The sequence below is a fragment of the Streptomyces antioxidans genome (genome assembly GCF_000968685.2).
Lineage (GTDB): Bacteria > Actinomycetota > Actinomycetes > Streptomycetales > Streptomycetaceae > Streptomyces > Streptomyces antioxidans.
The window spans coordinates 1-57049 of the sequence record NZ_LAKD02000001.1 but is presented as its reverse complement, the minus strand read 5'-3'; the positions used below and the strand labels follow the sequence as shown (position 1 = coordinate 57049).

Sequence of the window (57049 nt, the reverse complement as noted above, 5' to 3'; positions counted from 1 at the left end):
CTGGCCGTGCGTCCCCAGCGGGCTGAGCAGCAACAGCACCAGGACGGCGAAGGTGGGCACGGCGCGCCCCGCGTTGGAGATGTTCACCGCGAGCGCGCCGCCCCTGCCGATGTGGCCGAGGGCCACGGCGATCGGCAGCGCCACCGCGCAGGAGATCGCCAGGCAGACGAAGGTCAGGAACAGATGCTGGCCCAGCCGGTGCCACACCCCGTCGGGGCCGGCCCAGTGCGACCCGGTGGCCAGCCAGGTCCACGCCTTGGCGACGACGTCCATCAGGTGGTGCCCTTCCGACTCTTGCGTGCCCACGGCGTCAGCAGCCGCTGGAGGCCGAGCAGCAGCAGATCCGCCACCACCGCCAGCGCCACGCACAGCACCGAGGCGGTGAGCACCTCGGCCTTGAAGAAGCTGCGCATGCCCTCGTAGATGAGGTTGCCGAGGCCGCCGTACCCGATGATCGCGCCTACCGTGGTGAGCGAGACCGTGGAGACGGTGGTGATCCGCAGCCCGGCCATCAGCGCGGGCAGCGCGAGCGGCAGCTCCACGCCGAACAGCAGCCGCAGCGGGCCGTACCCCATCCCCCGGGCCGCCTCCCGCGCCTCCTCGGGCACCGAGGCGAGACCGGCCATGATGTTGCGCACCAGGATCGTGAGCGAATAGAGCACCAGACCGGTGATCACCACCGCCGCCGATACCCCGAACACGGGCAGCAGCAGCGAGAACATCGCCAGCGACGGCACCGTGTAGAGGATCGTGGTCAGCCCCAGCACCGGCCCCGCCACCGGCCGCCAGCGGCGGGCCAGCAGCGCCAGCGGAAAGGCGACCAGAAGGCCGATCGCCACCGAGGCGAGCGTGATCCCCACGTGCTCGAGCGTCGCGTCCGTCAGCTCTTGACCGCGTGTGCGTACATACTCACCGCATATCCACTCGTTACTGATCAGACAGTTTCCGTCGGCCATACGCTCACCTCCCCCATCAGGTCGCGGGCCGGTTGCTCATCACCAATTCCAGGTGACCCTAACCCCGGGAGATGACAATCTCGTCCGATCGCCACACAACAGCAACAATGTCTGCCACGAATGCGGCAACAATGGGGAGCCATGATCCGTTTCGAACATGTCACCAAGCGCTACGCCGATGGCACGACGGCCGTGGACGACCTCTCCTTCGAGGTGTCGGAGGGCGAGCTGGTCACCCTCGTCGGCCCCTCGGGCTGCGGCAAGACGACGACGATGAAGATGGTGAACCGGCTCATCGAGCCGACATCGGGCCGGATCCTGGTGGACGGCGAGGACATCGCCGCGGCGGATCCGGTCGCCCTGCGCCGCCGCATCGGCTACGTCATCCAGCAGGTCGGGCTGTTCCCGCACAAGACCGTGCTGGAGAACACCTCGACCGTGCCGCATCTGCTGGGCTGGCAGCGGAAGAAGGGGCGGGAGCGCGCCGCCGAGCTGCTTGACCTGGTCGGCCTCGACCCGTCCGTCTACGGCGACCGCTACCCCGACCAGCTCTCCGGCGGTCAGCGGCAGCGCGTCGGGGTGGCCCGGGCGCTGGCCGCGGATCCGCCGGTGCTGCTGATGGACGAGCCGTTCGGCGCGGTCGACCCGGTCGTCCGCGAACACCTCCAGACCGAATTCCTGCGGCTTCAGTCACAGGTGCGGAAGACCGTGCTCTTCGTCACCCATGACATCGAGGAGGCGGTCCGGCTGGGGGACCGCATCGCGGTCTACGGCTCGGGGCGGATCGAGCAGTTCGACACCCCGGCCACGGTGCTGGGCGCACCCGCCACCCCGTATGTGGCCGACTTCGTCGGCGCGGACCGGGGGCTGAAGCGGCTGTCGGTCACCCCCATCGAGCCCGGCGACCTGACCCAGCCGCCCGTGGTCCACCTGGACGACCCGCTCTCCAAGGCGGCCGCCCGGCTGGCCTCCGACGGGGCGCGCTGGGCGGTCGTCCTGGACGACGCGGAGCGGCTGCACGGCTGGATCCCGGCGGAGGCGGCCGACGGCGCGCAGGGGACCGTACGGGACCACGCGCGCCGGATGGAGGCGTGGCTGCCGGTGGGGGCGCCGCTCAAGCAGGCGTTCAGCACGATGCTCCAGCACGACGCGGGCTGGATCGCGGTGCTGGACGACGACCGCTTCCTCGGCGTCCTCACCCCGGCCCGGCTCCATGAGGCCCTTCGCCGCTCGATCGACGCCGACGCGGGCGGCATCGCCCGCGGCGACGTCGAGCTCCAGACCGTCGCCGACGCGTAGGCCCGTCCCGGGCCGCGGACGATCGACGGCTGCTCAGGGCACCTTCCAGCGGAGCGCTCAGCGGTCGGCGAGGCGGCCGCCGAGCCACTCCAGCGCGGCGGGCACCTCGCGCTTCCAGGTGTTGAAGTTGTGGCCGCCGGTGCCCAGGATGATCGACGAGATCCGGGTCGGCCCGCCGCGCCGGTTGAGCCGCTGCACCTTGTTCACGAAGCGCACGGTGTCCCGGTAGTTCTGCTCACCGTGCTCACTGCTGGACACCAGCAGCGAGACCGGCGGCGCCGGCTTGTGGTCCAGCCGCCACATCAGGTCGTTCTCCCGCTCCAGCCGCGCGCTGCCGCCGAAGAGATCGCCCGTGGTCGCGTCGATCGGGGCCTTGTACGAGGGGGAGAGCCCGGCCGCCGCCGAGAACGCGTCGGGGTGGCGCATCGCCATCTTCAGCGCGCAGTAGCCGCCGGTGGAATTTCCGATGACGCCCCAGTTACGGGCCCGCTCGCCCACGCGGTAGTGGTCGGCCACCGCCTTCGGCAGGTCCTTGGTGAAGAACGTCTCGGTCCGCGGCCCGCCGGGCACGTCCACGCACTCGGTGTCGCGCGGCGGCGCGACCGTCGGCCGCATCATCACCAGGACGAGGGGCTGCATCCGTCCCCTTGTGACCAGCCGGTGCGAGTGCTGCGGATACTTCAGGCCATTGATAAGGGCCTCGGTAGTGCCCGGATACCCGGTCAGCACCAGCGCGGCGGGGAAGGTACGCCTGGCGTACTCGGGCCGGAAGTACTCCGGCGGCAGATAGATGTACGCGGGGCTGGCGATCCCGGAGACCGGACCCTGGATGTTCACCTTCTCGATGCGCCCGGCGACCTTGGGCGGGGAGCCGCCGTCCTCGGGCAGGCGGCGGGTCTCGGTGACCCGCACCCGGGTGCCCGGGGTGTCATGGTCCACCACGACACCCGGCTCGTCCTGCGTGCCGAGGAGGTCGGACCATGATCCGTAGAATCCGAACGACTGATTGGCGAACAATCCGAACGCCATGAACACGCTCAGCTGCGTGACCAGTAGCATGCCGAACCGGCCGAGCACGGGAGCCACACCGCGCCCGGCCAGCCGCGGCCACAGCCATATCGTGGCCGCGAACAGCAGCAATGCCGCGATGGCTGCCGCGATCACGATGTTGTTGCTCGTGAGACCCATCACTATCTTTCTGCCGGGCGGCCGGCCCCCCGTGCCGCCGGGGAGCCTCCCCAACCGTGGCGGGGGAGTGAACCCCTTTCCTTCAAACGCCGTCTTACTGGGCGCAAATCGTGCGGATACCGCGCAACAGAACTGAAGATCCTCTTGACCGAAGCGACGGGAATACAGATGCCTGACAGTCAAGATGCCGAAACATCCGGGAAGGTTCCCGCCCGGATACGGCGCCTGACGCGCGGCCCCAGGCCAGAGGCGGTACCCAGCGCCGTCGGCACCGCGTGCACGCTGATCGGGCTGATGGACATCGTCTTCCCGCGGCTGCGGCACAGCCGGGTGCACGCGCTGGCCGAGCTGCTGCCGGGCGCCGTGAGCTCCCTGGCGGCCGCCGCCTCGATCGTGGTCGGTCTGCTGCTGCTGATGCTGGCCCACGGCCTCAAACGGCGTAAGCGGCGGGCCTGGGTGGCCGCCGTGGGGCTGCTGCCGGTCGGCGCCGCCGCACAGCTGCTCTACCGGCACTCGGTCATCGGCATGGTCCTCTCCCTCGTGCTGATGGGGGTGCTGCTCCGCTACCGCGCCGAGTTCGCGGCGCTGCCCGACCCCCGCAGCCGCTGGATGGCGCTGGCCAACTTCGTGGGTCTCGGCGCGGTCAGCGTCACCGTGGGACTGCTCATCGTCCGGTCCCATCCGGACACCATCGAAGGCCGGCCGTCGCTCCGCCAGCAGCTGGAGCACGTCCTGTGGGGCCTGTTCGGCTTCGAGGGGCCCGTCGACTACCGCCACGGCGCGGACTACACCGTCGGCTACTCCCTCGGCGCGCTGGGCCTGCTGACCGTGGCCACCACCGCCTATCTCGCCTTCCGCCCCGAGCACCCCGCCGCCCGCCTCACCGCCGAGGACGAGGAGCGGCTGCGGGGCCTGCTCGCCGCCCACGGGCGCCGCGACTCGCTCGGCCACTTCGCGCTCCGCCGCGACAAGGCCGTGGTCTTCTCCCCCACCGGCAAGGCCGCGGTCTGCTACCGCGTGGTCTCCGGGGTGATGCTCGCCAGCGGCGACCCGGTCGGCGACGTGGAGGCCTGGCCCGGGGCGATCGCCCGCTTCATGGAGGAGGCCCGGGCCCACTCCTGGACCCCGGCGGTGATGGGGTGCAGCGAGACCGGCGGCGAGGTGTGGACCCGCGAGACCGGCCTGGACGCGCTGGAGCTCGGCGACGAGGCCATCGTCGATGTGGCGGACTTCACCCTCTCCGGGCGCGCCATGCGCAATGTGCGCCAGATGGTCAAGCGGATCGAGCGGGCCGGGTACCACACCCGGGTGCGGCGCGCCTCCGAGCTGAGCCCCGAGGAGCTGGCCACCATCCGGCGCGCCGCCGCCGACTGGCGGGGCACCGACACCGAGCGCGGCTTCTCGATGGCGCTGGGCCGGATCGGTGACCCGGCGGACGGGGACGCGGTCATCGCCACCGCCCACAAGGCCGCGGACGAGGGCGCGGAGGACGGCCCGTACGGGGACCTCAAGGCCGTGCTGCACTTCGTGCCGTGGGGCCGGGACGGGATGTCGCTCGAGCTGATGCGGCGCGACCGGAGCGCCGACCCGGGCATGAACGAGCTGCTGATCGTGGCCGCCCTGCGGGCCGCCCCCGAGCTGGGCGTGGAGCGGGTGTCGCTGAACTTCGCGATGTTCCGCTCGGCGCTGGCGCGCGGCGAGAAGCTGGGCGCTGGCCCGGTGCTGCGCGGCTGGCGGGCGCTGCTGGTGTTCCTCTCCCGCTGGTTCCAGATCGAGTCGCTGTACAAGTTCAACGCGAAGTTCCAGCCGCGCTGGGAGCCGCGCTTCGTGGTCTTCCGCAACACCCGCGACCTGCCGCGGATCGGGCTGGCCGCGATGCAGGCCGAGGGGTTCGTCTCGTTCGCCCTGCCCCGGCTGCTGCGCCGCGGGCGCCGCCCCGAGCCCCGGCCCTGCGCCCACCGGCACCTGACCGAGGGCCGGGAGCTCCAGCAGGCGGCCTGATCCAGGAGTCAGCCCCGGGCCCCGTCCGGTGGATCTACGCGGGCCCGCGTAGATCCACCGGACGGGGCGTACCGCCTAGGCTGGGCACATGAGCACGTTGCATGGGCGGGGACGGGTGGCCGGACTGCCGGAGTGGGACCGGTGCGCGGTGATGGGCGTGGTGAACGTCACACCCGACTCCTTCTCCGACGGCGGGAAGTGGTTCGACACCGATCTGGCCGTGAAGCACGGTCTCGCCCTGGTCGCCGCCGGGGCCGACCTGGTGGACGTCGGCGGCGAGTCGACCAGGCCCGGCGCGGCGCGCGTCGACGAGGCCGAGGAGCTGCGCCGGGTGATCCCGGTGGTCCGGGAGCTGGCCGCGGCCGGGGCCGTGATCAGCGTGGACACCATGCGGGCCGCGGTGGCCGAGCGGGCCGTGGCGGCCGGGGCCCGGCTGGTCAACGACGTCAGCGGCGGCGGCTCCGACCCCGCGATGGTGCCCGTGGTGGCCGCGGCGGGGGTGCCGTTCGTGGTGATGCACTGGCGCGGCCAGTCGATCGACATGAACAACCGGGCGGTGTACGCGGACGTGGTCGGCGAGGTCGTGGCCGAGCTGCGCACCGGCCTGGAGCGGGCGGTCGCGGGCGGCATCGACCCGGAGCGGATCGTGGTCGACCCGGGCCTGGGCTTCGCCAAGGACGCCGGCCACGACCTGGCGCTGGTGGCCCGTCTGTCCGCGCTGCGGGAGCTGGGCCGGCCGCTGCTGGTGGCCGCCTCCCGCAAGCGGTTCCTGGGGCACGTCCTGGCCGGTGACGGGGGCAGCCCGCCGCCCGCCCGGGAGCGGGACGCCGCCACGGCGGCGGTCTCCGCGCTCGCGGCGCGCGAGGGCGCCTGGGCCGTCCGGGTGCACGAGGTACGGGCCAGCGCGGACGCGGTGCGCGTGGCGCGGGCCGTCGAAGCGGCCGAGACCACGGCGGGAGCGCTGTGACTTCCCTTACGGACAACGAGCGGGTGGCGCTGGTGAACACCGCGCTGTACGACGCCATGGAACAGGGTGACCACGCCACGCTGCAGCGGCTCTGGCTGGACTCCCCCGACACCGAGGTGTCCTGTGTCCACCCGGGCTGGCCGGTGCTGCGCGGCCGGGGCGAGGTGCTTCGCTCCTACGCGCTGATCATGGCCAACACGGACTACATCCAGTTCTTCCTGACCGATGTCGAGGTGTCGGTGATGGCCGACACCGCCCTGGTGACCTGCACCGAGAACATCCTCAGCGGCGCGCCGGCGGAGGAGGAGGGCCAGCTCGGCCCGCTGGTGGGCCAGCTGGTCGTGGCCACGAACGTGTTCCGCCGGACGGAGGACGGCTGGAAGGTCTGGGCGCACCACGGCTCCCCGGTGCTCGCGGAGAGCGACGACGAGGAGCCGGGCGGCCCCGAAGGCCCCGCCGACGACGGGCTGCTGCCGGGCTGATCCCACCGGAGTTCGCGCCCCGTGCGGTGGGGGTAGGAGGCTGTGGCGCGGAGCGTCGGCAGCGGGCGCCGCCCACCCCATGGGCGGGTGCCGCCGGAGCCCGCAGGTAGATTCGAGGCAGGTACCCCCGCGGACGGCGGGGGACGGGTGGTGCGTTCCGGCCGGGACGTGCCCGCGTACCGACGACCAGCAGGAGTGGTTCAGGTGGATCGTGTCGCGCTGCGCGGCCTGAGGGCGCGCGGGCACCACGGTGTGCTGCCCCATGAGCGGGAGGAGGGCCAGGACTTCGTCGTGGACCTCGTGCTCGGCCTGGACACTCGGCCCGCCGCGGCCGCCGACGACCTCGGAAAGACCGTCCACTACGGCGTGGTGGCGGAGGAGGTCGTGGACGTGGTACGGGGTGAGCCGGTCGACCTGATCGAGACGCTGGCCGAACGGATCGCGGACCGGTGCCTCGAGCACGACGTGGTACGGGAGGTCGAGGTCGTGGTGCACAAGCCGCGGGCCCCGATCACCGTGCCCTTTGACGACGTGACCATCACCATCACCCGGAGCCGAGTATGAGCAGCAGCGACCCGACCGTGCAGCCCGTTCCCACCTCCGTGGTGGAGCAGGTGGACGCCGCCGATGTGACGTTGAGCAACCCCAAACGGGCGGTGATCTCGCTCGGCAGCAACCTGGGCAACCGCCTGGAAACCCTGCAGGGCGCGATCGACGCGCTGGAGGACACCCCGGGCCTGCGGGTCAAGGCCGTGTCGCCGGTGTACGAGACGGATCCGTGGGGCGTGGAGCCCGGCTCCCAGGCCACGTACTTCAACGCGGTGGTGCTGATCAAGACGACGCTGCCGCCGTCCTCGCTGCTGGAGCGCGGCCATGCGATCGAGGAGGCGTTCGAGCGGGTGCGGGACGAGCGCTGGGGCCCGCGCACCATCGACGTGGACATCGTGGCGTACCAGGACGTGGTCTCCGACGACCCGCGGCTGACCCTGCCGCATCCGCGCGCCCATGAGCGCGCCTTCGTCCTGGTGCCGTGGAACGACGTGGATCCGCGGGCCGAGGTGCCCGGGCGGGGCACGGTCGCGGGGCTGCTGGCGGCGGTGGGCAAGGACGGCGTCCGGGTCCGCGTCGACCTGGAACTGCGACTGCCCGAGTAGACGTTGATCCGGATAGGTTCCGGGAGACGCTGGCACGTACTGGATTGAGGGGCGACCGCTCGGTGAAGCAACTTCGGATCGGGGTGCTGGTCGGGCTGTTCGCCGTGGCCGGTGTGGTGTCGTGGGCGGGAGCCCGGCTGTGGGACACCTTCGGGTCGCTGCCGAGCGTCCCGGTGGCCGCGCCGATCGTGCTGGCCCTGATCGCGGTGGTGCTCGTCGCCACCGCGCTGTCGCTGCGGTCCCGGCTGCGCGCCCAGCGGGAGCGGCAGCCCGACGCCAAGGGCGTCGACCCGATGGTGGCCGCCCGGGCGGTGGTCTTCGGGCAGGCCAGCGCGCTGGTGGCGGCGCTGGTGGCGGGGATGTACGGCGGGGTGGGCGTCTTTCTGGCCATGGAACAGCTCGATGTGCCCGCCCGTCGCGATCAGGCGTTCTACGCCGGGGGCTCGGTCCTGGCGGGCGCGGGGGTGGTGGCGGCCGCGTTCTTCCTGGAGCGGGTGCTCAAGCTCCCCGAGGACGACGACAACGACGGCAACGGCCCGAGCGCGTCGGCCCGCGCCTGAGGCCGCCAGAGGCCGTCGGCTGTGTGGTGTACGGGGCTGCGGAAGCCGCTCAGCGGGCCATGATGAGGCTCATCGCCTCCGCCCGGGTGGCCGGGGCGCGCAGCTGGCCGCGGACGGCCGAGGTGAGGGTCTTGGCGCCGGGCTTGCGCACCCCGCGCATGGTCATGCACATGTGCTCGCACTCGACCACCACGATCACCCCGCGCGGCTCCAGTATCCGCATCAGGGAGTCGGCGATCTGGGTGGTCAGCCGCTCCTGGACCTGGGGGCGGCGGGCGAAGACGTCGACCAGCCGGGCGAGCTTGGACAGCCCGGTGATCTTGCCGTCGTGGGACGGGATGTAGCCCACGTGGGCCACGCCCACGAAGGGCACCAGGTGGTGCTCGCAGGAGGACATCACCTCGATGTCCTTGACCAGCACCATCTCATCGTGGCCCAGGTCGAAGGTGGTGGTCAGGACGTCCTCGGGCTCCTGGCGCAGCCCCGCGAAGATCTCCTTGTACGCACGCGCCACCCGGCCCGGTGTCTCGCGCAGCCCCTCCCGGTCGGGATCCTCGCCGACGGCGATCAGCAGCTCGCGGATCGCGTTCTCGGCGCGCTTCTCGTCGAACACGCCGATGGGGCTCTCGCCGTCCAGCGTCACCGGGTCGGTCATGGACTGCCTCGTTCCTCACATACACCCACACGAACGCGAAAATGCCGCGTCCACCAGGCTAGAACCTGGTGGACGCGGCATTCATTCCGGGGCCGCCGGGAGCGGAAGGCCGCCCCCGGTGGCGGGGGTCAGCTCTCCGAGCCGGAGCCCGAGCCCTCGGGACGCTCGACGCCGTCCTCCGGGGCCGTGCTCTTGGTCAGCGAGGCCGCCGAGGTGGGCTGGGCGCCGTTGGCCGGGGCCAGCTCCTTGGGGGAGAGCACCGGCGGACGGGTGGAGGGCGTACGCCGCGAGGAGCCGGTCCACGCCGGGCGGGCCGGGCGCTTGACGACCGGGGCGAAGATCTCGGCGATCTCCTCCTTGTTCAGCGTCTCCTTCTCCAGCAGCGCCAGCACCAGGTTGTCCAGGACGTCCCGGTTCTCGACCAGGATCTCCCACGCCTCGTTGTGCGCGGCCTCGATGAGCTTCTTGACCTCCTCGTCCACCAGCGCGGCGACCTCTTCCGAGTAGTCGCGCTGGTGAGCCATCTCACGGCCGAGGAACGGCTCGGAGTTGTCGGAGCCGAACTTGATCGCGCCAAGCCGCTCGGTCATGCCGTACTGCGTGACCATCGCGCGGGCCGTGGTGGTGGCCTTCTCGATGTCGTTGGACGCGCCCGTGGTCGGGTCGTGGAAGACGAGCTCCTCCGCGGCCCGGCCGCCCATCATGTAGGCGAGCTGGTCCAGCATCTCGTTGCGCGTGGTCGAGTACTTGTCCTCGTCGGGCAGGACCATGGTGTAGCCCAGGGCCCGGCCTCTGGAGAGGATCGTGACCTTGTGCACCGGATCGCTGTTCGGAGACGCCGCCGCGACCAGGGCGTGACCGCCCTCGTGATACGCGGTGATCTTCTTCTCCTTGTCGCTCATGATCCGGGTCCGCTTCTGCGGTCCGGCCACGACCCGGTCGATCGCCTCGTCCAGGAAGTGGTTGTCGATCAGCTTCCGGTCGCTGCGGGCCGTCAGCAGGGCGGCCTCGTTCAGCACGTTCGACAGATCGGCGCCGGTGAAGCCGGGGGTGCGGCGGGCGACGGCCGACAGGTCGACGTCCGGGGCGACCGGCTTGCCCTTCTGGTGGACCTTGAGGATCTCCAGCCGGCCCTGCATGTCCGGGCGGTCGACGGCGATCTGCCGGTCGAAGCGGCCCGGGCGCAGCAGCGCCGGGTCGAGGATGTCGGGCCGGTTGGTGGCGGCGATCAGGATGACCCCGCCCTTCACGTCGAAGCCGTCCATCTCGACGAGCAGCTGGTTCAGCGTCTGCTCGCGCTCGTCGTGGCCGCCGCCCATGCCCGCGCCGCGGTGCCGGCCGACGGCGTCGATCTCGTCGACGAAGACGATGGCCGGGGCGTTGGCCTTGGCCTGCTCGAACAGGTCGCGGACCCGGGAGGCACCCACACCCACGAACATCTCGACGAAGTCGGAGCCGGAGATCGAGTAGAAGGGGACACCCGCCTCGCCCGCGACGGCGCGCGCGAGCAGCGTCTTACCCGTACCGGGCGGCCCGTAGAGCAGCACACCCTTGGGGATCTTGGCGCCCACGGCCTGGAACTTCGCCGGCTCCTGCAGGAACTCCTTGATCTCCTGGAGCTCCTCGACCGCCTCGTCGGCCCCCGCCACATCGGTGAAGGTCGTCTTCGGCGTGTCCTTGGTGATGAGCTTGGCCTTCGACTTGCCGAAGTTCATCACCCGGGAGCCGCCACCCTGCATCTGATTCATCAGGAACAGGAAGACCACGACGATCAGCACGAACGGGAGCAGCGAGAGGAGGATCCCGACGAAGGGGTTCTGCTTCGACGTCGAGACGTTGTACCCATCGGGGATCCCGCCCTGCTTCTGGGCGTTGGCCTGCAAGGTCTTGGCGAGATCGACGCCCTGGTCACCGATGTAGGTGGCCTGGAGCTTGTCGCTGCCCTCGATCTTGGCGACGTTGTCCTTGAGGTTGATCTTTACCTTGTGCTCGTCGCCGGTCGTCAGCTCGGCGGACTGGACCTGGTTCTGGTTGATCGCCTTGACGACCTGACTGGTGTCCACCGACTTGTAGCCGCCGGACGAGCCGACGACCTGCATCAACACGACCACGGCGAGGACGGCCAGCACGATCCACATGACCGGCCCACGGAAGTAGCGCTTCACGTCCATCCATACGGGGCGAAGCCGCCCCGTCCCTCCTGCCACAGTGAGGCACGGCAGCCCTGGAGGGGCGCCTGTGCGTGCGGTGTATTGCGGTGTATTTGCGGTGTATGAGCTGTGTAATCCTCAGTCTCGAAAAAGACTGACCTTCGGACGGTACCCCAGCATTGTCACCCGACGCCGCCGTGGACTGCTAACAAAACCGCCTTCCCCAGCTCCAACGGCGGAAAACCCCGCCAGGTTCCCAGGGGGCGGCGGCGCCCGTCAGCCGCCGTAGACGTGCGGGGCCAGGGTGCCGACGAACCGAAGGTTCCGGTACTTCTCGGCGTAGTCCAGCCCGTAGCCGACGACGAACTCATTGGGGATGTCGAAGCCGACCCACTTCACCTCGATGGCGACCTTGGCCGCCTCCGGCTTGCGCAGCAGGGTGCAGACGTTCAGCGAGGCAGGCTCGCGCGAGCCCAGGTTCGACAGCAGCCACGACAGCGTCAGTCCGGAGTCGATGATGTCCTCGACGATCAGGACGTGTTTGCCCTTGATGTCGGTGTCCAAGTCCTTCAGGATACGCACCACGCCGGAGGACTGGGTGCCCGCGCCGTACGACGACACGGCCATCCAGTCCATGGTGACGGGCGTGGAGAGGGCACGCGCCAGGTCCGCCATCACCATGACCGCACCCTTGAGCACGCCGACGATCAGCAGATCCCTGCCCGCGTACTCCTCGTCGACGGCGGCGGCCAGCTCGGCCAGCTTCGCGTTGATCTCTTCCTCGGTGATGAGGACCGACTTCAGGTCGGTGCCCATGTCCTTGTCGTCCACCCGCGCCACTCTCGTTCGACTAACCGGCTCAACTGGCTCGGGCGGATCAGCCCTGCCGGATGACCAGTCTGCCACCCTCCCGCTGGACCTCGACGCGGCCGGGCAGGTTGATGGCCCGCTGCCCCCGCCAGCCGGTGATCAGCCGGTCCACCTCTTCGATGTGGCGGGCGAAGAGCGAACCGGCGGGCGCGCCCGCGGCGATGGCGGCCCGGCGCAGCACCCGGCGGCGGACGGCGGTGGGCAGTCCGTGCAGGCCGACGGTGTCGAGGTGCACGGACTGCGCGCCACCGGCCGCCGCCGGTGCGGTGGTCATCACATCGGCCTCGGCGCGGGCGGCCCAGGCGTCGAGGGCGTCGGCGTCGTCACGGGAGAGCTGGGCGGTGCGGGCGAGCGCCTCGACGACGCCCTTGCCCAGCGCCTTCTCCAGGATGGGCAGCGCCTCGTGGCGGACCCGGGAGCGGGTGTAGGAGGGGTCCACGTTGTGCGGGTCGTCCCAGACGGGCAGCGACTGGGCCAGGCACGCCTCGCGGACGGTGTGCCGGTCCAGCTGGAGGAAGGGGCGGCGGTAGCGGCCGCCGGTGCCGGAGACCCAGGCCATGCCGGACAGCGAGCGGGTGCCGGAGCCGCGGGCGAGGCCGAGCAGAACGGTCTCGGCCTGGTCGTCACGGGTGTGGCCGAGCAGGACGGCGGCGGCGCCGTGGCGCTCGGCGGCGGCGTCCAGCGCGGTGTAGCGGGCGTCCCGGGCGGCGGCCTCGGGGCCGCCGCTCCGGCCGACGGCCACGGCGATCGCCTCGACCGGCGCCAGGCCCAGGGCCCGCATCCGGTCGGTAACCTCGGCGGCGCGGGCGTCCGACCCCTGCTGGAGGCCGTGGTCGACGGTGACCCCACCGGCGCGCAGCCCGACCCGCGGGGCCTCGAAGGCGAGGGCGGAGGCGAGCGCCATGGAGTCGGCGCCGCCCGAGCAGGCGGCGAGCACGAGCGGTGCGTCATCCCGCGGGCCGGAGCCGCGGGGGGCGGGGGCCGAAGCCGCCGGGGAGAGGGAGGGGCGCGCGGAGGGCGATGAGGCGGCCGAGTGCGCGGCCGAGTGGGCGACGAGAATCTCCTGGAGGACGCGGCGGACCGCGAGGCGTATCGCGGCGACCGCTGGATGGGGACCCATGTCCGTTTCCCATCTGTCATTCGAGGGGGTGCCTCGGGGGGTACGAGGAGTACGAGCGGTACGGGCGTTTCGTCACGCTGCGTATGTCGATGGTGACAGAAGCGAGCTGTTCCCCGAGCATCGCACGCCTACCCGTCGCCAACGGTCCCTCGGACGAGTGATTAAAGGGGGCGTTCGTCCGTTTCCGCGGGTGCCGGGGGTGTGCCGGTTCTAGGAGTCCGCCTTGCGGTGCACCCGCGCGACCCACTCGGCGGGTTTGCTGATCTCCGCCTTGGTCGGGAGGGTGTTGGGCGAGGTCCAGACCCGGTTGAAGCCGTCCATCCCGACCTGGTTCACCACGGCCCGTACGAACCGCTCCCCGTCACGGTACTGCCGCAGCTTGGCGTCGAGCCCCAGCAGCTTGCGCAGCGCCTGGTCCAGCCGGCCCGCGCCGCTCGCCCGGCGCTTCTGGAACTTCTCCCGGATCTCCGCCACGGACGGCACGACCTCCGGCCCCACCCCGTCCATGACGTAGTCGGCGTGGCCCTCCAGCAGCGACATCGCCGCGGTCAGCCGGGCCAGGATCTCCCGCTGGGCCGGGGTCTGGACCAGCTCGATGATGCTGGGGGCGCCGCGCCCGTCCGCCTCGTCCCGCTCCTCGGCGGGGCGGCCGCCGCTCAGCGACTGGACGGCCTCGCGGACCCGCTCCAGCAGGGTGGCCGGATCCACGTCGGTCTCGCCGAGGAACGCCTGGATCTCGGACTCGATGTGGTCGCGCAGCCAGGGCACGGCGGTGAACTGGGTGCGGTGGGTCTCCTCGTGCAGCGCCACCCACAGCCGGAAGTCGTGCGGGGCCACGTCGAGTTCGCGCTCGACGTGGACGATGTTGGGCGCCACCAGCAGCAGCCGGCCGCCGCCCGGGGAGCCCGGCAGCTCACGGGTCGAGGGCGCGAAGGTCTCGTACTGGCCGAGCACCCGGGAGGCCAGGAAGGACAGCAGCATCCCCAGCTCGACCCCGGTCACCTTGCCGCCGACCGCGCCCAGCACCGCCCCGCCGGACAGTCCGCCGCGCCGGTCCTGCACCTTGCCGAGCAGCGGCTTGAGGATCTGCCGGAAGCCCGCCACGTTCGCCCTGATCCAGCCCGCCCGGTCCACGACGAGGACGGGGGTGTCGGAGGCCGGGCCGCCGGAGACGGCCATCCGGGTGAAGGCGCGGACGTGCTCCTCCGAGGACTTGGCGTGCCGCCGCAGCTCCGCGACGACCGCGCGCGCCTGGTCGCGGCTCACCTCGGGACCCGGGCGCACCAGCCGGGTCGCGGTCGCGACCGCGAGATTCCAGTCGACCATCTCCACACCACCGATGCTCGTCATGGCTTCACGGTACGTGGCCCGCGCCCCATCCGGGAGGACACCGGGGTCCGCACTGGCGGCCGCCCCGCGTCCGGGTGGCCCCTCCGCTCAGCGGCAGCCGCAGTTGGCGAGGGCCGAGGCCATCCGGTCCAGGGCGCGCTGGGCGCCGGTGGCGTCGGTGGTGCCGTTGGTCAGATACGCGAAGACCAGCAGCCGCCCGTCCGCGTCCACGACCGAGCCCGCGAGGCTGTTCACCCCGGTGAGGGTGCCGGTCTTGGCGCGGACCACGCCCCGGCCGACCCCGTCCTGGGCGTAACGGGTGCGCAGGGTTCCGGTGAAACCGGCCACCGGCAGCCCGGTGAGCAGCGACCGCAGTTCGGGGTGGCCGTGGTCGGCGGCGCGCACCAGCACCTGGGCGAGCAGCCCGGCGGAGACGTGGTCGGCGCGGTCGAGCCCGCTGCCGTCCGCGATCCGGGCACCGCCCAGCGGCAGCTCGAGCTTGCGCAGCCGCTGGGTCACGGCCTTCGCCCCGCCCTCGAAGCTGGCGGGCTCGCCCGCGGCCAGGGCGGTCTGCCGGGCCAGGGCCTCGGCGATGTCGTTGTCGCTGGTGGTCAGCATCCGCTCGACGAGCGAGGACAGCGGCTGGGAGCGTACGGAGGCCACCGTACGGGCGCCCTTGGCGGCCTCGCGCGCCCCGGGGTCGCCCTTCACCTCGACGCCGCGGTCGCGCAGCATCCCGGCGAAGGCTCCGGCCGCGTCGGCGGCCGGGTCCTCGGCGCGCGGGGCGGGACCGTGGTCGCTGTCGTCCGTACGGCCCTCATCGGCCATCAGGGGGACGACGGGCGAGAGGTTCTCGTTGGGGCCGATGGTGTGGAGCTTCGGCCCGGAGTAGAGCGAGGTGTCATAGCCGAGCCGGTAGGGGCCCGCGCCGCGCTTCTTCAGGGCGCGGGCGGTGTCATCGGCCAACTGGCGGAGTGCGGCGGGGTGGTCGTCCCCCTTGACGGCCCGTGCGGTGAGCGTCGGGTCGCCGCCGCCGACCAGCACGATGTCATGACTGCCCGCGCCCGCCACGACGCTGGTCCTGATGCGGTGGTCCGGGCCGAGGGCGGAGAGGGCCGCGGCCCCGGTCGCGAGCTTGATCGTCGAGGCGGGGACGGCGGCCGTGCCCGCCTTGGCGCCGAACACCTGCTGACCGCTGGTCACGTCCATCACCGCCACCGAGCGCTCATCGCCCAACGCGGGGTCCTTCAGCAGCGGTTCGAGGGTGTCGGCGAGCCCCGCCCCGGTGGGCGGCGGCACGGCGTCGTCGCCGCTGTCCGGCGACCGGGGCGCGGGCCGCGTGCCGAGCGCCGCCAGGACGGGCGCCGCGCTGGGCGCGGGGCGCTCCGGGCCGCCGTGGCGCCCGCCCGGGGCACCGTCCTCGGCGGCCCGGGCGCGTTCGGCCGTCCGCTGACCGCCGTCCCAGGGCCCGGCCACCAGCACCGACCCCACGGCCACCACCAGGCCGGTCGCCGCGGAGACCGCCACCAGTTGCCAGGTCCGCTGCTGCTCCCGGGGCGTACTCCGCCATGCGCGCCGGACGCGGGCGCGCACGCGGTCCCATTGGCGCAGCCCGCGCCCGCGCATTCGGTCCCATTGGCGCAGCCCACGCCCGCGCATTCGGTCCCATTCGCGCAGCCCACGCCCGCGCATCCGGCCCAACTCGCGTCGCCCACGGCTCAGCCGGTGCCCCAGCCACTCCCTGACCTGCCTCGATCGGGCTTCAGGCACGACCGACCAGCCCCTTTCGCCACCACACACCTGCGTGGGGGACACTTAATCACCAGACGTATGTGTTGATCATGGAGGAGCCACCCGTGGAGTTCGACGTCACCATCGAGATCCCGAAGGGTTCGCGGAACAAGTACGAGGTGGACCACGAGACGGGTCGCATCCGCCTTGACCGGCGACTCTTCACGTCGACCAGCTACCCCGCGGACTACGGCTTCGTCGAGAACACCCTCGGCGAGGACGGTGATCCGCTGGACGCACTGGTCATTCTCGACGAGCCGACGTTCCCCGGCTGCCTGATCAAGTGCCGTGCCATCGGCATGTTCAGGATGACCGACGAGGCGGGCGGCGATGACAAGCTGCTTTGCGTACCGGCCTCCGACCCCCGGGTGGAGCACCTGCGTGATATTCACCACGTTTCAGAGTTCGACCGCCTGGAAATCCAGCACTTCTTCGAGGTCTACAAGGACCTGGAGCCGGGGAAGTCGGTCGAGGGGGCCAACTGGGTGGGCCGCGCCGAGGCCGAGGCCGAGGTGGAGGCGTCCATCAAGCGTCTCGAGGCCGCCGGCGGCCACTGAGTCCCCGAGTCCTGAGTCCTGATCCGCGCCGGGAGGGCGGGGCACCGTACGGGTGCCCCGCCCTCCCGCGTTTCCGGACCGGGGGCCGCCCGGGGACCGTCTCGTCCCGGGCCCGGTCAGAAGCCCCGTGTGCGCTTGGCGGCGCGGCGGCCGGAGGGGTCGGCGTCCGCGCCGGGCATCTTCAGGAAGAGGCGCGCGGCCTCGCTTCCCAGGTTCACCCCTATGGCGATCGCCAGGGCCAGTGCCGCCGCCTGGGTGAGGTGCGGAATCCCGCGGTCCAGGTTGCCCTGGGCCAGTGCGAGCAGCCCGAAGTAGGTCGCGCTACCGGGCAGCAGGGGCCCTATCGCCGCCGTGACGTACGGCAGCGCCGAGGCGTATCGATACCGCGAGAGCAGCTGGCCGAAGAGGCCGACCAGCCCGGCGGCCACGGTCGTGGCGGCCACCGGCGGGACGTTGGCCGTGTCGGCCAGCGCACCGTAGACCACCCAGGCGACCCCGCCGTTGAGCGTGGCGAACAGCACGGTGTGACGTTCCTGCTGGAGCAGGATGCAGAAGGTCAGCGCGAGCAGCATCGCCGCCAGTATCTGGATGTACGGCCGCTCCACATGGCGCAGCGCCGCGTCCGGGTTGAGCTTGGCGTCGAGCTGGAGCCCCCCGTAGAGCACCGTGAGCACCCCGCAGACGATGCCGACGATCAGATAGATGACCTCCAGCAGCCGCGCAGCCGCGGTGATGTAGTAGCCGGTCAGCCCGTCCTGGACGCCCGCGACCAGGGCCCGCCCCGGGATCAGCGCGAACAGCCCACCGGTGATCACGGCGGACGCCTGGAGCCCGGAGTTGGCGAGGCTGAGCGCCACCCCGATCGCGGCGGGCGGCATCGCCGCGGCCACGAACTGGTAGAACTCCGGAAGCCCGCGCCCGGAGGCCAGCCACGCCAGCCGGTCGCCGAGCATCGCGCCGAGGGCCGCCGCGAAGAAGACCGGCCACTCACCGCCGACCAGCATGCTCGCCGCGCCCGCCAGCCCGCCGCCGGCCAAGGTGAGCGCCCAGCCGGGGTAGGGGTGGCGGTTACGGCGTATCTCGGCGAGCCGCCGGTACGCCTCCTCCAGCGTGAAGTCGTCCCGCGAGGTGATGTCGTCCACGAGCCGGAAGACCGCGGACAGCCGGGTGTAGTCGGTGCCCCGGCGCCGTACGGTACGGCTGGCCGTGACCGGGTCGTCGACCAGCGAGGGCTGGTAGCTGACCGACAGCAGGGTGAAGGTGACGGTCGGCTCGCAGCGGTCGAGCCCGTACGCGTGCGCCACGCCGAGCATCGCCGCCTCGACGTCCTCGGCCCCCTCGCCGCCCGCGAGCAGCAGTTCGGCGATGCGGAGCGTGAGGTCGAGCACACGCGGTACGGCCGGGCCCGTCTCGTCCTGCCGCTCGACGTTCTCGGGCGTCGGGCGCTCGCTGATCGGCATGCGCAGCATCGTGCGCATCCGGTCCTGCCAGGGGGCTTCCTTGGTCAGCCGGACGACGGGGATGCCGTTCGGCGGGGTGATGATGGGGAAGCCGCCGGTGGTCTGGTTGTTGGAGGCGGTCTTCACCCCGGCGGGCGGCACGAACGCCGAGCCCCCGGGCTCGGCGGGGGTCTCCGCCGTCAGCCCGTCCGGAACGGCGAACTCCGACGTCGGGTGCTCGTCCTCGGGCGGCGGCGGCAGGGGTATGCCCAGGGGCGGGGTGAAGGCGCTGTGCGCCTCGTCGGACAGCGGCTTCTGCTGCTCCCCCGTGTCCGTCTCCGCCGCGCTCACGGCACGCGGCACCTGCTGACGGTCCGACCTCACGTCTGCTCGCTCCTCACCAGCCCTCCCCGTACGGTTTCCAGCAGCCAAGGATGCAGCATCGGCGGCCACCGGAGCCCATTGTGCGGTGCGGTGACCGCCGACCGGGAGGTGGGGGCGGTGTGTGACAGATGTGAAGCCTGGTGAAAGGGGGGAAGGAACGACGTGGGAGACGGGGGATCACCGAGGGCGGGCTGACGTCCGCCCCCGCGGCCCGCGGCTCAGCGCTTGGCGTGGCGCCCGCGCGGCCCCTGGGAGGCGGAGCCCGCGGCCGGCCCCTCCGGCTCCGGCTGCGCCGCGGCCTCCTTCTTCGCCTTGCCACGGGCCCGGAGGTACTCGATCACGATCGGGATGACCGACAGCAGCACGATCGCGATCAGCATCAGCTCGATGTGCTGATGTACGAAGTCGACCTTCCCGAGCGCCGAGCCGAGCAGCGTGACGCCGGTGCCCCACAGCACACCGCCGATCACGTTGAAGATGATGAACGAGCGGTAGTTCATCCGGCTCACGCCCGCGATGATCGGCGTGAACGTCCGCACGATGGGCACGAAGCGGGCGAGGATCAGCGACTTCGGCCCGTGCTTCTCGAAGAACTCATGCGCCTTCTCCACGTTCTCCTGTTTGAAGAGCCTGGAGTCGGGACGCCGGAACAGCGACGGCCCCACCTTCCGGCCGAAGAGATATCCGGCCTGGTCACCGAGGACCGCGGCGACCGCCACGGCCACGCACACCAGCCACAGATCCTGCTTGATCACATCGGTGGTCACCAGCAGGCCGGTGGTGAACAGCAGCGAGTCGCCGGGCAGGAAGAAGCCGATGAGCAGGCCGGACTCCGCGAAAACGATGGCCAGGACGCCGAGCAGACCGAAGGTATCGATCAGATAGTCCGGGTCCAGCCACTGAGGGCCGAGCGCGAGGGTGGTCACGGGTGAGGCTCCTGGGTCGAGGAATGCAGGCTCGTGCGAGGCCCGGCCGCAGGGTTCGGGCGGACTGAGTGTTCTTCGCAGTGTGCCGCCCAAAGCTATCAACGCCGTGTGGGTGCCCTCGGTTCCCTATGCGTCGGACACCTCATGGCCGTGCCGCTCCGCGTTGGCGAGGATCGCGTCCCTGAGGTACACGGCCAGCCCCGGCCCGGCCTTGTCGAAGTTCTCCGTGAAGCGGTGGTCCGAGACGTACATCCGGCCCAGGCAGGTGTGCATCTCATGGCCGCACTCGTAGTGGTTGCGGCTGATCCACTGCCGGTGCTCCTCGGCGAGGTCCATCGCCGCCTCGGACTCCGCCGGGGTGCCCGCGCCCATCAGCGCGACGAAGCGGTTGTTGATGTCCTCTCCCTCCGCCAGGATCCGCTTCCAGTCCTCCTTGGTGTACGAGGCCGCCCTGCGCTGGGACTCCCGGTACGCCTCGGTGTTCCCCCAGCGCTGCTCGACCTCCTCCTGGTACTGGTCCGGGTCAGCGTCCCCGAAGACCTCGAACTTCTCCTCGGGGGTCAGGTTGACGCCCATCTTCCGTGCCTCCATGGCTCGTTCGACGGCGGCGGCCATCTTCTGCAGCCGCTCGATCCGGTCGGCCAGCAACTGGTGCTGACGCCGCAGGTGGGCCTGCGGATCGATGTCCGGGTCGTCGAGCAGCACCGCCACCTCGTCGAGCGGAAAGCCGAGCTCCCGGTAGAAGAGGATCCGCTGCAGCCGGTCGAGGTCGGCGTCGTCGTAACGCCGGTGCCCGGCCGCGCTGCGGGCGCCGGGGCGCAGCAGCCCGATCTCGTCGTAGTGGTGCAGCGTGCGCACCGTGACGCCGGCGAAGCTCGCCACCTCTCCTACGGAATAGCTCATGGCCGAATCCGCTCTCTTTCTGTTCGGTACGGGTTCCACGGTGCTCCCTCACGTGGCGTGAGGTGCAAGTCCGGATGGCGAAACCGACTGGGCGGCGCGGCGCTCCGCTGTCATTCTGCCGATCGTGCTGGGAATAACCGATCTTTCGACGTATCTGGCCGGTCTGGCGCTGATCATCCTGCTGCCGGGCCCCAATTCGCTGTATGTGGTCTCGGTCGCGGCCCGCCGCGGCCCCCGTACCGGCTATCGGGCGGCGGCCGGGGTGCTGTGCGGCGACGCCGTGCTGATGGCGCTGTCGGCGGGCGGGGTGGCCTCGCTGCTGCACACCAGCCCGGTGCTGTTCGCGGTGGTCAAGTTCGCGGGCGCGGGCTATCTGACCTGGCTGGCGGTGGGCATGCTCCGCGGGGCGCGGGCGCCGTGGCGCCGCCGCCCGGGAACCGCGGAGGCGCGGGACACGGCGGAGGCGGCCCGGAGCGCGGCGGAGGCGCGGGGCGCGGCGGAGGCGCGGGGCGCGGACGGGCCCGTGGACGCGGCCATGGGGTCCACGGAGGGCGAGCGCCCGTACCGCCGGGCGCTGGTCATCAGCCTGCTGAACCCGAAGGCGATCCTCTTCTTCATCTCCTTCTTCGTCCAGTTCGTGGATCCGGACTATGCCCATCCGGCGCTGTCCTTCGTGGCGCTGGGCGCCTGGGCGCAGCTGTTCAGCATCACCTATCTGACGGTGCTGATCTTCACCGGTACCTATCTGGCGGCCACGTTCCGGCGGCGCCGGCGGCTGCGCGCGGGGCTCTCGGCTGCCGCGGGCACGGCGTTCCTCGGCTTCGCGGCGAAGCTGTCGCTCAGCAGCGCGGGGTAGCCGGGACGCGGTGGCGCGGGACGGGCGGACCGCGGAGGAACGGCGCGGGATCGGGGTTTATCTCCGTTATGCCCCTAATTTAACGAAGATGGCACTTCATAAAGGCACTCCCGGCCACCGCGACCTCGACGAAAGCCCCGACTTCTCCGTCAATCCGGTCTACGGCGAGGCCAATCCGGTCAGCGGCATGACCGCGAGCCCTCCGCGCCACTGCCTGCCGGATGAGCCGATGGCGCCCACGACGGCGTATCAGTTCGTCCATGACGAGCTGATGCTGGACGGCAACGCCCGCCAGAATCTCGCCACGTTCGTCACCACGTGGATGGAGCCGCAGGCGGGCAGGCTGATGTCCGACTGCCTCGCCAAGAACATGATCGACAAGGATGAGTATCCGCGCACCGCCGAACTGGAGCGGCGGTGCGTGACGATGCTCGCCCATCTGTGGCACGCCCCCGACCCGAACGCGGTCGTGGGCTGCTCCACCACGGGCTCGAGCGAGGCGTGCATGCTGGCCGGAATGGCCTTCAAGCGGCGCTGGGCCAAACGGAACCCGGTGCGCTATCCGGCCACCGCCCGCCCCAATCTGATCATGGGCACCAACGTCCAGGTGTGCTGGGAGAAGTTCTGCGACTTCTGGGAGGTCGAGGCGCGGCAGGTGCCCATGGAGGGCGACCGGTTCCACCTCGATCCCCAGGCCGCCGCCGAGCTGTGCGACGAGAACACCATCGGGGTCGTCGCGGTCCTCGGCTCCACCTTCGACGGCTCCTACGAACCCGTCGCCGAGGTGTGCCGGGCGCTGGACGACCTCCAGGAACGCACGGGCCTGGACGTCCCGGTCCATGTGGACGGCGCCTCGGGCGCGATGATCGCGCCGTTCCTCGACCCGGACCTGGTGTGGGACTTCCGGCTGCCGCGGGTCGCCTCCATCAACACCTCGGGCCATAAGTACGGCCTGGTCTACCCCGGGGTGGGGTGGGCGCTGTGGCGTACGACGGACGTGCTGCCCGAGGAGCTGGTCTTCCGCGTCGACTACCTCGGCGGCAACATGCCCACGTTCTCGCTCAACTTCTCCCGCCCCGGCTCCCAGGTGGCCGCCCAGTACTACACCTTCGTACGGCTGGGCCGGGAAGGCTACCGCGCCGTCCAGCAGCAGACCCGCGACGTGGCGCGCTCGCTCGCCGAGCGGATCGAGGCGTTCGGGGACTTCACCATGCTCAGCCGCGGCGATCAGCTCCCGGTGTTCGCGTTCACCACGGCGGAGGGGGTCCGCAACTTCGACGTCTACGACGTCTCCCGGCGGCTGCGCGAACGCGGCTGGCTGGTGCCCGCGTACACCTTCCCGCCCAACCGGGAGGACCTTGCCGTACTGCGGGTGGTGTGCCGCAACGGCTTCTCGCAAGACCTCGCCGGCCTCTTCCTGGCCGATCTGGGGTCGCTGCTGCCGGAACTGCGGTCACAGTCCGCGCCCATGGGGAAGGTCGTCACGTCGTTCCACCACTGAGCCCAGTGTCTCCGGCCGGGGGCGACGGCGGTCAGGGCGTGCGGGCCGGGGTGCGGAGCAGTTCGGCCCGGCGGCGTACCGCCTCCAGCGCACCGGGTCGGCGGCCGGGCACCCGGCCCCGCAGCTCGATCAGCAGCGGGGCGAGGGCACCGGCCCTGCCCCGGTCCGCCACGAACTGCCACTGGTGGTGCGCCCGGTCCACGGCCCCCTCGACCTCGGGGTGCCCGACCGGCTCCCCGTTGCCCAGCCGTGCGCCGGCCACCGCGAGCCACAGCTCGCAGGCGCGGGCCGGGTCCCCGGCGATACGGCAGAGGTCGGCGCGGACCTCCAGCCAGTGGATCGCCTCGTCGGACCGGGGCCCGGCCGTCCGCAGCGCCTCCTGCTCCCAGGCGGCCGCCATCGAGGCCGCCTCGCTGTGCCGCCCCGCGTTGGCCGCCTCGAATATCGCCGCGTGCGTCGAGGCCAGCGGATCGGCCTCGGGCGCCCACCCGGGCGGCGGGGGCGCGGGGGCGTCCGCCGGTCCAGCGGCCCCGGTCGGCCCAGCCTGCTCAGCCGGTACGGCCCGCTCCGCCGCCTCGGCCCCTCCAGTCGCCCCGAGCGGCGCGCTCTGCCCGGCCTGCGCCGCCCGCGGGGCGACGGCCGGGGGCGCGTAGGCATCGGCCGGCTCGGCACCGTTCAGGAGGAGTTCAGGGCCCGGGCCCAGACCGGCGTCCTGGGCGGCGCGCTGGTGGAGCAGAGCGAGGGGCGGGCGTTCGGGGGCGGCCCGCAGCAGGGCGGCGAGCGCCCGGCTGTAGTCCGGCGTGGCCAGCCGCCGCTTGGGCGGGGCGGGTGTCACCGTGCCGTAGAGGGTGAGTCCGGCCGAGAGGGCGGACGGGCCCGCGGTGCTCAGCGGGGGCCAGGCCGTCTCGTCGGCCACCAGGTCGGCGACCACGACGGTGCTGCCCGGCGGCCTCCGGCCGAGCTCGGCGGCCAGCCAGTGCCAGGGCAGCGCCGTATAGCGGGCGGTCCTCGGGGTGGTACGGGCCAACGCCAGGTGCGGCAGCCGCTGTTTGGCGTCGAGGGTCAGCTGGCCCGCGAGATGGACCAGCACCGGGCCCGGGTGCGCGGCGGCGGTCCGCAGATGCGTCAGCACGGTCTGCGGATCGGCCGGGTCGACGAGTTGGACGACGCTGGCGCCGCCGGGCGTGCCCAGCAGCGCCGCCGGTGGCACGGCGGCGAGCTGGGGCAGCGCGGCGGCCGCGTCCATCAGCCGCTGCTTCCCGGCCGGACCGGCGGCGAGCAGCAGGGCGTATCCGGGCCCGCTCACCGTCTCCGCCCCCGTGCCCGACCTGTCGTTCCCCATACCTGCACCGTATCCGCAACCGGCGACGACCGGTGGAGGTGTGACCCGCGCGGCTCGCGGGGCCGGGGGCGCCGTCAGCGGCTGAGCCGCCCGTAACGCCCCACCGCGACCGGGAGGAAGACCGCGGTCAGCGCCAGCGGCCAGCAGACGGCGAGGAGTTGGGCGTGGTCCGCCGCCCAGGAGCCGCCACCACCGCCGGGGCTGCCGAACAGCTCGCGGATCGCGGTGGCCGTCGCCGACATCGGGTTCCAGACCGCGATGGCGCCGAGCCAGTCGGGCATGGTCCCGGGCGAGGCGAAGACGTTGGAGAGGAAGCCCACCGGCCAGACCAGGATCTGGACGGCCTGCACCATCTCCGGGCGCCCGGCGGCCATGCCCAGGAAGATGCCGAGCCACAGCATCGCGAACCGCAGCCACAGCAGCAGCCCGACGGCGAGCAGCACGTCGCCGGGCCCGCCGTGCCAGCGCCAGCCCATCGCGAGCCCGACCCCGAGCAGGACCAGCAGGCCGAGCGCCGACTGGAGCATGTCCAGCACACTGCGCCCGACCAGGACCGCCGAGCGGGCCATCGGCATCGAGCGGAAGCGGTCGATGACGCCCCTGTTGAGGTCCTGGGTGATGGCGAGCATCGTCCCTTCGAGGCCGAACACCATGGTGAGCGCGAGCGTGCCCGGCACCAGGTAGTCCTTGTAGTCGCCGCCGCCCGGGACGGTCATCCCGCCGCCCAGGAAGTAGGCGAACATCAGCAGCATCATGACCGGGAAGACCAGCTGGACGGCCACCTGGACGGGCTGCCGGGCCCAGTGGGCGAGTCCGCGGCGGGTCATGGTCCAGGAGTCGATGAAGGTCGCGGTCGTCATACGGAGATCTCCTCCTGTGCGGTTTCCGCCGTGGTGGTGTCCGCCGTGCTCGGCTCCCCGGTGAGGTGCAGGAAGACCTCGTCGAGGGTGGGGCGGCGCAGCACGATGTCCTCCGCCTCGATCCCGGCCGCCGCCAGCGCCCTTACGGTCTCCGTCAGCGCGGCCACCCGGTCGGTGACCCGCGCGCCGAGCCGCCGCCGGTCGGGGTCGGTCTCGACCCCGGCGGCGCCGGTCGCCCTGGACACGACCGAGGCGGCGGCGGGCAGCTGGGCCGCGTCGTGCAGCACCACCTCGATCCGGTCGCCGCCGAGCCGGGCCTTGAGCTCTTCGGCGGTCCCGTCGGCGATGGCCCGTCCGCCGTCGATCACGCAGACCCGGTCGGCGAGCTGGTCCGCCTCCTCCAGGTACTGCGTGGTGAGCAGCACGGTCGTACCGCCGTCCACCAGCGAGCGGACCGCGTTCCACACCTCCGTACGGCCCCGGGGGTCGAGCCCGGTGGTCGGCTCGTCCAGGAAGAGGATCCGCGGCTGCATGATGAGGCTGGCCGCGAGGTCCAGCCTGCGGCGCATCCCGCCGCTGTACTGGCTGACGGCCCTGGTGCCGGTTCCGGCGAGGCCGAACCGCTCAAGCAGCTCGTCCGCGCGGGCGGCCGCCCGGCGGCCGCCCAGGTGGTAGAGGCGGCCGAACATCTCCAGGTTCTGCCGTCCGCTCAACTCCTCGTCCACCGCGGCGTGCTGGCCGACGAGGCCGATGCGGTAGCGGACCTCGTCGGGGTCGCGCAGCACGTCGTACCCGGCGACCTCGGCCCGGCCGCCGTCGTGCCGCAGCAGGGTGGCCAGGATCCGTACGCAGGTGGTCTTGCCCGCGCCATTGGGGCCGAGCACGGCGTGCACGGTGCCCTGCGCGACGGTCAGGTCGAGTCCGGCGAGGGCCTGTTTGTCCCGGTAGGTCTTCCGCAGCCCCTCGACGACGATCGCGGGATCGCTGTCGGCCAAGGTCTTCCCCTCTCCCTTACGCGTTTCTCCGCGCGACGCGGCCACGCTCCACAGCCTCGTAGTCAAGTTTGACTACGAATACCGGAAGATACCGCTCGCGGCACCGCTAGTCAAATTTGATTAACCGAGGGCGGCTGTCGGCCGCTCCCGATCCGCCTAGTGGTGCCTCAGTCGGCGCCGGGCGTGGCGTACGGGTTGATGACGCCCTCCGGCAGCACCTCCACCGAGCGCTCCCCCTCGCCCGCCATCACATACGCCCCGCCCTCGAGCCGGTCGATCAGCCCACGGGTCCACTCCGCACCACTGTTCGCCGAGTGCACCCAGAACTTCATGATCTCGCCGATATGGCCCCAGTCCTCGGGGGTGCCGTCCGCCGGCGTCCAGTGCCGGGTCACCTCGGCCCGCCACTCCTCCAGCGCCGCCACCCGCCGCTTCAGCAAGGTGATCGCCTCGTCCCTGGGCAGGTCCACGATGAAGCCCACCCCGGCCGTCAGCTCGTCGATCTTCTGGTCATGGCGCAGCAGCGCCTCCCGCAGGAGCCGGAAGTACTCCTCCTCGCCCGCCCCGGTCAGCTCGTACTCGGTCCGCGGCGGCCCGCCGACCGCGCTCGGCGCGACGTCGTGCGCGCGCATCAGCCCTTGCTTCGCCATCTGTTTGAGCGCGTGGTAGATGGACCCGGGTTTGGCGCTGGACCACTCGTGCGCGCCCCAGAACTCCAGGTCGTTACGGACCTGGTAGCCGTGCGCCCGCCCGTGCTGCCGCACGGCCCCCAACACCAGCAGCCGGATCGCTGACATCGCCCGCTCGTCTCCATCCTGGTCCCGACCCCCGAGGTGACCAAGGCTAGGGGACCGGCGGGCCGGGCGGATCACCGCTCCAGGACCGACCAGTCGGGCTCCGGCATCGCCCCCGTCTCGAAGACGAGGTCGAAGGCGCCCTTGCCGTCGATCGTCTCGCGGATGACGTCGGCGTGACCGGCGTGCCGGGCCACCTCCTCGATCAGGTGGAGTACCGCCCAGCGCCAGGTGCGGGTGCCGCCCTCGTCCCAGGGGAGCCGGAGCGCTTCGAACGTCTCGTCCAGCGACGGCAGGGCCCGTACGGCCTCCTCGGTCTCGCGCGCCACCTCGTCGTACAGGGCGAGCAGCGCCTCCACCGTCTCGTCCTCGGTGGGCTCGAAGGTGTGCTCCCACTCGGACATCTGGTCCCTGGGGTCGCCCGCCTCGCCCCGGAGGACGCGCAGCCAGCCGCGCTCGCCCGTGGCCACGTGCTTGAGCACCCCGGCCAGTGAGAGCGCGCTCGCGCTGGGGACGCTGCGGGCCTGCTCCTCGGTCAGGCCGTGCACCGAGCGGCGGATGCCGCCGCGCTGTGCGTCCAGGTACGCCAGCAGCGCGCCGCACTCGCTCTGACAGGCCTCGGGGTTCACGATCACGGGCATGGCCGCCGCCTCTCATCTGGAGGGCGCCCGGGTGCGGCGCCCTTCGATGAACCCCACATTAGGAAGGCTTGCGGTCAGCTTCCGTCCGCGAGCCGCGTCCCCTCTCCCCCGGCCTCAGCGGCCGCCTCAGAACGGGAACTGGCTCCGGCCGTGCTGGATGGAGATCCACTTGGTGGTGGTGAACTCCTCGATCATCGACTCCCCGTTGAGCCGCCCGAGACCGGAGTGCTTCTCCCCGCCGAACGGCACGATCGGCTCGTCGTGGACCGTGCTGTCATTCACATGGATCATGCCGGAGTGGATCCGCTGGGCGAACCGCACCCCGCGCTCGATATCGGCGGTGTGCACGGCCCCGCTGAGCCCGTAGTCGGTGTCATTGGCGATCCGCACGGCCTCGTCGTCGCCGTCGAACGGGATCAGCGTCACCACCGGGCCGAAGATCTCCTGGCCGAGGATGGCCGAGCCCTCCGGGACCCCGCTGAGCACGGTCGGCCCCATCAGGGTGCCCTCGGTGCGGCCGCGCACCAGAGCGGTGGCGCCCTCGGCGATCGTCTGGTCGACGAGCTGGGTGATCGCCTCGGCCTGGCCCTCGTTGATCAGCGGGCCGATATGGGTGGTGGGGTCGACCGGATCGCCCACCTTCAGGGTCTCCACCTTGGCCACGAACCTCTCGGTGAACTCCCGCTCGACCGCCCGGTCCACCAGCACCCGGTTGGCCGCCATGCAGACCTGCCCCTGGTGGACGAAGCGGCTGAAGACGGCCGCGTCCACCGCGTAGTCCAGATCGGCGTCGTCGAGCACGACCAGCGCGCTGTTGCCGCCCAACTCCAGGACCGTGCGCTTGAAGTGGGAGGCGGCCACGGTCGCGACGTGCCGCCCGACCTTGTCCGAGCCGGTGAAGGAGATCACCTTCGGAATGGGGTGCTCGATCAGGGCGTCGCCGATCTCCGCTATGTCGGTGACCACGACATTGAGCAGCCCGGCGGGCAGCCCGGCCTCCTCGAAGACCCTGGCGACCAGACCGCCGCCGCAGACCGGGGTGTTCTGGTGGGGCTTGAGGACGACGGCGTTGCCGAGGGCGAGCGCGGGGGCCACCGACTTCAGCGACAGCAGGAAGGGGAAGTTGAACGGGCTGATGACGCCGACCACGCCCACCGGCAGCCGGTAGAGGCGGTTCTCCTTGCCGTCCACCGGCGACGGCAGGATGCGGCCCTCGGGCCGCAGCGCCAGATGGATCGCCTCGCGCAGGAACTCCTTGGCGAGGTACAGCTCGAAGCCCGCCTTCACATGGGTGCCGCCGCACTCCGCGATGATCGTCTCGGAGAGCTCCTTCTCCCGGTCCTCGATGATCCGCAGCGCCCGCTCGAAGACCGACCGCCGGGCGTAGGGGTTGGTGGCGCCCCACTCCGGCTGCGCCCGCTCGGCCGTCCGGTAGGCCAGGTCCACCTCCTCGACGGTCGCCACGGTGATGGAGGCCAGCTTCTCCCCGTTGTAGGGGTTGAAGTCGACGATGTCCCACGAACCGCTTCCGCCGCGCCACTCACCGTCGATGAACTGAAGGGCCAACTCGGAGAAGTAGGACATGCCATCCCTATCTGCAGGACGCGGTGCCGGACCCCGACAGCCGCGCATGTGGGGGGGTACTCCTGACCACACGTCATCCTACTGACGGGTCACGCTTCGTGAAGGAGGCCCCGGAGCAAATCCCGGCTCTTCTCGGGGGAGAGGCTGTCCGCGCCAAGCCGCTCCAGCACCCGCTCGTACTGCGAGACCTCATCGCGCTTGTCCAGATAGAGCGCGCTGGTGAGCTGCTCCAGATAGACGATGTCGGGGAGGTCGGGCTCCGGGAAGCGCAGCCGGGTGAACGCCCCGCTCTCCCCCGCGTGCCCGCCGAAGGAGAACGGCATCACCTGGAGCGTCACGTTCTGCTGCTCGGAGACGGTGACCAGGTGGCGCAGCTGGGCGGACATCACACCGCGCCCGCCGTACGGGCGGTGCAGCGCGGCCTCGTCCAGGACCACGTGGAACGCCGGGGCGCGCTCGGAGACCAGCAGCTTCTGCCGCTCAAGACGCAGCGCCACCCGTCGGTCCACCTCCGCGGAGCACGCCTGCGGCTGACCGCGGGTGACCACGGCGTGGGCGTAGCCCTCGGTCTGCAGCAGACCGTGGATGAACTGCACCTCGTAGCAGGCGATATCGGAGGCTGCGCCCTCCAGGCCGACATAGGTCTGGAACCAGCCGGGGAGCACATCGCCGTAGCTGTGCCACCATCCGGCGACATTGGCCTCGCGGGCGAGGCCGAGCAGTGCCGTGCGCTCCGCGTCGTCGGTGACTCCGTACAGCGTCAGCAGATCCTCGACGTCCCGCGCCTTGAAGCTCACCCGGCCCAGCTCCATCCGGCTGATCTTGGATTCGGATGCCCGGATCGAATAGCCCGCCGCCTCGCGGGTGATGCCGCGGTCCTCGCGCAACCGTCTGAGTTGAGAGCCCAGGAGGATGCGGCGCACCACCGATCCACTCGACTCGCCTGCGGCCATTTCCGCGGTCCTCCCTGTACGGAAAGCATCCTTGCGAACGGCGCCCCCGCAGCCCCTGAGGGCGAAGTCTGCCACTGTTCGGGCTTCACGCAGTAGGCGCGTCGTTACTCAACCCGATGACGCACGCCAGTGTACGGAGTCAGAAATTCCGGCAAAACCAAGCAGAGCGGACCAACTGCCCCGCGTGCACGTGCATTTGCCCTTGCATCTGACGTGCGCATTCGGAACCATGGGATGTGCGCACGTGCTAGCTGGTACGAAATCTGGCCAGAGTTCGTCACGGCCACGGATGCAGGAGTGCTCGCATGGGGAGCGAAGGTTCGACCCTGCTGGAACCCTTGTGGCAAGGGCTTGCCGCCATCGATCCCGCCGTCGTCTCCGGATCCGTCTCCTGCGCCCTGCCCGCCCGCTATGAAGCGGTCAAGGGGGCCCGGCAGTTCACCGGCTCGACCCTGCGGCAGTGGAACATCCCCGAACTCCTCGACGAAGTGGCGCTCGTCGTCTCCGAACTGGTCACCAACGCCCTCCGGCACGCCCTGTCCGGCACCGTCGGGGCCGGTGAGCCTGAGCGGCCGGTGCGGCTCCATCTGATGCGCGGCCCCTCACGGCTGGTGTGCGCCGTGCGCGACCCCAGCGAGGTGGGGCCGGTGGCAGGGGAGGCGGGCTGTGGCGAGGAGTCCGGGCGCGGGCTCCATCTGGTGGAGTCCTTCACGGACGGCTGGGGATGGCAGCCGCTGGCGGGCTCCCCGCGCGGCAAGATCGTCTGGGCCGTATTCCGGCTCCCCGGCGTGTAGCGCGCAGGGATGCGCGTAGCGCGTCACACGTACGGATACGCATACGCATAGGGGTGGGCAACGGCCCGTCTCCAACGCCGGGCAACCCCTCATGGGCTGGTGGACTCCGGCGGGGCCGTGGTGATGCCCAGGCCGTGCAGCTGGAAGAGCCGGTTCACATCGTGCATCGTGACGATCCCCGCCAGCTGCCCGTGGTCCACCACCAGCACCGGCAGCGCGCCAGCGCCCGGACGCGCCCGCTCCAGCACCTCGCTCAGCAGCTCATCGGGCACGGCCACGGTGCACCGCGCCAGCGGTATCGCCACATCGCGCACCCGCCGCTCCTCCCGGGCCTCGGACGGCACCGCCGCGAGCGCGCGCAGCTGGACGACCCCGCTCGGTCGGCCGTCGAAGTCCAGCAGCGGCATCACCGAATGCCGGGCGTGGGCCGCCACCTCGTCGATGAACCGCCCCACGGCCAGCCAGTCGGCCCCGGTGGCCACCGGGGCGGACATCGCGTCCACCACCCGCACCCCGCGCAGCGCGGCGTTGACACCGGCCCGCTGCCGCTCCGCGTTGGCGACGATCACCATGAAGAGGCCAATGAGCGAGAGCCACAGCCCGCCGTTGTTCCCGCGCAGGAAGGAGATCCAGCCGACCGCGATGAGCACCACGCCGAGGACCTGGCCGCTGCGCCCCGCCGCCCGCTCGGCACGCTCCCGGTCACCGGTGCGCCACCAGATCACCGCCTGCACCACCCGCCCGCCGTCCAGCGGCGCGGCGGGCAGCAGATTGAAGACGCCCAGCAGCAGATTGGCCCAGCCCAGCCAGATCAGCACGGCCGTGGGCACGCCCCATCCGGTGAGCGCGTGCATCCCGATCCCCGCGCCGACCGCGACACCGCCGATGACCAGGCTGGTGAGCGGCCCGATGACGGCCACCCAGAACGCGACCCCGGCGGTGCGGGGCCGTCCCATCTTGGTCATGCCGCCAAGCGCCCACAGCGTCACGTCCTCCACCGAGACGCCCCTTCTGCGGGCGGCGACCGCGTGCGCGGCCTCGTGCAGCAGCAGGCTGCCCATCAGCAGTACGGCGCCGACGACGCTGGCGACGGCGTAGACGGCGCCGGTCCGGCCGGGGGTCCACGCGGGCAGCGTCTCGCGGCCGAGCCCGTAAGCGAGCAGCACGATCAGCACCGGGACGCTCCAGTGCATCCGCAGTGGTACCCCGAGTACACGTCCGACGCGGACCGAGCCGTTCATCGCCGTCTCACATGGGTCGGGTCCCCCCGATCGCCACTACCAGTGTCGCGCGTCCGCGGCGATCAGCCCAGACCTGCAGAATCGTGCGCCAGATGGTCGAACTCGCCGTCCTTGGCCCCGAGCAGCATCGCCTCGACCTCGGCCGGGGTGTAGATCAGCGCCGGTCCGTCGGGGAACCGGGAGTTGCGGACGGCCACGTCCCCACCGGGCAGCTTGGCGAACTCGACACACGACCCCTGGGAGTTGCTGTGTCTGCTCTTCTGCCAGAGGACTCCCCGGAGGTCCGCGGCCGCCATGCCGTTGTAGGGGTGGTCGCGCACAGGGCTTCTCCACTGTTCGTGCATGCGTGCAGCTGTCAACTGTCCGGGATCATAGCTGCGTTCCTTTGCGAACGCATGGGCAAATGCATCTGCGTATGCGCAGGTAGATGCACAGGCAGATGCACGTGCACCATGCGTATCGGCATGATCACCCGACACCGGAGATCTTCTGCCCGGAGTGAAGAAGAGCAGTCGTCATGAATGACGTCCGGGTCCGCCTCGGGGTTGAGCGGGCCTCGCCCCGGAGCGTTGGAATCCGCGAATCGGCGTCGATGTCGGACCTCAGCGTCGTTGTCAGACCCCCCTGCCAGAATCCCGGGCATGAGATGGGCGGCGGCGGAGACGGACCACGGGGGTGTTCGTCTCTGCCCGCTCGACCCCGGGGGAAGGGCCGCCGGACCGGTCGTCGAGGTCACGGCGGAGCAGGGCGGGATCGCCGAGGCCGTGCGGTCCCGCCCCGACGCCGACCGGTGGGTGTGGCGGTCTACCGCCGAGGTCTATCCACGGCTGCTGGCCGCCGGGGTGCGGGTCGAGCGGGCCTATGACATCGAGGCGGCCGAGGCGCTGCTCCTGGGCCATGAGGGGCGCTCCGGCGCACCGCGTTCGCTCGCCGCCGCCTGGGCGCGGCCGCGCGGGCTGCCCGTCCCCGAGGATCCGCCGCCCCGGGCGGCCGGGGGCCAGCCGTCGCTGTTCGAGCCCGGTCCGCCGCCGCTGCCGCCGGGCACCGATCCGCTGGACGCGCTGCTGGGGGTGTACGCGGGCCAGCTGGTCCGTACGGACGCGGCCGAGCACCCGGACCGGATGCGGCTGCTGACCACCGCCGAGTCGGCCGGGATGCTGATCGCCGCCGAGATGCGGCGCGCCGGGGTGCCCTGGCGGGCCGATCGCCACCGGGAGCTGCTGGACGAGCTGCTGGGCGAGCGCTATCCGGGCGGTCTGGAGCCGCGGCGCCTGGCCGAGCTGGCCGACGAGGTCTCCCGCGCCTTCGGCACCCGGGTGCGGCCCGATCTGCCCGCCGAGGTCGTCAGGGCGTTCGCCCGCGCGGGCATCGCCGTGGGCTCGACCCGCGCCTGGGAGCTGGAGCGGATCGACCACCCCGCCGTGGAGCCGCTGCTGGCTTACAAGAAGCTCTACCGGCTGCACACCGCCCACGGCTGGGCCTGGCTCCAGTCCTGGGTGCGGGAGGGCCGCTTCCGCCCCGAGTACCTGCCCGGCGGCACCGTCTCCGGCCGCTGGACCACCCACGGCGGCGGGGCGCTCCAGATCCCCAAGGTGGTGCGGCGCGCGGTGGTGGCCGATCCGGGGTGGCGGCTGGTGGTGGCCGACGCCGACCAGATGGAGCCCCGGGTGCTCGCCGCGATCTCCCGCGACCCCGGGCTGATGGAGGTCGCGGGCAGCGGCCGGGACCTGTACGCGACGCTGTCCGACCGCGCCTTCTCCGGTCAGCGCGACCAGGCCAAGCTGGCGCTGCTCGGCGCGGTGTACGGCCAGACCTCCGGCGACGGCCTGAAGCACCTCGCGGCCCTGCGGCGGCGCTTCCCGGCGGCGGTGGCGTACGTGGACGAGGCGGCCCGCGCGGGCGAGGAGGGCCGGCTGGTGCGCACCTGGCTGGGCCGCACCTGCCCGCCCGCGGGCGGCGCCGCCGAGGAGACGGCCGACGAGGCGGGGCTGCCGCGGGACCAGGAGGAGCCGTCGTACGGCAGCACGGCGGGCGCCCGCGCCCGGGGCCGCTTCACCCGGAACTTCGTGGTGCAGGGCAGCGCCGCCGACTGGGCCCTGCTGATGCTGGCCGCGCTGCGGCGGTCGCTGACCGGGGCAGGGCTGCGCGCGGAGATCGTCTTCTTCCAGCACGACGAGGTGATCGTGCACTGCCCCGAGGACGAGACCGACGCGGTCCGGGAGGCGATCGCCGAGGCGGGCGGGACGGCCGGGCGCATCGCCTTCGGACCGACCCCGGTCCGGTTCCCCTTCACCATGGCGGCGGTGGAGTGCTACGCGGACGCGAAATAGACGGCAGGGGCCCTGTCTCCCGCCCGGGGGCGCGCCTCTCCCGCCCCGGGGGCGCGCCCTGCCGGGAGTCGCGGGCCGCACGGAGCCACCGCGCGGGGCCCAGCGGGGCAATCGCTCCCCCGACCGGCTCAGCCCCACGGGCAGCGGACCTGATCATCCCCACACGATGAGAGCGGAGGGCCGCCGGGCGGCGGCCCGCCACGCCGCCCACAGGGAGACCTGCCATGACCATCAGCCTCGAGGCACTGCGCCGCTGCTCCATCGCCGTCGACCTCGGCGCGGCCAGGACCCGCGTCTACCTCAGGCGCACCGGCCTCATCGTCGACGAGCCGACCGTGGCCGCCGTGAACACCCACACCGGCGGGCTGATCGCGGTCGGCACGCTGGCACAGCGGATGACCGGGCGGACGCCCGCCCACATCCGGGTGGTCCGGCCGGTCTCCAACGGCACCGTCGTGGACATCGAGATGGCCCAGCGGATGCTGCGGCTGCTGCTGGGCAACAAGCTGCGGCGCGCCTGGCGGCGCCGTCCGCTGGTGAGCGCCGCCGTCTGCGTCCAGCACGACGCCGATCCGCTCGCCCGGCGCGCCGCCATGGAAACGCTCACCGGGATCGGCGCCAAGCGGGTCGAGCTGGTGGACGCCCTGATCGCCGCCGCCGTGGGCTGCGGTCTGCCGGTGGAACGGCCCGAGGCGACGATGATCGTGGTGTGCGGCGCGGCCACCACCCAGGTCGCCGTCCTGTCGCTGGGCTCGATCGTGGCCGCCGAGCGGGTGCCGGTGGGCGGCGAGACCGTGGACCACGCCGTCATCCAGCACCTGCGCAACGAGCACGCCCTGATGCTGCCCAGCCAGGCCGTCCGCCCGCTGCATCTGATCGTCAAGGACACCACGGGCGGCGCGGACGGCACCCAGACCGTGCAGAGCACCGAGGTGCACGGCCGGGACGTGGCCACGGGGCTCGCCCGGACCGTACGGATCGATGTCGAGGGCGTACGGACCGCCATCCGCACCCCGCTCACCGGGGTGCTGGACGCCATCGGCACGGTGCTGCGCCGCTGTCCGCCCGATCTGGTGGCCGACCTCGCCGACCGCGGCATCATGCTGGCGGGCGGCAGCGCGACGCTGCCCGGGTTCGACACGATGCTGCGCGAGGCCACCGGGATGCCGCTGAGCATCGCCGACCACCCCGACGTCTGCGCGGTCGAGGGGCTGGGCGCGATGCTCGACGGCAAGGTGCAGCCCCTGGTGCTGGACGCGATGGTCTCCTGACCCTTCCGCGCCCGTAGCACCCGGCGCCTGATCCACGACACCTGACCCTGACCCTGACCCTGACCGGAAATTCTTCGCGACGCGTTGAGCGGCTGCCTCCCCCCGTGCGTAGTGAAGGGGGAAGAGGCCGACATGGCCGCCGATCCCCCCCGGGGCTCAGACCGGGAGTCGTCCGTTGATGTTGTCCAACTCAGGTCAGGTCCTGGAGGTTCAGGTGCACGACGACGCCGCCGTGGCCGATGAGCGTCCGTCAAGATCCAGGCGCGGTACGCCGGATGAGCAACTCATGCGCGCGCTCTACCAGGAGCACGCCGGGCCGTTGCTCGCGTTCGTACTGCGTCTGGTCGCGGGCGACCGGCACCGTGCGGAGGACGTCGTCCAGGAGACCCTGGTGCGCGCCTGGCGGAACGCCGACCAGCTGTCCCGGGCCACCGGCTCCATCCGGCCCTGGCTGGTCACCGTCGCCCGGCGGATCGTGATCGACGGACACCGCAGTCGGCAGGCCCGGCCGCAGGAGGTCGACCCCTCCCCGTTGGAACTCATGCCCGCGGAGGACGAGATCGACCGTGCACTGCGGCTCATGACCCTGACCGACGCGATGCAGGACCTCAGCGACGCCCATCGCGAGGTGCTGGTCGAGACCTACTTCAAGGGGCGGACCGTCAATGAGGCGGCCCAGACCCTCGGCATACCCAGCGGGACGGTACGGTCCCGGGTCTTCTACGCGCTGCGCTCGATGAAGCTCGCGCTCGAGGAGAGAGGAGTGACGGCATGACAGCGCAGACGCACCACCCGGGACATGACGCCGTTGGCGCGTATGTGCTCGGCGTGCTCGACGAGGCGGACGCCACCTATTTCGAGGAGCATCTGGCCGGTTGCGACCGGTGCGGACGGCAGCTGGACGAGCTGACCGGACTGGAGCCGCTGCTGGCCGATCTGGCCGCCGACGTCCCCGGGATCCACGGCAGCCCCGGGCGGACCCAGCTCACCGGCCACACCCCGCTTGCCCTCAGCGCCACTGCCAACGCCATCGAGACCCTTACCGCGCGCCCAGGGCCCGCCCTGTTCAACCGGATGGTCGGCGAGGCCGCCGCGTCCCGCGCCAAGCGGCGGCGGCGCGGGCTCTACCTGGTCGCGGCGGCGGCCGTGCTGATCGTCGGCGGCCCGGTCGGCACGATCGCGGTCACCTCCGGCGGCTCGGACGGCTCCGTCACGGCCTCCCCCAGCGAGAGCGCGCTCTTCGCCGGAATGCCCGACAAGGTGCGGGGCACCGACCCGGAGACCAAGGTGAGCGCGGCGGTCGCGCTGGAGGACAAGATGTGGGGCACCAACGCCGTCCTCCGGCTGAAGAACCTCAAAGGCCCCCTGGACTGCAGCCTGATCGCGGTCTCCAAGGACGGCCATGAGCAGACGATGGTGACCTGGTCCGTGCCCAAGTGGGGCTACGGGATCGCGGACAGCCCCAAGGCGGAGGCGAGAGATCCGCTGTGGGCGCACGGCGGCGCGGGCATGAAGCGCTCCGACATCGAACGCTTCGAGGTCCGTACGGCCGAGGGAAAGCGCCTGGTGTCCCTGAACGTCTGACCTTCTCCGGGCGCCCGGTCTCCTTGAGCGCCTGCCCTGCCACGAACGGCTGAACCGCCACGAACCTCTGGCCTGCCACTCGGATCGCCGATCAACCCATGCGGCGCGGTGAGCGAGATGTTACACAGAGTGTGATATGTCGTGCTTCGCGTCCCCGGGGGATCCGGATCCGAGGAGGCACCCCGTGGCTGACCCGGAGGCCCATCAGCAGCGCATGTTCGCTCAGTATGTGCTGCCCGAGGTCGAGGTGCTGCTGCGCGTGGCCATGTCACTGACCACCCAGCGAGCCGACGCCGAGGATCTCGTGCAGGACACGTTACTACGGGCGTACCGGGCAGTCGGCCGTTTTGACGGGAGACATCCACGGGCCTGGCTGCTGACGATCATGCGGCACGCGGAGGTCAGCCGCCGCCGCCAGCGCCGCCCCCGGCTGCTCGACGATCCGGACACGGAGCTGGAGCGGCTGGTCCCGGCCCGGGACGCGACGCCGGAGGAGCTGGTGGTGGACACGACGTTCGACGAGGCCGTGGACGCCGCGTTCACGGCGCTTCCGCTGCGGGACCAGCAGGTGGTGCGGCTGGTGCATGTGGACGGGCTGTCGTACGCGGAGGCCGCACAGGTGCTGGACGTCCCCAAGGGGACGGTGATGAGCAGGCTGCACCGGGCGCGCAAGCGGATCCGGAACCAGCTGCTGGCCGCGGGAGTGGAATCGGAGCGAGGTGGCGCATGAGCAGATGGACATGGTGGCGGCGGACGCGCACCACGGGGACCACGCAGACCACCGGACGGCTCTGGACCGCGCGATGTCCCCTGGGCGCCCCGATGCTCCAGTCGTATCTGGACGGGGAACTGGACGCACCGGCCGCGGCCCGGGTCCGCACCCATGTGGCCGAGTGCCACCGCTGCGCCCGGGAGCTCGCCGTCTACCAGCGGATCAGCGAGGCGCTTGCCGCTCACGCGACGATCGACGAGGCGGTGCTCGACCGGCTCAGGGACTTCGCGGAGTCCCTCGCGGAGCGGGAGAGCCGGGAGCCGGCGGGGGCGGAGGGGGCGCCGCAGGAGCCGATCCCGGGGACGGAGACGGTGCCGAACGGGACGGTGCCGACGGAGACGGTGCCGAACGGGGCCTTGCCGACGGAGACGGTTCCCGGGAGGGCGGCGGGGGCGGATCGGGACGCCGATCGGGGCGCGGTGCACAAGGCGGGAGGCTGAGGGCCACCGGATCGGGGGCCGTGCCCGGGGCGCTCGTGTCCGGGGCGCCCGCGCCAGGGGCGGGCAGCGCGACGTCCCTCTCGGCCGCCCGCGAGGTCCTGCGCAGCAGCAGGGCCGCGGTGAGCAGGGTCCCGGTGAGCAGGGCCACATCGGCGAGGTTGAAGACCGGCCCGCGGGCGTCCAGCGTGATCCAGTCGATGACGGCGCCGCGCAGCGGGCCCGGCGACCGGATCATCCGGTCGGCACCGTTGCCCGTCGCTCCCCCCGCGATCAGCCCCAGGCCCAGCGCCGCGCCCCGGCCGCGGACCCGCAGCCCCACACCGGCCGCGCCCAGCGTGGCCACCGCGCCCGCGAGCGTGATCACCACGATCAGCGCGGGACGGCTCTGGCCCAGGCCGAAGGCCACCCCGGTGTTGCGCACCAGCAGTGCGCAGAACGGCCCGAACCGGGCCTGCGGCCCCACGGTGCCGCTCCAGGCGGCCAGCGCCATCGCCTTGCTCAGCTGATCGGCCAGGATCACGGCGAGTGCGGCCAGCGGGAAGAGCAACCGGCCGGTCGCCGGACGGGGCTTCATCATCGGCCTCCCTGGGGGTGGGGGGCCGGTCCGCGGGCGCGGTCCGCGGCCCGGGAAGGAAACCCACCGGGCGGCCGCCCCGCTTCCCTTCCGGGGAAAAACACCAGACGAGGGCCCGCAGGCGGCACTGCCTGCGGGCCCTCGCTGCTCGCCAACGCCGTGATCAGCTATGTGGTCATCGGCGGTGTACCGAAGGGGGTACTCCGACTTACTTCCCCTTCTTCGCCTCCAGGAGCGGCGTCTGGTACTTGGCCAGCATCTTCATCTTGTTCTGGTCGATCGTCTTCCAGTCGTTCTTCAGCACACCGCCGGTGTCGCCCGAGTCCGGGTTCCAGGTCCAGTAGGTGTAGCTGATCTGGTGCTTCTTGAGGTAGTCCATCAGGGCGTTCTGCCAGACGGCCTCGGAGCTCTTACCGGCGGTCTTCTTACCGCCGAACTCACCGAGCAGCAGCGGGGCGATGTTCTGCTTCTTGATGTACGCCCAGTGCTTCTCCCAGATGGCGGGCATGTTCTTCGGGAAGTCCTTCGCCTGGAACCAGTTCTGGTTGAAGACGCCCGGACCGTAGTCGTGGGCCGAGTAGACGACCTTGTTCGGCTCCTTGAGCTTCACCGGGTGCTTCTTCACACCCTGCAGGTCACCGCCCCACCAGAACTGCTCGTTCTTGTGGCGGTCCGTGCCCTCGACGAAGACCAGCCAGTTCTTGTTGACCTTGTGAATGGCGTTACCGGCCTTGGTGGCCGCCAGCTGCCAGTCGGTCTTCGGGTTGCCGTCGCCCCACGTGGCCTGGCCACGCGGCTCATTGTGCAGGTCGGCGCCGATCACCCGGTCGTTGTTCTTGTAGCGCTTGGCCAGCTTGACCCAGTCGTCCATCCACTGCTTCTCGGAGAGGCTCTGGGAGTGCCACAGCTCACTCTGGCCGTACTGGTCCGGACGGTGCTGGTCCAGGATCACGCGGATACCACGGTCGGTGGCACCCTTGACGATCTTGTCCATGATCTGCTGGGGGGTGAGGCCCTTCAGATCGGGGTTCTTGTGGTAGTCGATGCCGTCGGGCTTGGCGGACGACTTGAACATGTCGTTCGCGTACGGCAGCCGCAGGGTGTTGAAGCCCTGCTTGGCCATCTGGTCCAACATCGACTCCCAGCCGCGGGTCCACAGGCCGTGCGGCGCGTAGGTGCCGGTCTCGAAACCGAACCAGTTCACACCGGTCAGGACGACCTTCTTGCCGTCGGAGTCGACGATGTCGCTCTTGTTGGTGGACAGCGGACCCTCGGCACCCGCACCGGAGGCCTGGGCGGCCGAGGTGGTGGTGGCCGACTGGCCATCGGAGTCGTTCACCGCGAAGGCGGTGACGGTGCCACCCACGGCAGCAGCAGCGACGACGGCCGCGGCGATACCGAAGCGGAGACGCTGCGGGCGCGGCGCACGCTTGGTCTCGGTGGTCGGGGCGTTGTTCTGATCCATGGGGGAATTCATTCGGTAATGCTCCTGAGCAATTCGGGTACTGCGGTCTTCAGGACGCTGGGGTTGTTCGTCGGAGATTCCAGACATTCCATCTGCGGGTCGGAGACTGCGGTCAGCCGGACAATCCGCGCGGACGGTAGGAGTTCGCCGATCAGGCGGACCAGCCGCTGCGCTTGCCAGCTGGGCTCATCCACGTCGATCAGCACCACATCCGGTTGCAGGTGATGGGCCAGAGAAATTGCTTCTCGGGCCGACCCGGCAATGCCGGATAGCTCCAGTCCGGGCTCCTCGACAACGAGATCGGCGAGAGCACTCAACACCAGTGGGTGGTGCTCCACGACGAGAACTCTGTGCATCGATTGGAGCTCCTTCGGGGCTTGTCCTTTCGCTTCACGACATTAGGGAGTGACCGCGGTCAGAATCGCCGTACGCCTGGCTGAAATCCGCGTACCTCAATTGCAGGAATTCCGGACACACCAAACGGCCGAATTCCGTCTACCTCAGGTGAGGTAGAGGAATTCGGCCGTTTTATATAGGTTATGTCCGTTTTGTGGGGCGTCCCGGAGGGCTCAGGGGCTGCTCCGGAGGCCCCAGACAACGCTCAGAGCCCCCGAGGGCACCGCCCAGGGAGCCCCCAGGGCATACAAAAGGCGCCGGTCACAGCGTGACCGGCGCCCAGGAAGGGATCAGAGGGGTCAGAGGGGGTCAGGGGGGAGAGGATCAGCGCGTCAGGCGGTAGGCGTAGGTGGGGATGAACATGCCCGCGCCGGCGGCGCAGCCGTCTGCCTGGCCGGGCTGCTTGATCCACAAGAAGGCGTCGACCCCGGGGATCCCCGTGGCGGCGGTCGGGGCCCTGCCCAGCTTGCGGCCCGGCGGATCGCAGAAGCTGTGGCGACGCGTGGGCCCCGCCCCGTTACGGCTGGTGTCCACCACGACCCCCAGCCGGGGGCGGCGCAGCTCCCGGATCACGGACAGCCCGTAGCGCACCTCGTCCGCCGTGGCGTTGAAGTTGGAGACGTTGACCGCTATCCCGTCCCCGTACCGCTCCACACCGGCGTCCCGCAGCCGCTCGGCCATGGTCCGCGCGGGCTGCCATCCGGAGTTCCCCGCGTCGTAGTACACCCGGGCGCGGGGCGCGCCCCGGTGGAGCGCCCGCGCCGCGTACGCCAGTGCCGCGAACCGGTCCGCCTGCTGCCGCCGCTTGAGACAGGTCATATGGGCCAGCGCGTCCGGTTCGAGGATGACGATGGCGCGCCCGTCCCCTATGCCCCGGGTGAGGGCGTCGCTCCAGCGCCGGTAGGCGGCCGTGTCCCCGGCGCCGCCGGAGCTCAGCTGCTGGCAGTCGCGCTGGGGGATGGTGTAGGGGACCAGCACCGGCAGCCGCCGCTGGGCGGCGGCGGTGCGGACGAGGCTGCGGGCCCGCTCCTCGATCAGGGACTCATCGGTCTCGGTGAGCCAGGCCGCCTGGGGCTCGGCGGCGATCCGCCGGGCGATCGCGGTCGACCGCCGGTCGTGCGGATGGTCCCGCACCCAGGTCGCGGCCGGGTTGTGGGGGTCGACGTAGAAGCGGGTCGTGGCCGGGAAGAACGGCTTGGCCACGGGGAGCGACGGCTTGGTGGCGGGCGGCCGCACCGGGCCCGCGAACAGGGCCTGCACGGTGGTCGCCGCCATCACCACCTCGGCCACCAGCACCATCACGATCAGTTGGGCGAAGCCCCGCCCCGCCCACCGGGAGCCGCGGGCACCCGCCGGCGGGCGGGGGCGGCGGGCGCGGCCGCGCAATTTCGTGATCATGGCGAGTCCTGTCCGGCCTCAGCCGCGGTGGGAGTTGTCGGGCGGCCTGCGGCGGCTGATGAGCACCACCGCGAGGATCGCGAGCACCACCAGGACCCCGGCCACCACACCTATCGTGACCAGGGCGGACTCATCCCCCTCCGCCCTGGGCCCGGCGGTCTTCGGAGTGGCGGACGGATGGCGGCGGGGGGCGGAGAGCTCGGCGGACGCGGGCGGCGCGGCCCGGTCCGCGAGCGCCCTGGCCGGGGCGATCACCCCGTACCCATAGCGCGGATCATGGCCCGCGGAGCCCTTGCGCTCGGCGGTGTCGATCAGCTTCTGGACCACCTGGTTGGCGTTCCAGCGGGGATGCTCCGAGCGCAGCAGCGCGGCGCCCGCCGCGACCCAGGGCGCCGCGAAGCCGGTGCCGTCGCCGGTCCAGTAGTCGTCGTTGCCGGAGGTGGTGAGGATGGCGACGCCGGGGGCGGCCAGGAGGGTCTTCCCACCGTGGTGGGAGGAGGTCCAGACGGCGCCCTTCTTGTCGGTGGCCACCACGGCGACCACTCCGGGGAGGGCGGCCGGGTAGGTGGGCCGGTTGCCGATCTTGCCGGTGTCGCCCGCCCCGGCCACGATCACGGCCTTCTTGCCGACGGCGTACTTCACCGCGGACCGCAGTGCGGGGGTCGGCCGCTTGAAGGTGACGGCCAGGTCGATGACGCGCACGCCGTGGTCCACCGCGTGCCGGATGGCCTTCGCGGTGGGGTCGGCGAGGGGCTTTCCGTCGCGGTAGACGCCGAGCGGCATCACCTTGGCCTTGGGCGCGAGCCCGTACACCCCGTCGCCGCGGTAATTGCGGCCGGTTCCGGCGATGATTCCGGCGGCATGGGTGGACTGCTCGGCCGACTTGCCGCCGTCCCGGGTGCCGTAGCCGCCGGTGCCACCCGCGAAATCCTTTCCGCGGACCACCTGTCCGCGCAGATCCGGATGGGAGGCGTCGACCCCGGTGCCGATGACCGCGACGGTCACCCCGGCACCCTTGCTGAATTTCCAGGCACGCTCCGCCTTGAGCGCGGTCAGCGCCCATTCGGAATCGTGCAGCCCGCCGGAATGGGATTCACTTGCCGCAGCCGGCGTGGCCAGTGCGAGTGTCATCGTCACGATGACCGCTCCGGCCCGGCCGGCGAATGGATGGCGTGACATCACGTGACCTGACATTACGTCACCTACTCTCCTCGCACGGGACGCAAGGCCGTCCGGCCCATTTCATCTTTGGGCATCCCCCGCAGGTACTGGCACCCACGAGAGGGTGAGCGTCCCGTCCCTTCTTTGGGGGACGGCCGGGAAACCCGGAACGCCGGCTCTCCCCAATACGGGGGACAAGAGAGGTCCGCCGAAGGTGTACCACCCGCTCCCCCGGGCGCGGGTACTACCTCCTTTTCGGGTGACGCACTCTTGGGTCAACGGCGATAAGAGCCTCCTGCCGAGGGAGTCGCGATGCAGCGTTTCCGAACGTTCAGCGAGCGCACCGGAGAGCCGGGCGAAGAGGCGGACAGCACCGACCGTAATGCCCGCAGGCGGACCGGAATTCTGTTCCGGGCCCGCCGGATCCTGAACCCGCTGGCGGGCATGCCCGGTCTGGCCCTGCGTTTCGCGGTGGTCGGCGGTGGCGGTGTGGTCGTGAACACGGTGGTCCTCTTCGTCCTCTATCACTGGGCCGGGCTGCCGCTGCTCGCGGCGTCGGCGATAGCGGTGGAAATCGCCGTCGTACACAACTACCTGCTGAACGACCGGTGGACCTTCGCGGTGGCCACCCCGTCCGTCGGACGATTCATCAAGTTCAATGTCTCGGTCCTTGGCGGACTTGGGGTCAATGTGCTCATCGTCTGGTCACTGGTGCGCACCGGAATGCATCTGCTGCTGGCGAATTGCCTCGGCATCGCGGCGGCCTTCGCGGTCAACTTCGCATCGAGTACCGGCTGGGTCTGGGGGAGGCGGAGCCGATGATTGTCGCCATCATCTACCTGGTGCTGATCGTGGTCTCGATCCTGCTCACCGTGCAGTCGGCCCATGTCCTCTACCTCATGCTCTACACCTGGGACCGAGCGGACGCCGAACGCAGGGCGAGGGCGCCGGATGAATTCCTGCCGCCCCAGATCTCCTTCAGCGTCCTGCTGCCCGCCCGGCATGAGGAAGACGTCATCCAGAGCACCATCGAGCGCGTGGTGCGGGCCAACTATCCGGCCGAACTGCTGGAGGTCTTCGTGATCTGCTCACAGGACGACGACGGCACGATCAAAAAGGCCGAGGAGAAGATCGACGACCTGAAGCGGAAAGGGCTGCACAATGTGCGGGTCGTGGTGTTCGACGACAAGCCGATCAACAAGCCGCACGGCCTCAACACGGCCCTTCCGCACACCGCCAACCAAGTGGTGACGATCTTCGACGCGGAGGACGACATCCACCCGGAGATCTTCTCCCTGGTCAACACCGTGATGGTCCAGGAGAAGGTCAAGGTGGTCCAGGCCGGTGTGCAGCTGATGAACTACGAGTCCAACTGGTACTCGACGCTCAATGTCCTGGAGTACTTCTTCTGGTTCAAGAGCCGGTTGCATTACCACGCCCACTACGGCTCGATCCCGCTCGGCGGCAACACCGTCTTCTTCGCCCGTGAGCTGCTGCTGCGGCTCGGCGGCTGGGACGACCGCAACCTCACCGAGGACGCCGACATGGGGCTGCGGATATCCGCCATGGGCGAGCGGGTGCGGGTGGTCTACGACGACCGGTATGTGACCAAGGAGGAGACCCCGCCGACCCTCGGCCACTTCATCCGGCAGCGCACCCGCTGGAGCCAGGGCTTTATGCAGACCCTGAAGAAGGGGACGTGGAAGAAGATGCCGACGCGCAAACAGCGCTGGCTGGCCTTCTACGTCCTGGCGTTCCCGCGCGGGCAGGCGCTGTTGGGCCTCTATCTGCCGATCTCGCTCGGCATGATCCTGATCCTCAAGGTGCCGGTGCTGATCGCGCTCTGCTCCTATCTGCCCGTTCTGCTGCTGGCCGCGCACTTTCTGGTCCAGGCGGTCGGCCTGTACGAGTTCACCGGCGCCCATGGGCTCGAGGCCTCGCCGAAGGCCCTCGTGCGCATGGCCATCGCCTGGTTCCCCTTCCAGATGGTGCTGGCGTACGCAGCGTTGCGGGCCATGCGGCGGGAGATGCTCGGCCGCCACGACTGGGAGAAGACACAGCACGTAGGCGCCCACCGGGCCACCACCGAGGAGGCGGAGTCGCGTGTCGGATAACCCCACGCCCTCGCGGCCCGCGGCCGTCGACGCGGAAGGCCGGAACACCGCGGCGGACATGAACACCGCCCCGGGCAAGGACACCGCCCCGGGCACAGGCACCGCCCCGGGCACACACACCACGGCAGGCAAGGGCGCCGCGCCGGAGAACGCGGCCGCGCCCGAGAGCGCCACCGCCCCGGACAAGGGCACCGAGGCCCCCGCGCGCCGTCCGCGCCGCCGCCGTCCGCGGTTCTCCGTGGAGCGCGGCTGGTTCCCGCCGCTGGGGAACAAGGGCAGGATCGCCCTGGTCGCCTCCCTGCTGACCGGGGTGCTCACCCACGGCTACCACCTGTTCCGCTACCCCCTCTACCTCACCGACGAGGGCATCTACATGCAGCGGGCCTGGTCGCTGGTGCGGGAGACCAGCCTGTCCCCGTACACCTACGACTACGACCACGCCCCGCTGGGCTGGATCACCCTGGCCGGGTGGGTCTTCCCGCTGCCGAAGCAGTTCGAGACCTTCGGGAACGCGATCAACACCGGACGGTTCCTGATGCTGCTGGTGCACGTCGTCAGCGTGTATCTGCTGTTCGAGGTCACCCGGCGGCTCTCCGGCAGTGTGCTGGCCGCCACCGTCACCTCGTTTCTCTTCAACGTCTCGCCGCTCGCCGTCTACTTCCAGCGGCAGGTGCTGCTGGACAACCTGATGATCCTCTGGCTGCTGCTGAGCCTGTTCATGCTGCTCAGACGGGAAGTCACGATCAGATCGGTGTTCGGCGGCGGGCTGGCGCTGGGGATCGCGCTGATCACCAAGGAGAACGCGATCTTCTTCGTGCCCAGCTTTATGTATCTGCTCTACCGAAGGGTCAAGGGGTCGGCCAGCAGCCGGTTCACCAGCACCCTGTGGCCGTTCGCCGCGATCGCCCCGATCGGCGCCTACGTGACCTACGCACTGCTCAAGAACGAGCTGCTGCCGAGCGGTTTCGACTTCGACCTGAACAACCCGCCCGCGGACCACGTCTCGCTGCTCTACACCCTGTGGTGGCAGCTCAACCGCAGCCAGGGCACCCTCTTCAGCCACACCGGTCTGCTGCAGACCAGCTGGCTGGTCCGGGACAAGTTCCTGCTGATCGCCGGAGTGATCGCGATGGTGATGTGCCTGTGGATCGGCGTCCGGGACCGCAGACGCAACCTGGGCTTCCTGATCGCCGGCACACTGGCCTTCGGATACGCCTTCTACCTGGTGCGCGGCAGCGTGGTGCTGGACTTCTACGTCACCCCGCTGATCCCGATGTTCGCGCTCAACATCGGCCTGATCATCGACCGGCTGCTCAAGGGCTCGTTCGCCAGTCGGTTCATGCGCGGCGCGCATTCCCTGACCCGGGTCGCCGTGCCGTCGTTCGTCGCCGTTCTGCTGCTGGTCTCACCCGCCTCCGGATATCTCGTCCACACCAATACCGAGGGCGTTACGCAGATCGCCGACCAATACCAGTCCAAGATCAACCTCACCGGAATGCAGCATGCCCAGATCGCCTGGGTGCGCAAGCACGTACCGCCGAATTCGCGCATCATCATGGACGACGACCTATGGGGTGAGCTGCACGATGTGCGCCCGTTCTACCCGTATGCGCATTCCCACTGGAACGCCTCGTCCGACCCGGATGTACGCGACAAGCTCTTCAAGAAGAGATGGCAGAACGTCGACTACATCATCATGTCGAACAAGATGCGCAAATCGATAATGACCAACAACTCCGACGGCCGGGAGAACTGGATTCTCCAGGCGCTGCGTAATTCCAGCCGCGTCTGGTCGGAAACCCAGGGCAACATCAAGCTGGAAATCTACCGTGTGCAATAGCCATGGGAAGAGGAGGTGAAGGCCATGCCTGAGTACGACGACGACTGGGATGTTCCGGAGGATGACAGGGATGATCCCGAGAACGAGGAAAACGAGGAAAACGAGGAAAACACCCCCGACGGTGAGAAGAAGAAAAAGCTCACCTGGAAAACCGTCCTGCTCGCACTCGTGGTCTTCGCGATCGTCGGATCGCTCGTCCAGGTGGTCGCGCGCGGCGGCTTCGGAGGCGCCCTGAACACCACCGGCAGCAGTGGCGGCGCCCAGAAGAAGGAGCACTCCCGGCAGGAGCAGGAGATACGCCCGCCCAAGCAGCCCAAGACCATCCGGCTGGGCAATCAGCGGGTCCCCCAGGCGTCCGGCCCGATCATCGTGATCAACCCGGGCCTGGTCACCCCCGGCGGCAGCGCCGCCGTCGAGGGCGGTGGCTTCGACAAGAAGGCCACCGTGGACATCCTGCTCAAGGCCCGGAAGTCGGACACCAAGGGCCGCGCCATCGGCAGCGTGCGCTCGGACCGGTTCGGGTCGATCTACGCCCGGTTCACCATGCCCGAGAACGCGGGCACCCGGCCCGCGACGCTGGTCGCCCAGCAGCGCAACAGCCGTAAGACGGCGGAGGCCAAGGTGATCACCGGTGGCGCCGTCGGCACCGCCAAGATCAACAAGATGGTGGGCCGCCCCGGTGACGTGGTGACGGTCTCGGCCCGCGGCTTCCGCCCGGGTGAGTCGATCAACGTCTTCTGGGGACGGACCACCGGTATCCCCGTCACCACGCTGCACACCGACAGCAGCGGCGGCGTCGCCCACGCGGCGATCAAGGTGGGCGTGGCCCCGACCGGCTCCAGCACCCTGGTCCTGGTGGGCAAGCGCAGCAAGACCACGGCCACCGCGCCCTTCCAGATGCTGGCCATGTACCCGTCGATGAAGTCCAAGCCGTACGCGCTCAAGGCCGGTCAGCGGATCACGCTGTCCGCCAACAAGTTCGCGCCCGGCGAGCGGGTGCTGGTCTACATCAACTCCACCGGCGGTCTGCCGGCCTTCACCGCCCAGGCGAACGGCATGGGCCAGATCCGCGATGTGGCGTTCAACGTGCCGTTCGGCCTCAAGGGGCGGCAGACGCTGATGGCGATCGGCGACCAGAGCCGGGCCGTGGTCCGCTCGGGCTTCACCGTGCTGCCGTACAGCCCGTCCGCCGAGCCCAGCGCCTTCGGCGGCAGGGCGGGCACCACGCTCAGCTTCTATGTCGCGGGGTTCGCCCCGGGCGAGACGGTGAACGCCTACGCCGGCTCGGGTTCGAAGGGCCAGCGCAAGATCGGGACCTTCCAGGTGGACGACCGGGGCAAGGCCGAGGCCGTGGGCTCGTACAAGATCACTCCGGCGGATGAGAGCGGTGTGTCCTTCCAGCTCATCGGCCAGAAGAGCGGCGGCATCGCCAAGGCGAGCATCAACATGTCCCAGGGTCGCGGGGATTAGGGACCGCGAGTGGCGCCGAAGGAGAACGTGGGCCGGGCCGGGCCGACCGCCGGAGAGCGGCGGAGGGCGACGGACACGGCGGGGAAACGGGCCCACGTTCCAGGGAGCGACCGGCCGCCGACGGCCGCGGGGCGGCTCACCCGGGCGGCTCACCAGTTCCGTAGATGTACCATGCGTCCTGGAGTGTCCTATGAGCGTAATTTTCGGCCCTAACTCACGAAGAGTCCTACAATTCCTGACCCATATCGAGGACCTCTCCCCGGAGGAGATCGACCGGGTGGCCGATCTGTGGAAGCAGACCTCCAGCCAGACCCGCGCCGAGGGCTGGGCGGTGGTCCACCGCACCACCACACCAGAGGAGCGGTACCGGATCCTGGTCGCCGCCTCGGTGGCGCGCCGGGCCGCGCTGGACGCCGCCCGGAACCACAAGAAACACGACTGGGCCTTCTGGGCCGCGGTCTGGGACGCCGCGACCGCGGTCGCCGTCTGCGACCGCATCGGAAGCCACTACAACGTGCTGGTCGCGCCGCTGGCCGCGGTCATGCCGTCGCTGGCGCACTGCCGGCGCGATGAATTCGAGCCCCGCGAGCTGCAGGGTGCCGTCCTCAAGGGAGGTGGGTAGCGATGGGCGACAACCGGATCGCCGTTGTGGTGGCCGATGACGACCCGGCCGTCCGTGAGGCACTCGCCGACCTCATCGACTCCCATCCGGACCTGGAGCTGGTGGGCCTGGCCATCAACCACGAGCAGGCCGTGCGGGCGGCGGTGGACCACCGCCCGCAGGTCGTGATCATGGATGTCCATATGCCCCGCGGCGACGCCCCCGGCAGCGTACGGACCATCCGCGACCAGGTCCCCGGGGCCCGGGTGGTGGCGCTTTCCGCCCACGGCGAACGCGAGACCGTGCTGAACATGCTCGCCGTCGGCGCCAGCGGCTACCTGGTCAAGGGCACCCCCGCCGAGGAGATCCTCGAGGCGATCGTCCGGGCCGCGCGCGATCAGTTCAGCATGTCCGCGGAGCTGCTGGCCGACTGCGCCGAGCCGCTGCGCCGGGCCGAGCGCGCCTCCTGGCGGTTCGAGGACCTGGTCGGCAACCGCCTGGAGGACTCGTATCTGGAACTGCTGGGCCACGCACCCTGCGGAGTGCTCGTGGTCGGCCCCCGCGGCCGGATCGAGTACGCCAACGCCCACATCCGGCACATGTTCGGCTACAGCTCGGCGGAGCTGCGCGACAAGCGGCTGCGGGACCTCGTCCCCGAGCGCTACCGCACCGCCTCCGAGCAGCTGATCGGCCGGGTCTTCACCACACCGTCCGCGATGAGCGGCCGCCGCCGCGACGGCGGCGAGTTCCCCGCCCAGTTCAGCGGCGGCCACCTGCAGGGCCGACAGCCCCGCGGCGTGGTCTTCGTCGCCGACCTCAGCCAGCTGCGGGCGGCCGAGAGCCGGTTCCGCCAGCTCATCGAGTCCTCCCCGGACGCGATGCTGATCGTGGACACCAGCGGCCGGATCCAGGCGGCCAACCACCGCACCGAGGCGCTCTTCGGCCACGACCGCGACCATCTGATCGGCCGGGCCGTGGAGGCGCTGCTGCCCGACCAGCCGCTCACCGTCTCGCTGCGCGAATGGGACGACAGCCTGGAGGAGCCGGTCGGCCACAGCATGGAGCTGGTCGGGCGGCGCAGCGACGCCAAGCAGTTCCCCGCCGACGTCAGCATCAGCCCGCTGCGCACGGAGGAGGGCCTGCTCACCGTCCTGACCGTCCGGGACATCACCGAGGTGCAGCGCGCCCAGTTCGTCCTGGAGCGCAGCCTGGAGCTGCTCGAGGTCACCGACCGCGACCGCCAGGCACTGCTCAGCCATCTGGTGCACGCCCAGGAAGCCGAGCGCGGCCGGATCGCCGCCGACATCCACGACGACACCATCCAGGTGATCACCGCCGCCAGCCTCCGCCTCCAGCAGCTGCGCCGACGGCTGCGCGACCCGGATGAGCAGCGGGTGATGGACAAGCTGGACGAGACCCTGAAGCTCTCGCTCAGCAGGCTGCGCCAGCTGATCTTCGATCTGCGGCCGTCCAGCCTGGAGCACGGCTGCCTGGCCGGGGCGCTGCGCGGACTGCTGGAGCAGATACGCACCGAGACCGGCGTCACCTACCGGCTGGAGGACCGGCTAACCGCCCACCCCCCGGCCGAGACGATGGCGCTGATCTACCGGACCGCTCAGGAAGCCCTGGTGAACGTGCGCAAGCACGCCCACGCCAAGACGGTCCATGTGCAGCTGCTCGGGCTCGACGACGGCTGCCTGGTGCGGATCGTCGACGACGGCGAGGGCTACAACCCGCTCGAAGTGGAGTCCCGCCCCGGCCACCTCGGGCTCTCCCTGATCCAGGAGCGGGCCCAGATCGCGGGCGGCTGGTGCCGGATCGAGAGCGAACCGGGCTCCGGAACCACCGTGGAGTTCTGGGTGCCGCTCGGCGCTCCCCCGGACGCGCCGCTCGCCACCCCTGGCTCCCCCGGTACCCCTGACTCCCCCGACTCCCCCGAAGGGGACCCGCAGCCGTGACCGCACCTCCCGAATTGACGAAGGTGCTGATCGTCGAGGACCACCGGGTGGTGGCCGAGGGGCTGTGGGCCCTGCTGGCCGAGTACGGGGATCTGACGGTGGTCGGCTGGGCCGACTCGGTCGCCGAGACCGTGCCCATGGCCAGGGAGCTGAAGCCCGATGTGGCGCTGGTCGACTTCCGGCTGCCCGACGGCACCGGGGCCGACGCGGCCGGGGGCATCCGGGCCCATGACCCGTCCGTCGCCATCGTGATCCTCAGCGCCGACGCCAGCGACTCGGCGCTGCTGGCCGCCGTGGAGGCGGGCGCCTGCGGCTATCTGCTGAAGTCGGCGAGCGGCGACGAGATAGCGGCCGCCATCCGCTCGGCCGCCGAGGGCGAGACCCTCATCCCGGCCAGCACGCTGGTGGAGGTGCTGGCACGCAACCGCGAGGACGCGCGGTCCACCGCCGAGCAGACCGAACGCCTGGAGAGCCTGACCCCGCGCGAGCAGGAGATCCTCACCCTGATGAGCCAGGGCCTGGACAACCGGGCGGTCGCCGAGCGGCTGAGCATCAGCTACGCCACGGTGCGCACCCATGTGCGCAGGATCCTGGAGAAGCTGGAGGCGCGCTCGCAGCTGGAGGCGGTCGCGAAGGCCGCCGAATTCGGCTTCAAGCCCGCGCAGCCGGAGGGGCCGGAGGAGTGAGTGCCGGGCCGAACTGACCCGTGTCCGCCTTCGGTACGGCGGTGGCCCCTCTGATGCGGGGGCCGTTTGCGTTGTGCGGGTCACCGTACGGGGGTCGGGCCGCTCGCCGTACGGGGCCGCCTGGACGGGTGCGGCTGGATGGGCCCGTACGGATGGGGGCGGGACCACCTGGCGCGAGGCAGTCGGGGGCCATGGGCAACACGGCCCGGGGCCGAATGGGGTGATAAATCCCCCTTCAGATGGAATCGCGGAGCTACCGAGACGGGTTCCCTCCTCATGCGCGTCCCTGAATGGACTGGACGGATCCGATGCCCGCTGAGCCGCGGGCATACGATCGCCTTCCTGCTGGCCGCCGCCTGTTACGCGGCGGTCCTCACGGCCGTGACCACCGGCTCGCAGCTGGTCCGGCTCGACTGGCAGGTGGCCCTGTTCAAACCGTACGAACAGTGGCCGCGGATCCGGCCGGTGCTGGACGCCTTCGTCATCATGGGCCAGCGCGGCCCCACCGCCCTGGCCGCCCTGGCCTGGGCCGTCTGGCGCGCCGTCCGGACCCGGAGCCCGCGTCCGCCGCTGGTCCTGGGCGTGGCGCTGCTGCTGCTCAATGTGAGCGTCGGCGCCGTCAAACTCCTCACCGGGCGGCTGGGCCCGTACGACGCCCGGACCCCCGGGTCCGCCGAGCTCTTCCACGGCGGTCTGGTCTTCCCCTCGGGCCACGCCGCCAACGCCGTCGTCGTCTGGGGCACCCTCGCCTATCTCGCCGGGCACCACCGGCGGAGCTGCGCGCTGGTCGCCTGCGTGATGGCCGTCGGCATCGGTCTGACCACCCTCTATCTGGGCACCCACTGGGTGAGTGACGTCCTGGCCGGATGGACGGCGGGCGTCCTCGTCCTGCTGGCCCTCCCCCTCTTCGAACCGCTGATCGCGACCTTTTCCGCGTATGTCTCCGCTCGTGCGGCGGGATACTTCATGGGCAGGTGAACCAAGTGGCGCTTCGCGTGCTGATCGCAGACGACCATGCGGTGGTCCGGCAGGGCCTGCGCATGATCCTTGGCCTCGACAACGACATCAAGGTGGTCGGCGAGACGACCAACGGCCGGGAAGCCGTGCGGCTGGCCCGGGAGCTGTGTCCCGACGTCGTCCTGATGGACCTGCTGATGCCGGTGATGGACGGCGTATCGGCCACGGCGGAGATCCGCCAGGACCTCCCCGAGGTCGAGGTGGTGGCGCTGACCAGCTCGCTCGACGACGCCATGGTCATGGGCGCGGTCCGGGCCGGGGCCATCGGCTTCCTGCTGAAGAACGCCGAGGCCGACGACCTCCGCAACGCGGTGAAGGCCGCGGCCGCGGGCCAGATCCATGTCTCCCCCGCCGCGATCTCCCGGCTGATGGGCCAGGTCAGGGAGCCCAGTGGCCCGGAACAGCTCACCGAGCGGGAGACCGAGGTGCTGACCATGCTGGCGCGCGGCAAGGCCAACAAGGAGATCGCGCACGATCTGCGGATCGGCCAGCAGACGGTGAAGACGTATGTGAGCCACATCCTGACCAAGCTCGGGGTGCACAGCCGGACCCAGGCGGCGGTCTACGCGGTGCAGTCCGGCCTGGTGCCCGCGGGTGAGCTCACGCCTCCGGAAGCAGTGGAGTCGACGACGAGGGAGCAGTGGTGGTCGGCGTGATCAGTACACGGTGGACCCCGACCCGGCGGAGGCGGAGCGCCACCGCGCTCGCCGAGGTCACCCAACACATCCTGGCGGGCGAGACCGCCGACGCCACGCTCCGGCTGATCGCCCGCCGGGTGCGGGAGCTCCTGGGCGCGGACATGGCCCGGGTGATGGTGCTGGAGCCGGGCGACGTCCTGACGATACGGGCCACCGACGGCGCCCCGTGGACCGCGCCGAGCGGACCGCTGACGCCCGGCGGCTCCTCCCCGGCCCGCCAGGCGATCCGCGCCGGACGGCCCACCGTCTCAGGCTCTGACCCTGGCTCCGGGTCCGGCTCGGGCTCCGGCGGCGAACGGCGGCCGCGCGTGCGCGGCCGGGCCCCCCGGCACGCGGTCCCGGCCTCGGTGCTGGACGTGCCGCTGCTGGTGCGCGGCCACCCGGTGGGGGTGATCGAGGTGGCGAACCGCGGCGGCGGGCGCCGTCTCACCCACGCCGATGTGAGCACCGTGGGACTCTTCGCGGCGGCCGGGGGACACGCGGTCGCCCAGATCCGGCACCGGGAGCATCTGCGGCGGCTGGCGTCGGCGGCGGCCGGGCCGGGCACCAACGGCTCCGGGGGCCCGTCCTCGGGGTCGCCCGGGCTTCCGGAGGTTTCGGGAGTCGCGGGGGTGCCGGGAGTCGCGGGGACTTCGGGATTCGCCGGGGCGCCGGGGGCTGCGGGGTCCTCGCGGGCTTCGGGGTTCGCCGGGGCCTCAGGGGCTACGGGGTTCGCCAGGGCCGCTGGGGCCACGGGCACTCCGGGGCGCGCCGGGCCCTCCGGTTCGCCGTGGGGCTCGTCCGACGGCTCGGTGTTCCCCCGTTCCTCCGCCCCCTCCGTACGGCGGACCCTGGACTCCCTGGCCGCGGGCGCGGTGGCCCGTACCGGCGCCGCGAGCTGCACGGTCTATCTGCTGGAGCCCGGCCCCTCGGCGAATCTGCGCCTGGTCGGCGGCGGCCACGGCCACACCCCGCCGTCACGTAAACCGGCGCTGGAGGCGATCGGCGGGGCCGCGCCCGTCATCCACGGCGGCGGCCGTACCGGCGCGGACGGCGAGGGCCCCGCGCGCGGTGCGGTGGCCGCCTGGCCGCTGCTGCGCGAATCCACCGCGATCGGCGCGATGTGCTGCCACTTCCCGCCCGGCCGCGACCCCGGCGAGGCGGACATCACCCTCCTGGAAGTGATCGCGGGGCATGCGTCCTGCGCGGTGGAGAGCGACCGGCAGCGGGCGGCCACCCAGGACAGGGCCGTCCATGAGGAGCGGCATCGCATCTCGCGCGAGCTCCATGACTCGGTCTCACAGGCGCTCTACGGCATCGCGCTGGGCGCCCGTACCGCCCGCGAGATGCTGGAACGCGACATCGACAGCGCGGAGCCGGTGGAGGGCCGGGCCGAGGCGGCGGGTCACGCGGCGGCGCCGGGCGGGGTCGGTCCGGTGGCCGGGCACGGGACCGCCGGGGAGGTCGTGGACCTCGCCGAGCTGGCCGAACTCGCCGAGCCCATCGAGTACATACGGCGGCTCGCGGACGCCGCGATCGCCGAGACCCGGACCCTGCTGTGCCGACTGCGGCCCGAATCGCTGGAGACCGAGGGTCTGGTCGCCGCGCTCAACCAGCACATCGAGGCGCTCCGGGCCCGGTACGGAATCGCCACCGAGGCGAGGCTGGACGCCGAACCGGAGACCACACCGGAGGCCAAGCACGCCCTGTACCGGATCGCCCAGGAGTCGCTGCACAACGTCGCCAAGCATTCGCAGGCCCGGAACGTACGGCTCCATCTGCTCAACGAACCGGGCGCGGTGACCCTGACGGTCGCCGACGACGGCGTGGGCTTCGACTGCAAAGGCTCCTTCCCCGGCCATCTCGGCCTGCTCTCCATGCGGGAACGGGCCCGCGAGGTGGGCGGCACGCTCAACGTGGACAGCCGCCCCGGGCAGGGAAGTCGCATCCGGGCCAGGATCCCGGCCACGCCAAACCCCTGATCCGCCCTCCCTCCCGAGACCACTCACCGAAGACACCTGGGACCACTCGCCAAAGACATATGAGACATTTCTGTCCATGCAGCCGACCGTGCGGGACCACGCGCTGGCGGACGGCCTCCGGGCCGGTCAAGCGGCGGTGGAAGAGGGCCTGTTGCGGGCCACCAAGAGCGATGTGCCCTTCATCACCGAGGCCGCGCGGGAGCTGACGCGCATGGCCGGGCGGCGGCTCCGGCCACTGCTGGTGCTGCTGGCGGCGCGGTTCGGCGACCCCGGCGCCCCGGGCGTACTGCCCGCCGCCGTGGTCGTCGAACTGACCCATCTGGCCATCCACTACCACGACGACGTACGGGACGAGGCGGCCGTACGGCGCGACGCCCCGCGCCCGGACGCCAACTGGGACAACACGGTGGCGGTGCTCATCGGTGACTTCCTCTTCGCCCGCGCCTCGCACATCCTGGCCGACCTGGGCCCTGAGGCCGTACGGATCCAGGCCCAGGCGTTCCGGCGGCAGGTCACCGGGCAGATCCTGGAGACGACCGGACCGCGCGAAGGGCGCGACCCCGTCGAGCACCATCTGGACGTGCTGGCGAGCCGGACCGGCGCGCTGACCGCCGTCTCCGGACGGCTGGGCGCGCTGGCCGCGGGGGCGGACCCGGGCGTCGAGGACGCCCTCGCGCGGTACGGCGAACGGCTGGGCGTGGCGAGCCATCTCGCCGACGAGGTGGCGACCCCCACCGGCCGCCGCCCCACCCTGCCCGTCCTGCTGCTGGCCCGGGACGCGGACCGGGAGCTGTACGACCTGCTCACCGGGCCCGTCGAGCGGGCGGGGTACGCGGCGGCGGTGGCGCGGCTGCGCACCCATCCGGTCCTGGACCGGGCCCGCGAGGAGACCGCCCGTCAGGCCGACGCGGCCCGCGCGGCCCTGTCGCCGCTGCCCGACTGCCCGGCGCGGGACGCCCTGGAGTCGCTGTGCGAGACGGTGGCCGCGCCTAGATGAATGAGTCCGATGTCTGGGTTGGCC

Annotated in this window: 53 protein-coding genes and 1 pseudogene (1 of these 54 cut by a window edge); 28 read left to right on the top strand and 26 right to left on the bottom strand. The window is 71.2% G+C overall.

Going from position 1 to position 57049, the window contains the following annotated elements:
- Positions 1 to 273: the 5' portion of an ABC transporter permease gene (locus VT50_RS00270; RefSeq protein WP_046087115.1), read on the bottom strand. The gene continues 465 nt to the left of window position 1, outside the view; 273 of the gene's 738 nt are visible here — the first part of the coding sequence; its start codon is at positions 271 to 273; its stop codon lies beyond the left edge, outside the window.
- Entirely contained in the window at positions 273 to 956 is a 684-nt protein-coding gene (locus VT50_RS00265; protein WP_046087116.1) for an ABC transporter permease, read from the bottom strand. The genes VT50_RS00270 and VT50_RS00265 overlap by 1 nt, the downstream gene beginning before the upstream one ends.
- 141 nt (positions 957 to 1097) lie before the next feature.
- Here VT50_RS00265 and VT50_RS00260 point away from each other — a divergent pair, with 141 nt between their 5' ends.
- A complete protein-coding gene (locus VT50_RS00260; protein ID WP_046087117.1) occupies positions 1098 to 2255 on the top strand; it encodes a betaine/proline/choline family ABC transporter ATP-binding protein in 1158 nt (385 codons plus the stop codon).
- 57 nt (positions 2256 to 2312) lie between these two features.
- On the opposite strand, the gene VT50_RS00255 is transcribed toward VT50_RS00260, so the two are convergent.
- On the bottom strand, positions 2313 to 3443 hold the full coding sequence (locus VT50_RS00255) for an alpha/beta hydrolase (protein ID WP_046087118.1): 1131 nt from the start codon (positions 3441 to 3443) through the stop codon (positions 2313 to 2315).
- Between the two features lie 168 nt (positions 3444 to 3611).
- Between VT50_RS00255 and VT50_RS00250 the strand changes: the two genes are divergently transcribed.
- From VT50_RS00250 to VT50_RS00225, 6 genes are all read left to right on the top strand, one after another.
- Positions 3612 to 5444, top strand: coding sequence for a phosphatidylglycerol lysyltransferase domain-containing protein (locus tag VT50_RS00250; RefSeq protein ID WP_046087119.1), 1833 nt, complete (start codon positions 3612 to 3614; stop codon positions 5442 to 5444).
- 88 nt (positions 5445 to 5532) lie between these two features.
- A complete protein-coding gene (folP, locus tag VT50_RS00245; RefSeq protein ID WP_046087120.1) occupies positions 5533 to 6411 on the top strand; it encodes a dihydropteroate synthase in 879 nt (292 codons plus the stop codon).
- On the top strand, positions 6408 to 6893 hold the full coding sequence (locus VT50_RS00240; RefSeq protein WP_046087121.1) for a nuclear transport factor 2 family protein: 486 nt from the start codon (positions 6408 to 6410) through the stop codon (positions 6891 to 6893). Before folP ends, VT50_RS00240 begins: the two co-directional genes overlap by 4 nt.
- Before the next feature lie 204 nt (positions 6894 to 7097).
- Positions 7098 to 7457, top strand: coding sequence for a dihydroneopterin aldolase (gene folB, locus VT50_RS00235; protein ID WP_046087122.1), 360 nt, complete (start codon positions 7098 to 7100; stop codon positions 7455 to 7457).
- A complete protein-coding gene (gene folK, locus VT50_RS00230; RefSeq protein ID WP_046087123.1) occupies positions 7454 to 8047 on the top strand; it encodes a 2-amino-4-hydroxy-6-hydroxymethyldihydropteridine diphosphokinase in 594 nt (197 codons plus the stop codon). Before folB ends, folK begins: the two co-directional genes overlap by 4 nt.
- 62 nt (positions 8048 to 8109) lie before the next feature.
- A complete protein-coding gene (locus VT50_RS00225) occupies positions 8110 to 8607 on the top strand; it encodes a DUF3180 domain-containing protein (RefSeq protein WP_046087124.1) in 498 nt (165 codons plus the stop codon).
- A 49-nt stretch (positions 8608 to 8656) separates the two neighbouring features.
- Here the strand turns inward: VT50_RS00225 and folE are convergent, their stop codons facing one another.
- From folE to dacB, 6 genes are all read right to left on the bottom strand, one after another.
- A complete protein-coding gene (gene folE, locus VT50_RS00220; RefSeq protein ID WP_046087125.1) occupies positions 8657 to 9262 on the bottom strand; it encodes a GTP cyclohydrolase I FolE in 606 nt (201 codons plus the stop codon).
- Positions 9263 to 9390: 128 nt separating this feature from the next.
- Positions 9391 to 11433, bottom strand: coding sequence for an ATP-dependent zinc metalloprotease FtsH (gene ftsH / locus VT50_RS00215; RefSeq protein ID WP_046087126.1), 2043 nt, complete (start codon positions 11431 to 11433; stop codon positions 9391 to 9393).
- A gap of 255 nt (positions 11434 to 11688) precedes the next feature.
- Positions 11689 to 12228: a hypoxanthine phosphoribosyltransferase gene (gene hpt / locus VT50_RS00210; RefSeq protein WP_046087162.1), complete on the bottom strand. Its 540-nt coding sequence runs from the start codon at positions 12226 to 12228 to the stop codon at positions 11689 to 11691.
- Between the two features lie 61 nt (positions 12229 to 12289).
- The gene (gene tilS / locus VT50_RS00205; RefSeq protein WP_046087127.1) at positions 12290 to 13402 is read right to left on the bottom strand and encodes a tRNA lysidine(34) synthetase TilS; all 1113 of its coding nucleotides are present in this window, start codon (positions 13400 to 13402) and stop codon (positions 12290 to 12292) included.
- 210 nt (positions 13403 to 13612) lie between these two features.
- Entirely contained in the window at positions 13613 to 14752 is a 1140-nt protein-coding gene (locus tag VT50_RS00200) for a zinc-dependent metalloprotease (RefSeq protein WP_046087128.1), read from the bottom strand.
- 87 nt (positions 14753 to 14839) lie between these two features.
- Positions 14840 to 16390 (bottom strand): D-alanyl-D-alanine carboxypeptidase/D-alanyl-D-alanine endopeptidase, encoded by a 1551-nt coding sequence (gene dacB, locus VT50_RS00195; RefSeq protein ID WP_420822161.1) that lies wholly within the window; start codon positions 16388 to 16390, stop codon positions 14840 to 14842.
- Between the two features lie 197 nt (positions 16391 to 16587).
- On the opposite strand from dacB, the gene VT50_RS00190 reads away from it, so the two are divergent.
- Positions 16588 to 17079, top strand: coding sequence for an inorganic diphosphatase (locus tag VT50_RS00190; RefSeq protein ID WP_014061662.1), 492 nt, complete (start codon positions 16588 to 16590; stop codon positions 17077 to 17079).
- Positions 17080 to 17195: 116 nt separating this feature from the next.
- On the opposite strand, the gene VT50_RS00185 is transcribed toward VT50_RS00190, so the two are convergent.
- The 3 genes from VT50_RS00185 to VT50_RS00175 form a co-directional block, all read right to left on the bottom strand.
- Positions 17196 to 18902: a threonine/serine exporter family protein gene (locus VT50_RS00185; RefSeq protein WP_046087130.1), complete on the bottom strand. Its 1707-nt coding sequence runs from the start codon at positions 18900 to 18902 to the stop codon at positions 17196 to 17198.
- A gap of 218 nt (positions 18903 to 19120) precedes the next feature.
- Positions 19121 to 19828, bottom strand: coding sequence for a DedA family protein (locus VT50_RS00180; RefSeq protein ID WP_046087131.1), 708 nt, complete (start codon positions 19826 to 19828; stop codon positions 19121 to 19123).
- A gap of 126 nt (positions 19829 to 19954) precedes the next feature.
- Complete coding sequence (locus VT50_RS00175) at positions 19955 to 20731, bottom strand: MerR family transcriptional regulator (protein ID WP_046087132.1); 777 nt, start codon at positions 20729 to 20731, stop codon at positions 19955 to 19957.
- Positions 20732 to 20855: 124 nt separating this feature from the next.
- Between VT50_RS00175 and leuE the strand changes: the two genes are divergently transcribed.
- Complete coding sequence (gene leuE, locus VT50_RS00170; protein WP_046087133.1) at positions 20856 to 21587, top strand: leucine efflux protein LeuE; 732 nt, start codon at positions 20856 to 20858, stop codon at positions 21585 to 21587.
- Between the two features lie 88 nt (positions 21588 to 21675).
- Complete coding sequence (gene gad / locus VT50_RS00165; RefSeq protein WP_046087134.1) at positions 21676 to 23088, top strand: glutamate decarboxylase; 1413 nt, start codon at positions 21676 to 21678, stop codon at positions 23086 to 23088.
- A gap of 31 nt (positions 23089 to 23119) precedes the next feature.
- Here the strand turns inward: gad and VT50_RS00160 are convergent, their stop codons facing one another.
- The 7 genes from VT50_RS00160 to VT50_RS00130 all read right to left on the bottom strand — a co-directional run bounded on the left by VT50_RS00160 (position 23120) and on the right by VT50_RS00130 (position 30257).
- Complete coding sequence (locus VT50_RS00160; RefSeq protein ID WP_046087135.1) at positions 23120 to 24430, bottom strand: hypothetical protein; 1311 nt, start codon at positions 24428 to 24430, stop codon at positions 23120 to 23122.
- Between the two features lie 74 nt (positions 24431 to 24504).
- Positions 24505 to 25290 (bottom strand): ABC transporter permease, encoded by a 786-nt coding sequence (locus tag VT50_RS00155; RefSeq protein ID WP_046087136.1) that lies wholly within the window; start codon positions 25288 to 25290, stop codon positions 24505 to 24507.
- Entirely contained in the window at positions 25287 to 26285 is a 999-nt protein-coding gene (locus VT50_RS00150; protein ID WP_046087137.1) for a daunorubicin resistance protein DrrA family ABC transporter ATP-binding protein, read from the bottom strand. The genes VT50_RS00155 and VT50_RS00150 overlap by 4 nt, the downstream gene beginning before the upstream one ends.
- 167 nt (positions 26286 to 26452) lie before the next feature.
- Positions 26453 to 27082 (bottom strand): PadR family transcriptional regulator, encoded by a 630-nt coding sequence (locus VT50_RS00145; protein ID WP_046087138.1) that lies wholly within the window; start codon positions 27080 to 27082, stop codon positions 26453 to 26455.
- 71 nt (positions 27083 to 27153) lie between these two features.
- Positions 27154 to 27720: a DinB family protein gene (locus tag VT50_RS00140; protein WP_046087139.1), complete on the bottom strand. Its 567-nt coding sequence runs from the start codon at positions 27718 to 27720 to the stop codon at positions 27154 to 27156.
- 126 nt (positions 27721 to 27846) lie between these two features.
- Positions 27847 to 29304, bottom strand: a complete 1458-nt coding sequence (locus tag VT50_RS00135; RefSeq protein WP_046087140.1) for an aldehyde dehydrogenase family protein — start codon at positions 29302 to 29304, stop codon at positions 27847 to 27849.
- A gap of 89 nt (positions 29305 to 29393) precedes the next feature.
- Positions 29394 to 30257 (bottom strand): helix-turn-helix domain-containing protein, encoded by an 864-nt coding sequence (locus tag VT50_RS00130; RefSeq protein ID WP_046087141.1) that lies wholly within the window; start codon positions 30255 to 30257, stop codon positions 29394 to 29396.
- A gap of 305 nt (positions 30258 to 30562) precedes the next feature.
- On the opposite strand from VT50_RS00130, the gene VT50_RS00125 reads away from it, so the two are divergent.
- Positions 30563 to 31051 (top strand): ATP-binding protein, encoded by a 489-nt coding sequence (locus tag VT50_RS00125; RefSeq protein ID WP_046087142.1) that lies wholly within the window; start codon positions 30563 to 30565, stop codon positions 31049 to 31051.
- Positions 31052 to 31140: 89 nt separating this feature from the next.
- On the opposite strand, the gene VT50_RS00120 is transcribed toward VT50_RS00125, so the two are convergent.
- Together VT50_RS00120 and VT50_RS00115 are read right to left on the bottom strand one after the other, a co-directional pair.
- Complete coding sequence (locus tag VT50_RS00120) at positions 31141 to 32292, bottom strand: site-2 protease family protein (protein WP_046087143.1); 1152 nt, start codon at positions 32290 to 32292, stop codon at positions 31141 to 31143.
- Between the two features lie 62 nt (positions 32293 to 32354).
- Complete coding sequence (locus VT50_RS00115; RefSeq protein WP_046087144.1) at positions 32355 to 32636, bottom strand: DUF397 domain-containing protein; 282 nt, start codon at positions 32634 to 32636, stop codon at positions 32355 to 32357.
- 297 nt (positions 32637 to 32933) lie between these two features.
- Between VT50_RS00115 and VT50_RS00110 the strand changes: the two genes are divergently transcribed.
- The 6 genes and pseudogenes from VT50_RS00110 to VT50_RS41235 all read left to right on the top strand — a co-directional run.
- The gene (locus VT50_RS00110; RefSeq protein ID WP_046087145.1) at positions 32934 to 34622 is read left to right on the top strand and encodes a bifunctional 3'-5' exonuclease/DNA polymerase; all 1689 of its coding nucleotides are present in this window, start codon (positions 32934 to 32936) and stop codon (positions 34620 to 34622) included.
- A gap of 224 nt (positions 34623 to 34846) precedes the next feature.
- Positions 34847 to 35893, top strand: a complete 1047-nt coding sequence (locus tag VT50_RS00105; RefSeq protein WP_046087146.1) for a rod shape-determining protein — start codon at positions 34847 to 34849, stop codon at positions 35891 to 35893.
- A gap of 178 nt (positions 35894 to 36071) precedes the next feature.
- The gene (locus tag VT50_RS00100; protein WP_075200395.1) at positions 36072 to 36668 is read left to right on the top strand and encodes a sigma-70 family RNA polymerase sigma factor; all 597 of its coding nucleotides are present in this window, start codon (positions 36072 to 36074) and stop codon (positions 36666 to 36668) included.
- Positions 36665 to 37477: a zf-HC2 domain-containing protein gene (locus VT50_RS00095; RefSeq protein WP_046087147.1), complete on the top strand. Its 813-nt coding sequence runs from the start codon at positions 36665 to 36667 to the stop codon at positions 37475 to 37477. Before VT50_RS00100 ends, VT50_RS00095 begins: the two co-directional genes overlap by 4 nt.
- A 184-nt stretch (positions 37478 to 37661) precedes the next feature.
- Complete coding sequence (locus VT50_RS00090; protein ID WP_107424684.1) at positions 37662 to 38207, top strand: RNA polymerase sigma factor; 546 nt, start codon at positions 37662 to 37664, stop codon at positions 38205 to 38207.
- A pseudogene (locus VT50_RS41235) lies at positions 38204 to 38374 on the top strand (zf-HC2 domain-containing protein); the annotation flags it as partial. The gene VT50_RS00090 and the pseudogene VT50_RS41235, both read left to right, overlap by 4 nt.
- Before the next feature lie 91 nt (positions 38375 to 38465).
- On the opposite strand, the gene VT50_RS00080 reads toward VT50_RS41235, so the two are convergent.
- From VT50_RS00080 to VT50_RS00060, 5 genes are all read right to left on the bottom strand, one after another.
- Complete coding sequence (locus VT50_RS00080; RefSeq protein ID WP_075200396.1) at positions 38466 to 39263, bottom strand: signal peptidase II; 798 nt, start codon at positions 39261 to 39263, stop codon at positions 38466 to 38468.
- A 208-nt stretch (positions 39264 to 39471) separates the two neighbouring features.
- A complete protein-coding gene (locus VT50_RS00075; protein ID WP_240528978.1) occupies positions 39472 to 40728 on the bottom strand; it encodes a glycoside hydrolase family 5 protein in 1257 nt (418 codons plus the stop codon).
- Positions 40729 to 40736: 8 nt separating this feature from the next.
- Positions 40737 to 41084, bottom strand: a complete 348-nt coding sequence (locus VT50_RS00070; protein WP_046087151.1) for a response regulator — start codon at positions 41082 to 41084, stop codon at positions 40737 to 40739.
- A 364-nt stretch (positions 41085 to 41448) separates the two neighbouring features.
- Positions 41449 to 42522, bottom strand: coding sequence for a glycoside hydrolase family 6 protein (locus VT50_RS00065; protein WP_046087152.1), 1074 nt, complete (start codon positions 42520 to 42522; stop codon positions 41449 to 41451).
- 18 nt (positions 42523 to 42540) lie between these two features.
- The gene (locus tag VT50_RS00060) at positions 42541 to 43653 is read right to left on the bottom strand and encodes a S8 family serine peptidase (protein ID WP_240529003.1); all 1113 of its coding nucleotides are present in this window, start codon (positions 43651 to 43653) and stop codon (positions 42541 to 42543) included.
- A gap of 342 nt (positions 43654 to 43995) precedes the next feature.
- On the opposite strand from VT50_RS00060, the gene VT50_RS00055 reads away from it, so the two are divergent.
- The 11 genes from VT50_RS00055 to VT50_RS00005 all read left to right on the top strand — a co-directional run bounded on the left by VT50_RS00055 (position 43996) and on the right by VT50_RS00005 (position 57025).
- Positions 43996 to 44505 carry a GtrA family protein gene (locus VT50_RS00055; protein WP_046087154.1) on the top strand — a complete coding sequence of 170 codons (510 nt, stop codon included), beginning with the start codon at positions 43996 to 43998 and terminating at the stop codon, positions 44503 to 44505.
- Entirely contained in the window at positions 44502 to 45797 is a 1296-nt protein-coding gene (locus VT50_RS00050; RefSeq protein ID WP_046087155.1) for a glycosyltransferase, read from the top strand. The genes VT50_RS00055 and VT50_RS00050 overlap by 4 nt, the downstream gene beginning before the upstream one ends.
- Positions 45787 to 47637: an ArnT family glycosyltransferase gene (locus tag VT50_RS00045; protein WP_046087156.1), complete on the top strand. Its 1851-nt coding sequence runs from the start codon at positions 45787 to 45789 to the stop codon at positions 47635 to 47637. Before VT50_RS00050 ends, VT50_RS00045 begins: the two co-directional genes overlap by 11 nt.
- Positions 47638 to 47661: 24 nt before the next feature.
- Positions 47662 to 49107 (top strand): hypothetical protein, encoded by a 1446-nt coding sequence (locus VT50_RS00040; protein ID WP_046087157.1) that lies wholly within the window; start codon positions 47662 to 47664, stop codon positions 49105 to 49107.
- 190 nt (positions 49108 to 49297) lie between these two features.
- Entirely contained in the window at positions 49298 to 49729 is a 432-nt protein-coding gene (locus VT50_RS00035; protein ID WP_046087158.1) for a hypothetical protein, read from the top strand.
- Positions 49730 to 49731: 2 nt separating this feature from the next.
- Entirely contained in the window at positions 49732 to 51666 is a 1935-nt protein-coding gene (locus VT50_RS00030) for a PAS domain S-box protein (RefSeq protein ID WP_046087159.1), read from the top strand.
- Positions 51663 to 52352: a response regulator gene (locus VT50_RS00025; RefSeq protein WP_046087160.1), complete on the top strand. Its 690-nt coding sequence runs from the start codon at positions 51663 to 51665 to the stop codon at positions 52350 to 52352. Before VT50_RS00030 ends, VT50_RS00025 begins: the two co-directional genes overlap by 4 nt.
- A gap of 276 nt (positions 52353 to 52628) precedes the next feature.
- Complete coding sequence (locus tag VT50_RS00020) at positions 52629 to 53330, top strand: phosphatase PAP2 family protein (protein WP_053048625.1); 702 nt, start codon at positions 52629 to 52631, stop codon at positions 53328 to 53330.
- Positions 53331 to 53335: 5 nt separating this feature from the next.
- Positions 53336 to 54025, top strand: coding sequence for a response regulator (locus VT50_RS00015; RefSeq protein ID WP_037955385.1), 690 nt, complete (start codon positions 53336 to 53338; stop codon positions 54023 to 54025).
- Complete coding sequence (locus VT50_RS00010) at positions 54022 to 56028, top strand: sensor histidine kinase (RefSeq protein ID WP_158083176.1); 2007 nt, start codon at positions 54022 to 54024, stop codon at positions 56026 to 56028. Before VT50_RS00015 ends, VT50_RS00010 begins: the two co-directional genes overlap by 4 nt.
- A gap of 76 nt (positions 56029 to 56104) precedes the next feature.
- Positions 56105 to 57025 carry a polyprenyl synthetase family protein gene (locus VT50_RS00005; RefSeq protein ID WP_046087161.1) on the top strand — a complete coding sequence of 307 codons (921 nt, stop codon included), beginning with the start codon at positions 56105 to 56107 and terminating at the stop codon, positions 57023 to 57025.
- The last annotated feature ends 24 nt before the right edge of the window (positions 57026 to 57049 follow it).

Coding starts and splice junctions, on each gene's coding strand:
- VT50_RS00135 (WP_046087140.1), bottom strand. CDS start 29,304: ATGTCCTACTTCTCCGAGTTGGCCCTTCAGTTCATCGACGGTGAGTGG.
- VT50_RS00130 (WP_046087141.1), bottom strand. CDS start 30,257: ATGGCCGCAGGCGAGTCGAGTGGATCGGTGGTGCGCCGCATCCTCCTG.
- VT50_RS00005 (WP_046087161.1), top strand. CDS start 56,105: ATGCAGCCGACCGTGCGGGACCACGCGCTGGCGGACGGCCTCCGGGCC.
- VT50_RS00035 (WP_046087158.1), top strand. CDS start 49,298: ATGAGCGTAATTTTCGGCCCTAACTCACGAAGAGTCCTACAATTCCTG.
- VT50_RS00100 (WP_075200395.1), top strand. CDS start 36,072: ATGTTGTCCAACTCAGGTCAGGTCCTGGAGGTTCAGGTGCACGACGAC.
- VT50_RS00050 (WP_046087155.1), top strand. CDS start 44,502: ATGATTGTCGCCATCATCTACCTGGTGCTGATCGTGGTCTCGATCCTG.
- VT50_RS00075 (WP_240528978.1), bottom strand. CDS start 40,728: ATGGATCAGAACAACGCCCCGACCACCGAGACCAAGCGTGCGCCGCGC.
- VT50_RS00265 (WP_046087116.1), bottom strand. CDS start 956: ATGGCCGACGGAAACTGTCTGATCAGTAACGAGTGGATATGCGGTGAG.
- VT50_RS00155 (WP_046087136.1), bottom strand. CDS start 25,290: ATGACGACCGCGACCTTCATCGACTCCTGGACCATGACCCGCCGCGGA.
- VT50_RS00125 (WP_046087142.1), top strand. CDS start 30,563: ATGGGGAGCGAAGGTTCGACCCTGCTGGAACCCTTGTGGCAAGGGCTT.
- dacB (WP_420822161.1), bottom strand. CDS start 16,390: ATGCGCGGGCGTGGGCTGCGCCAATGGGACCGAATGCGCGGGCGCGGG.
- folE (WP_046087125.1), bottom strand. CDS start 9,262: ATGACCGACCCGGTGACGCTGGACGGCGAGAGCCCCATCGGCGTGTTC.
- VT50_RS00110 (WP_046087145.1), top strand. CDS start 32,934: ATGAGATGGGCGGCGGCGGAGACGGACCACGGGGGTGTTCGTCTCTGC.
- VT50_RS00145 (WP_046087138.1), bottom strand. CDS start 27,082: ATGTCAGCGATCCGGCTGCTGGTGTTGGGGGCCGTGCGGCAGCACGGG.
- VT50_RS00200 (WP_046087128.1), bottom strand. CDS start 14,752: ATGACGAGCATCGGTGGTGTGGAGATGGTCGACTGGAATCTCGCGGTC.
- VT50_RS00065 (WP_046087152.1), bottom strand. CDS start 42,522: ATGATCACGAAATTGCGCGGCCGCGCCCGCCGCCCCCGCCCGCCGGCG.
- VT50_RS00160 (WP_046087135.1), bottom strand. CDS start 24,430: ATGGGGAACGACAGGTCGGGCACGGGGGCGGAGACGGTGAGCGGGCCC.
- VT50_RS00250 (WP_046087119.1), top strand. CDS start 3,612: ATGCCTGACAGTCAAGATGCCGAAACATCCGGGAAGGTTCCCGCCCGG.
- VT50_RS00260 (WP_046087117.1), top strand. CDS start 1,098: ATGATCCGTTTCGAACATGTCACCAAGCGCTACGCCGATGGCACGACG.
- VT50_RS00175 (WP_046087132.1), bottom strand. CDS start 20,731: ATGAGCTATTCCGTAGGAGAGGTGGCGAGCTTCGCCGGCGTCACGGTG.
- VT50_RS00140 (WP_046087139.1), bottom strand. CDS start 27,720: ATGCCCGTGATCGTGAACCCCGAGGCCTGTCAGAGCGAGTGCGGCGCG.
- VT50_RS00040 (WP_046087157.1), top strand. CDS start 47,662: ATGCCTGAGTACGACGACGACTGGGATGTTCCGGAGGATGACAGGGAT.
- VT50_RS00120 (WP_046087143.1), bottom strand. CDS start 32,292: ATGAACGGCTCGGTCCGCGTCGGACGTGTACTCGGGGTACCACTGCGG.
- tilS (WP_046087127.1), bottom strand. CDS start 13,402: ATGGGTCCCCATCCAGCGGTCGCCGCGATACGCCTCGCGGTCCGCCGC.
- folK (WP_046087123.1), top strand. CDS start 7,454: ATGAGCAGCAGCGACCCGACCGTGCAGCCCGTTCCCACCTCCGTGGTG.
- VT50_RS00060 (WP_240529003.1), bottom strand. CDS start 43,653: ATGACACTCGCACTGGCCACGCCGGCTGCGGCAAGTGAATCCCATTCC.
- VT50_RS00095 (WP_046087147.1), top strand. CDS start 36,665: ATGACAGCGCAGACGCACCACCCGGGACATGACGCCGTTGGCGCGTAT.
- folP (WP_046087120.1), top strand. CDS start 5,533: ATGAGCACGTTGCATGGGCGGGGACGGGTGGCCGGACTGCCGGAGTGG.
- VT50_RS00255 (WP_046087118.1), bottom strand. CDS start 3,443: ATGGGTCTCACGAGCAACAACATCGTGATCGCGGCAGCCATCGCGGCA.
- VT50_RS00055 (WP_046087154.1), top strand. CDS start 43,996: ATGCAGCGTTTCCGAACGTTCAGCGAGCGCACCGGAGAGCCGGGCGAA.
- ftsH (WP_046087126.1), bottom strand. CDS start 11,433: ATGGACGTGAAGCGCTACTTCCGTGGGCCGGTCATGTGGATCGTGCTG.
- VT50_RS00105 (WP_046087146.1), top strand. CDS start 34,847: ATGACCATCAGCCTCGAGGCACTGCGCCGCTGCTCCATCGCCGTCGAC.
- VT50_RS00030 (WP_046087159.1), top strand. CDS start 49,732: ATGGGCGACAACCGGATCGCCGTTGTGGTGGCCGATGACGACCCGGCC.
- hpt (WP_046087162.1), bottom strand. CDS start 12,228: ATGGGCACCGACCTGAAGTCGGTCCTCATCACCGAGGAAGAGATCAAC.
- VT50_RS00020 (WP_053048625.1), top strand. CDS start 52,629: ATGCGCGTCCCTGAATGGACTGGACGGATCCGATGCCCGCTGAGCCGC.
- gad (WP_046087134.1), top strand. CDS start 21,676: ATGGCACTTCATAAAGGCACTCCCGGCCACCGCGACCTCGACGAAAGC.
- VT50_RS00115 (WP_046087144.1), bottom strand. CDS start 32,636: ATGCACGAACAGTGGAGAAGCCCTGTGCGCGACCACCCCTACAACGGC.
- VT50_RS00070 (WP_046087151.1), bottom strand. CDS start 41,084: ATGCACAGAGTTCTCGTCGTGGAGCACCACCCACTGGTGTTGAGTGCT.
- VT50_RS00080 (WP_075200396.1), bottom strand. CDS start 39,263: ATGAAGCCCCGTCCGGCGACCGGCCGGTTGCTCTTCCCGCTGGCCGCA.